At 67.9% G+C, this 55,651-nt stretch carries 52 protein-coding genes (1 of these 52 running past the window's edge); 21 read left to right on the forward strand and 31 right to left on the reverse strand.

Annotated features, from left to right (window positions below):
* Positions 1–390: 390 nt before the first annotated feature.
* The 3 genes from ACPEH8_RS18785 to ACPEH8_RS18795 all read right to left on the reverse strand — a co-directional run bounded on the left by ACPEH8_RS18785 (position 391) and on the right by ACPEH8_RS18795 (position 2,913).
* Positions 391–1,176, reverse strand: coding sequence for a hypothetical protein (locus tag ACPEH8_RS18785; RefSeq protein WP_423667803.1), 786 nt, complete (start codon positions 1,174–1,176; stop codon positions 391–393).
* 352 nt (positions 1,177–1,528) lie between these two features.
* Positions 1,529–2,239: a YceI family protein gene (locus ACPEH8_RS18790; protein ID WP_017356632.1), complete on the reverse strand. Its 711-nt coding sequence runs from the start codon at positions 2,237–2,239 to the stop codon at positions 1,529–1,531.
* Between the two features lie 83 nt (positions 2,240–2,322).
* Positions 2,323–2,913: a malonic semialdehyde reductase gene (locus ACPEH8_RS18795; RefSeq protein ID WP_017356633.1), complete on the reverse strand. Its 591-nt coding sequence runs from the start codon at positions 2,911–2,913 to the stop codon at positions 2,323–2,325.
* Positions 2,914–3,009: 96 nt separating this feature from the next.
* On the opposite strand from ACPEH8_RS18795, the gene ACPEH8_RS18800 reads away from it, so the two are divergent.
* From ACPEH8_RS18800 to ACPEH8_RS18820, 5 genes are all read left to right on the forward strand, one after another.
* Positions 3,010–3,978 carry a mitochondrial fission ELM1 family protein gene (locus ACPEH8_RS18800; RefSeq protein ID WP_136007091.1) on the forward strand — a complete coding sequence of 323 codons (969 nt, stop codon included), beginning with the start codon at positions 3,010–3,012 and terminating at the stop codon, positions 3,976–3,978.
* A gap of 37 nt (positions 3,979–4,015) precedes the next feature.
* Positions 4,016–4,879 carry a DUF2145 domain-containing protein gene (locus ACPEH8_RS18805; RefSeq protein ID WP_136007089.1) on the forward strand — a complete coding sequence of 288 codons (864 nt, stop codon included), beginning with the start codon at positions 4,016–4,018 and terminating at the stop codon, positions 4,877–4,879.
* 34 nt (positions 4,880–4,913) lie between these two features.
* Positions 4,914–5,420, forward strand: a complete 507-nt coding sequence (locus tag ACPEH8_RS18810) for a hypothetical protein (RefSeq protein ID WP_017356636.1) — start codon at positions 4,914–4,916, stop codon at positions 5,418–5,420.
* Between the two features lie 5 nt (positions 5,421–5,425).
* The gene (locus tag ACPEH8_RS18815) at positions 5,426–5,947 is read left to right on the forward strand and encodes a hypothetical protein (protein ID WP_313161282.1); all 522 of its coding nucleotides are present in this window, start codon (positions 5,426–5,428) and stop codon (positions 5,945–5,947) included.
* An 85-nt stretch (positions 5,948–6,032) separates the two neighbouring features.
* On the forward strand, positions 6,033–6,587 hold the full coding sequence (locus ACPEH8_RS18820; RefSeq protein WP_017356638.1) for a queuosine precursor transporter: 555 nt from the start codon (positions 6,033–6,035) through the stop codon (positions 6,585–6,587).
* A 356-nt stretch (positions 6,588–6,943) separates the two neighbouring features.
* Here the strand turns inward: ACPEH8_RS18820 and glnE are convergent, their stop codons facing one another.
* Complete coding sequence (glnE, locus tag ACPEH8_RS18825; RefSeq protein ID WP_153164984.1) at positions 6,944–9,772, reverse strand: bifunctional [glutamate--ammonia ligase]-adenylyl-L-tyrosine phosphorylase/[glutamate--ammonia-ligase] adenylyltransferase; 2,829 nt, start codon at positions 9,770–9,772, stop codon at positions 6,944–6,946.
* A gap of 314 nt (positions 9,773–10,086) precedes the next feature.
* On the opposite strand from glnE, the gene ACPEH8_RS18830 reads away from it, so the two are divergent.
* Complete coding sequence (locus tag ACPEH8_RS18830) at positions 10,087–11,601, forward strand: acetyl-CoA hydrolase/transferase family protein (protein WP_017355906.1); 1,515 nt, start codon at positions 10,087–10,089, stop codon at positions 11,599–11,601.
* Positions 11,602–11,625: 24 nt separating this feature from the next.
* Here ACPEH8_RS18830 and hglS read toward each other — a convergent pair whose 3' ends face one another.
* The 9 genes from hglS to ACPEH8_RS18875 form a co-directional block, all read right to left on the reverse strand.
* Positions 11,626–12,993: a 2-oxoadipate dioxygenase/decarboxylase HglS gene (hglS, locus tag ACPEH8_RS18835; RefSeq protein ID WP_136007085.1), complete on the reverse strand. Its 1,368-nt coding sequence runs from the start codon at positions 12,991–12,993 to the stop codon at positions 11,626–11,628.
* 119 nt (positions 12,994–13,112) lie between these two features.
* Positions 13,113–13,658 (reverse strand): hypothetical protein, encoded by a 546-nt coding sequence (locus ACPEH8_RS18840; RefSeq protein WP_136007083.1) that lies wholly within the window; start codon positions 13,656–13,658, stop codon positions 13,113–13,115.
* A 31-nt stretch (positions 13,659–13,689) separates the two neighbouring features.
* Positions 13,690–14,439: an HAD family hydrolase gene (locus ACPEH8_RS18845; RefSeq protein WP_017355909.1), complete on the reverse strand. Its 750-nt coding sequence runs from the start codon at positions 14,437–14,439 to the stop codon at positions 13,690–13,692.
* A 137-nt stretch (positions 14,440–14,576) separates the two neighbouring features.
* The gene (locus tag ACPEH8_RS18850; protein WP_017355910.1) at positions 14,577–14,993 is read right to left on the reverse strand and encodes an EF-hand domain-containing protein; all 417 of its coding nucleotides are present in this window, start codon (positions 14,991–14,993) and stop codon (positions 14,577–14,579) included.
* A gap of 220 nt (positions 14,994–15,213) precedes the next feature.
* Positions 15,214–15,591: a hypothetical protein gene (locus ACPEH8_RS18855; protein WP_313160710.1), complete on the reverse strand. Its 378-nt coding sequence runs from the start codon at positions 15,589–15,591 to the stop codon at positions 15,214–15,216.
* 64 nt (positions 15,592–15,655) lie between these two features.
* Entirely contained in the window at positions 15,656–16,393 is a 738-nt protein-coding gene (locus ACPEH8_RS18860; protein ID WP_082316382.1) for a M15 family metallopeptidase, read from the reverse strand.
* The gene (locus ACPEH8_RS18865; RefSeq protein ID WP_423667806.1) at positions 16,347–17,876 is read right to left on the reverse strand and encodes a serine hydrolase; all 1,530 of its coding nucleotides are present in this window, start codon (positions 17,874–17,876) and stop codon (positions 16,347–16,349) included. Before ACPEH8_RS18865 ends, ACPEH8_RS18860 begins: the two co-directional genes overlap by 47 nt.
* Before the next feature lie 64 nt (positions 17,877–17,940).
* Positions 17,941–20,943: a TonB-dependent receptor gene (locus tag ACPEH8_RS18870; protein WP_017355914.1), complete on the reverse strand. Its 3,003-nt coding sequence runs from the start codon at positions 20,941–20,943 to the stop codon at positions 17,941–17,943.
* A gap of 43 nt (positions 20,944–20,986) precedes the next feature.
* On the reverse strand, positions 20,987–22,474 hold the full coding sequence (locus ACPEH8_RS18875; protein WP_166472530.1) for a transglutaminase-like domain-containing protein: 1,488 nt from the start codon (positions 22,472–22,474) through the stop codon (positions 20,987–20,989).
* Positions 22,475–22,606: 132 nt separating this feature from the next.
* Between ACPEH8_RS18875 and ACPEH8_RS18880 the strand changes: the two genes are divergently transcribed.
* The 6 genes from ACPEH8_RS18880 to ACPEH8_RS18905 all read left to right on the forward strand — a co-directional run bounded on the left by ACPEH8_RS18880 (position 22,607) and on the right by ACPEH8_RS18905 (position 28,648).
* Complete coding sequence (locus ACPEH8_RS18880; protein ID WP_423667809.1) at positions 22,607–24,055, forward strand: SH3 domain-containing protein; 1,449 nt, start codon at positions 22,607–22,609, stop codon at positions 24,053–24,055.
* A complete protein-coding gene (locus ACPEH8_RS18885) occupies positions 24,052–25,158 on the forward strand; it encodes a dipeptide epimerase (protein ID WP_017357505.1) in 1,107 nt (368 codons plus the stop codon). Before ACPEH8_RS18880 ends, ACPEH8_RS18885 begins: the two co-directional genes overlap by 4 nt.
* Before the next feature lie 72 nt (positions 25,159–25,230).
* Positions 25,231–26,079 (forward strand): MurR/RpiR family transcriptional regulator, encoded by an 849-nt coding sequence (locus tag ACPEH8_RS18890; protein ID WP_017357504.1) that lies wholly within the window; start codon positions 25,231–25,233, stop codon positions 26,077–26,079.
* Between the two features lie 27 nt (positions 26,080–26,106).
* Entirely contained in the window at positions 26,107–26,883 is a 777-nt protein-coding gene (locus tag ACPEH8_RS18895; protein ID WP_136007074.1) for a L,D-transpeptidase family protein, read from the forward strand.
* Positions 26,880–28,172 (forward strand): APC family permease, encoded by a 1,293-nt coding sequence (locus ACPEH8_RS18900; RefSeq protein ID WP_017357502.1) that lies wholly within the window; start codon positions 26,880–26,882, stop codon positions 28,170–28,172. The genes ACPEH8_RS18895 and ACPEH8_RS18900 overlap by 4 nt, the downstream gene beginning before the upstream one ends.
* A gap of 128 nt (positions 28,173–28,300) precedes the next feature.
* Positions 28,301–28,648 carry a hypothetical protein gene (locus ACPEH8_RS18905; RefSeq protein ID WP_017357501.1) on the forward strand — a complete coding sequence of 116 codons (348 nt, stop codon included), beginning with the start codon at positions 28,301–28,303 and terminating at the stop codon, positions 28,646–28,648.
* Positions 28,649–28,677: 29 nt separating this feature from the next.
* On the opposite strand, the gene yiaA is transcribed toward ACPEH8_RS18905, so the two are convergent.
* Positions 28,678–29,130, reverse strand: a complete 453-nt coding sequence (gene yiaA, locus ACPEH8_RS18910) for an inner membrane protein YiaA (protein ID WP_017357500.1) — start codon at positions 29,128–29,130, stop codon at positions 28,678–28,680.
* A 173-nt stretch (positions 29,131–29,303) separates the two neighbouring features.
* On the opposite strand from yiaA, the gene ACPEH8_RS18915 reads away from it, so the two are divergent.
* Positions 29,304–30,452 (forward strand): PQQ-dependent sugar dehydrogenase, encoded by a 1,149-nt coding sequence (locus ACPEH8_RS18915; RefSeq protein ID WP_423667812.1) that lies wholly within the window; start codon positions 29,304–29,306, stop codon positions 30,450–30,452.
* 75 nt (positions 30,453–30,527) lie between these two features.
* Here the strand turns inward: ACPEH8_RS18915 and ACPEH8_RS18920 are convergent, their stop codons facing one another.
* The 5 genes from ACPEH8_RS18920 to tsaD all read right to left on the reverse strand — a co-directional run bounded on the left by ACPEH8_RS18920 (position 30,528) and on the right by tsaD (position 36,631).
* The gene (locus ACPEH8_RS18920; protein ID WP_423667815.1) at positions 30,528–31,097 is read right to left on the reverse strand and encodes a hypothetical protein; all 570 of its coding nucleotides are present in this window, start codon (positions 31,095–31,097) and stop codon (positions 30,528–30,530) included.
* A 97-nt stretch (positions 31,098–31,194) separates the two neighbouring features.
* Entirely contained in the window at positions 31,195–33,369 is a 2,175-nt protein-coding gene (locus tag ACPEH8_RS18925) for a glycoside hydrolase family 3 N-terminal domain-containing protein (RefSeq protein WP_423667817.1), read from the reverse strand.
* 136 nt (positions 33,370–33,505) lie between these two features.
* On the reverse strand, positions 33,506–34,780 hold the full coding sequence (locus tag ACPEH8_RS18930) for a mechanosensitive ion channel family protein (protein WP_017357565.1): 1,275 nt from the start codon (positions 34,778–34,780) through the stop codon (positions 33,506–33,508).
* Positions 34,781–35,023: 243 nt separating this feature from the next.
* Positions 35,024–35,386: a dihydroneopterin aldolase gene (gene folB / locus ACPEH8_RS18935; RefSeq protein ID WP_136007126.1), complete on the reverse strand. Its 363-nt coding sequence runs from the start codon at positions 35,384–35,386 to the stop codon at positions 35,024–35,026.
* Positions 35,387–35,605: 219 nt separating this feature from the next.
* A complete protein-coding gene (gene tsaD, locus ACPEH8_RS18940) occupies positions 35,606–36,631 on the reverse strand; it encodes a tRNA (adenosine(37)-N6)-threonylcarbamoyltransferase complex transferase subunit TsaD (protein WP_136007123.1) in 1,026 nt (341 codons plus the stop codon).
* Positions 36,632–36,797: 166 nt separating this feature from the next.
* Here tsaD and rpsU point away from each other — a divergent pair, with 166 nt between their 5' ends.
* The 6 genes from rpsU to ACPEH8_RS18970 all read left to right on the forward strand — a co-directional run bounded on the left by rpsU (position 36,798) and on the right by ACPEH8_RS18970 (position 42,050).
* Positions 36,798–37,013, forward strand: coding sequence for a 30S ribosomal protein S21 (gene rpsU / locus ACPEH8_RS18945; RefSeq protein WP_002808376.1), 216 nt, complete (start codon positions 36,798–36,800; stop codon positions 37,011–37,013).
* Between the two features lie 135 nt (positions 37,014–37,148).
* Positions 37,149–37,595, forward strand: coding sequence for a GatB/YqeY domain-containing protein (locus ACPEH8_RS18950; RefSeq protein ID WP_136007121.1), 447 nt, complete (start codon positions 37,149–37,151; stop codon positions 37,593–37,595).
* A gap of 111 nt (positions 37,596–37,706) precedes the next feature.
* Complete coding sequence (locus ACPEH8_RS18955) at positions 37,707–38,657, forward strand: YihY/virulence factor BrkB family protein (RefSeq protein ID WP_313218561.1); 951 nt, start codon at positions 37,707–37,709, stop codon at positions 38,655–38,657.
* 66 nt (positions 38,658–38,723) lie between these two features.
* The gene (dnaG, locus tag ACPEH8_RS18960) at positions 38,724–40,454 is read left to right on the forward strand and encodes a DNA primase (RefSeq protein WP_136007119.1); all 1,731 of its coding nucleotides are present in this window, start codon (positions 38,724–38,726) and stop codon (positions 40,452–40,454) included.
* 47 nt (positions 40,455–40,501) lie between these two features.
* Positions 40,502–40,999, forward strand: a complete 498-nt coding sequence (locus tag ACPEH8_RS18965; protein ID WP_423667834.1) for a beta-lactamase hydrolase domain-containing protein — start codon at positions 40,502–40,504, stop codon at positions 40,997–40,999.
* A gap of 52 nt (positions 41,000–41,051) precedes the next feature.
* Positions 41,052–42,050, forward strand: coding sequence for a bile acid:sodium symporter family protein (locus ACPEH8_RS18970; RefSeq protein WP_423667820.1), 999 nt, complete (start codon positions 41,052–41,054; stop codon positions 42,048–42,050).
* A gap of 36 nt (positions 42,051–42,086) precedes the next feature.
* On the opposite strand, the gene ACPEH8_RS18975 is transcribed toward ACPEH8_RS18970, so the two are convergent.
* From ACPEH8_RS18975 to ACPEH8_RS18995, 5 genes are all read right to left on the reverse strand, one after another.
* Positions 42,087–42,902: a calcium-binding protein gene (locus tag ACPEH8_RS18975; protein WP_423667823.1), complete on the reverse strand. Its 816-nt coding sequence runs from the start codon at positions 42,900–42,902 to the stop codon at positions 42,087–42,089.
* A gap of 81 nt (positions 42,903–42,983) precedes the next feature.
* On the reverse strand, positions 42,984–43,877 hold the full coding sequence (gene cyoE, locus ACPEH8_RS18980) for a heme o synthase (protein ID WP_017356566.1): 894 nt from the start codon (positions 43,875–43,877) through the stop codon (positions 42,984–42,986).
* Positions 43,878–43,881: 4 nt separating this feature from the next.
* Positions 43,882–45,087 (reverse strand): COX15/CtaA family protein, encoded by a 1,206-nt coding sequence (locus ACPEH8_RS18985; protein ID WP_262072020.1) that lies wholly within the window; start codon positions 45,085–45,087, stop codon positions 43,882–43,884.
* A 10-nt stretch (positions 45,088–45,097) separates the two neighbouring features.
* Positions 45,098–45,673, reverse strand: coding sequence for a hypothetical protein (locus ACPEH8_RS18990; RefSeq protein ID WP_017356564.1), 576 nt, complete (start codon positions 45,671–45,673; stop codon positions 45,098–45,100).
* 37 nt (positions 45,674–45,710) lie between these two features.
* Positions 45,711–46,457 carry an SURF1 family protein gene (locus tag ACPEH8_RS18995; protein ID WP_287253419.1) on the reverse strand — a complete coding sequence of 249 codons (747 nt, stop codon included), beginning with the start codon at positions 46,455–46,457 and terminating at the stop codon, positions 45,711–45,713.
* Positions 46,458–46,514: 57 nt separating this feature from the next.
* Between ACPEH8_RS18995 and ACPEH8_RS19000 the strand changes: the two genes are divergently transcribed.
* The gene (locus tag ACPEH8_RS19000) at positions 46,515–46,733 is read left to right on the forward strand and encodes a twin transmembrane helix small protein (RefSeq protein ID WP_017356562.1); all 219 of its coding nucleotides are present in this window, start codon (positions 46,515–46,517) and stop codon (positions 46,731–46,733) included.
* Between the two features lie 39 nt (positions 46,734–46,772).
* Here the strand turns inward: ACPEH8_RS19000 and ACPEH8_RS19005 are convergent, their stop codons facing one another.
* The 6 genes from ACPEH8_RS19005 to ACPEH8_RS19030 all read right to left on the reverse strand — a co-directional run bounded on the left by ACPEH8_RS19005 (position 46,773) and on the right by ACPEH8_RS19030 (position 51,495).
* The gene (locus tag ACPEH8_RS19005; RefSeq protein ID WP_017356561.1) at positions 46,773–47,648 is read right to left on the reverse strand and encodes a cytochrome c oxidase subunit 3; all 876 of its coding nucleotides are present in this window, start codon (positions 47,646–47,648) and stop codon (positions 46,773–46,775) included.
* 21 nt (positions 47,649–47,669) lie between these two features.
* On the reverse strand, positions 47,670–48,257 hold the full coding sequence (locus ACPEH8_RS19010; protein ID WP_017356560.1) for a cytochrome c oxidase assembly protein: 588 nt from the start codon (positions 48,255–48,257) through the stop codon (positions 47,670–47,672).
* Positions 48,254–48,388 (reverse strand): hypothetical protein, encoded by a 135-nt coding sequence (locus ACPEH8_RS19015; protein ID WP_017356559.1) that lies wholly within the window; start codon positions 48,386–48,388, stop codon positions 48,254–48,256. The genes ACPEH8_RS19010 and ACPEH8_RS19015 overlap by 4 nt, the downstream gene beginning before the upstream one ends.
* 7 nt (positions 48,389–48,395) lie before the next feature.
* Positions 48,396–50,006 carry a cytochrome c oxidase subunit I gene (gene ctaD / locus ACPEH8_RS19020; protein WP_017356558.1) on the reverse strand — a complete coding sequence of 537 codons (1,611 nt, stop codon included), beginning with the start codon at positions 50,004–50,006 and terminating at the stop codon, positions 48,396–48,398.
* Between the two features lie 65 nt (positions 50,007–50,071).
* Positions 50,072–51,007 carry a cytochrome c oxidase subunit II gene (gene coxB / locus ACPEH8_RS19025; RefSeq protein ID WP_026070842.1) on the reverse strand — a complete coding sequence of 312 codons (936 nt, stop codon included), beginning with the start codon at positions 51,005–51,007 and terminating at the stop codon, positions 50,072–50,074.
* 11 nt (positions 51,008–51,018) lie between these two features.
* A complete protein-coding gene (locus ACPEH8_RS19030) occupies positions 51,019–51,495 on the reverse strand; it encodes a DUF2244 domain-containing protein (protein ID WP_017356556.1) in 477 nt (158 codons plus the stop codon).
* A 276-nt stretch (positions 51,496–51,771) separates the two neighbouring features.
* Between ACPEH8_RS19030 and putA the strand changes: the two genes are divergently transcribed.
* Positions 51,772–54,993: a bifunctional proline dehydrogenase/L-glutamate gamma-semialdehyde dehydrogenase PutA gene (gene putA / locus ACPEH8_RS19035; RefSeq protein WP_017356555.1), complete on the forward strand. Its 3,222-nt coding sequence runs from the start codon at positions 51,772–51,774 to the stop codon at positions 54,991–54,993.
* A gap of 55 nt (positions 54,994–55,048) precedes the next feature.
* On the opposite strand, the gene ACPEH8_RS19040 is transcribed toward putA, so the two are convergent.
* Positions 55,049–55,651 carry the 3' portion of a hypothetical protein gene (locus ACPEH8_RS19040; RefSeq protein WP_423667825.1) on the reverse strand. It continues 42 nt past the right edge of the window, so 603 of the gene's 645 nt are visible here — the last part of the coding sequence; its start codon lies beyond the right edge, outside the window; the stop codon is at positions 55,049–55,051.

Here is a 55,651-nt window from a genome sequence, read left to right on the forward strand (position 1 = left end):
CTGTAGAGCCGGGCTCTGCCCGGCTGTCGCGCGCAGCGCGATGGTGGGCTATCGGTGTCGGAACGGACGGCAGCCGAGCAGAGCTCGGCTCTACGGGGCTGGCGGGCGCAGCGCGGTGGTGGGTTATCGGTGCCGGAACGGACGGCAGCCGAGCAGAGCTCGGCTCTACGGGGCTGGCGGGCGCTCCGCGATGATGGGTTATCGGTGCCGGAACGGACGGCAGCCGAGCAGAGCTCGGCGCTACGGGGCTGGCGGGCGCTCCGCGATGATGGGCTATCGGTGCCGGAGCGGACGGCAGCCGAGCAGTGCTCGGCGCTACGGGGCTGGCGGGCGCTCCGCGATGATGGGCTATCGGTGCCGGAACGGACGGCAGCCGAGCAGTGCTCGGCGCTACGGGGCTGGCGGGGTGCGGCGCCAGTTGAAGCGGTGGGCCAGCCATATTTCGAGCAGCACCAGCACCATGACGATGAGCAGCGGGAGCAGCAGGCCCAGGTACAGGCCGGGCATCATGGAGCTGAGCTGTGCTTTGAGCAGGCGGATCACGCCTTGGGTGTGCAGCAGTTCGTTCATGCGCATGCCGAGGGCTTCGCGGAAGACGGCCTTGTCCACGCCGGTACGGCCGGCCTGCTTGGCCAGGCTGTCTTCGACCCATTCGGACATCAGTGCGCCGCGCAGGCGCTGCAGGCCGCCGCGCGTCCAGCGCATCACCCAGCCTTCGCCCTGCAGGTACTCGGCACCCGGCAACGGGTGGTCGGTGAGGTAGGCATCCACGGCATCGCGGGCAACCTCATGCACGGTGGCATCGCTGCGCATGAGGGCGGCCAAGGACTGGTCGTCGAGCGAGCGCTCGAACTCCTGCTGCCAGTCGCCGACCAGCGTCTGCAGGTGGGGCTGGAAGTGGTCGATCTGTTTGTAGAGGGCGCGCTGCGCGCCTGCGGCGAAGCCGAGCTGCAGGCCGGTGAAGGCGAAGAACAGGGGCAGTACGACGACGTAACTGGCGATCAACCAGTGATGCCAACGGCGCTGGCGTGCGAGCCAGCGGCGGCGGCGCAGGGCGAACCAGGTGGCGATGCCGAGCAGCAGGCCGATCAGTGTGCCGATGACCGCGCCGCCGATCAGGTCGAGCAGGCTGAGGCCGGTCCAGAATTCCATCATCCAGTACTGTGCGTCTTGCACGTAGGCGTCCTTGATTGCGAAATGCAGCGCTCATTGTAGAGCCGGGCTCTGCCCGGCTGTCGTGCATGGCGCGATGCGAGGTACCGGTTTTGATACGGACAGCAGCCGGGCAAAGCGCGGCTCCAGGCGGCTGTCGCGGGTAGCGCGATGGGGTGCGGAAGGGAGAGCAGCCGGGCAGAGCGCGGCGCTACGGGGCTGTCGCGGGTGGCGCATGGGGTGCGGAACGGAGGGCAGCCAGGCAGAGCCCGGCGCTACGAGGCGGTCGCGGTAGCGCGATGCGATTCGGTGTCGTTTTCAGCAAAAAGCCCGCCGTGCGGCGGGCTTTCTGCATCTCACGACGCGTGGGGAGGGATCACGCGGCCGGCTTTTCGCCGGTGGCTTCGGTGGTGATGCGAATGGTCACTTCATCGCTGACGTTCGGGGCGTATGCGCCCACGCCGAAATCGCTGCGCTTGATGGTGGTGGTGGCATCGAAGCCGGCCGCCGGCACCTTGGCCATCGGGTGTTCGCCGCCGCCGTTGATGGTGACGTCCAGGGTCACCGGCTTGGTGATGTCCTTGATGGTCAGGTCGCCCGTGACGGTCAGCTTGTTGGTGCCGGCAGCTTCCACCTTGGTGCTCTTGAAGGTGGCGGCCGGGAACTTGGCGGCGTCGAAGAAGTCGGCGCTCTTCAGGTGCTCGTCGAACTTGGCGGTGAAGCTGTTGAGGCCGGTCAGCGGCAGCTTCACTTCCACGGTCGACTTGGTGACGTCGGCGGCGTCATACACCAGGGTGCCTTCAGCAGCGCCGAAGTGGGCGCTCGGGTGCGAGAAGCCGAAGTGGCTCCACTGGGCCAGCACGTCGGTGTGGGTCGGGTCGAGCTTGTAGGTGCCCGAGGCGATCTGGATCGCTTCGGCAGCCGGTGCGGCAGCAGCGGCATCGGCAGCCGGGGTGGTGGTTTCGGCAGCAGCAGCGGCCGGCGCCGCGTCGGCGGCCGGGGCGGCGGCGTCGTCGGCCGGCTTGGAGCAGGCGGCGATGGCCAGGGTCAGGGCCAGCGGCAGGAGCAGTTTGCGGGTCACGGTCATGTCAGGTCTCTCTCTCGGATGCGAAGGGAAGGAAGCATTGCAACCACCCGTCCGCGCGGACGGGCAGGATCCAGCGGAAACGCTTACTCGATGCGGGCCGCTTCGTCGAAGGACAGGCGCGGCAGGCGCGGGAACAGGCCCGACGGGTCACCGTACCCCAGATTGACGAGGAAGTTCGACTTGATGGACGTGCCCTTGAAGAAGGCTTCGTCGACCTTGGCCGGGTCGAAACCGGACATCGGGCCGGCATCCAGACCCAGCGCGCGGGCGGCCAGGATCAGGTAGGCGCCCTGCAGGCTGCCGTTGCGGAACGCGGACTCGGTGCGGCCTTCGCGCGGGCCGTCGAACCAGGCCTTGGCGTCGGTGTGCGGGAACAGGTAGGGCAGCTTCTCGTGGAAATCTTCGTCGAAGGCGATGATGACGGTGACCGGCGCGGCCAGGGTCTTGTCATGGTTGCCTTCGGACAGCGCGGGGGCGAGCTTGGCCTTGGCCTCGGGCGACTTCACGAACACAAAGCGCGCCGGGCTCGAGTTGGCGGCCGTGGGGCCCCACTTCAGCAGCTCGTACAGGGCCTGCAGCTGGCTGTCTTCGACGGGCGTGTCGAGGAAGGCATTCTGGGTGCGGGCGGTACGGAACAACTGGTCGAGCGCAGCATCGTTGAGTACGTGGGACATGAAGCCTCCAGAAAAGGGAATCGGGGCGGATCGGCGAAGGCTGGCAGTGTAGAGTGTCGTGACAGTTGCAACACCCAGCCTGACTGAAACGAATTAATGCCATACGTGAAACGATGGAGTCCTCCCTGGACGATCACTGACGGCCGTGCCGGCAATGTGCGGCAGGCGGTGGCCCTAGCCTCGGCCTTGAAGCTGGGGGCGCATCGTCCGCTGGTACTCAGCCCGCGCGCACCGTGGCGATGGCTGGCGCCGCGCTGGCTGCCCGGCATGGCACAGGGCTACGGCGAGGCCTTCACGGCGCTGGCCGCCGCGCCGCCGGCACTGGCGATCGGCTGTGGCCGGCAGGCAGCCGGCGCGCTGCGGGAACTGCGGCGGCACGGCAGCAAAGTGGTGCAGATCCTCGATCCGCGTATCGGCGCGCGCCACTGGGATCTGGTGGTGGTGCCCGAGCACGACACCCTGCGCGGCGGCAACGTGCTGACCCTGCTGGGCAGCCTCAATCCGGTCAACGACGACTGGCTGGCCTGTGGCCGTGCCGCGTTCGCCTCTTTCAGTGAACTGCCCGGCCCCCGCACGGCGCTGCTGGTGGGCGGCCCTACCCCGCATGCGCCCTGGCATGAGCCTGACATGGTGCAGGTATTCCAGCAGGTGGCGGCGCAGGTTCGTGCCGACGGCGGCAGCCTGCTGGCAACCACGTCGCGACGCACACCGGCCGCGTTGGTGGGTGCGCTGCGCAGTGCCTTCGCCGATCTGCCGCATGTGATCTGGGGCGACGGCGGCGATGGCGTCAATCCGTATGCCGGGCTGCTGGGCTGGGCCAACCGGGTGGTGGTGTCGCCCGATTCGGTGAACCTGTTGTCCGAAGCGTGCGCCACGCGCATGCCGGTAAGCGTGGCGTTGGCCACGCAGGCGCAGGGCCGCATGGCGCGCTTCCAGCGGGCCTTGCACGAGCGCGGGCGGTTGCAGACGCGCTGGCTGGACTGGCACACCGATGGCCGCATTGAACCGCTGCGCGAGACGGCGCGGATTGCCGCTCAGGTGCGGGAACGGTTGCTGCCGGTATGATGCCGCGGCGGCACGGTGCCGCTGGAGAACACGCCACATGGATGACGCCCGACCCGCGATGACCGCGCGCCTGCACCGTGCACTGCTGTGCGCGATGCTGATGGGTGCCGCCGCCATCGCGCAGGCCGAACCAGCGTGCGTGGAACGCTATCCCACCCCGGCCGCGCTGGCGTCGATGTTCGATGTGGCGCTGACGACCACCGAACAGCTCGATGCGCTTGACGGCGTGGACGTCGTGCTTGTCGCGCGCGGCGGGCAGGATCTGAGCCGGTACGGGCTGCGCCACAGCCACGTGGCCTTCCTGGTACGCGAAGACGACGGCCAGTGGCGTGCGGTGCACCTGCTCAATCCATGCAAGACCGCCCAATCGCATCTGTTCCGCGAGGGGGTGGCCACCTTCATCGGTGAAACCTCCAGCCATACCGACCTGCGTATCGGCGTGCCGACGCCGGCGTTGCGCGATGCGCTCAAGGCGATGCTGACCCAGCCGGCGATCCAGGCGCGTGCCCTGCACGAAGCGCGCTACAGCGTGGTGGCCTACCCGTTCCGTACCGAGTACCAGAACTCCAACCAGTGGGTGCTGGAAGTGCTGGGCGCGGCGATGGCGCAGGTGGACGAAGGCACCCTGATCGTCAACCGCACCCAGGCGCAGGCATGGTTGCAGCGGCACAGGTATACGCCCAGCACATTGCACATCGGCGTGGCCAAGCGTCTGGGTGCGCGCTTTTTCGTGCCCAACGCGGCGGTCACCGACCACCCCGCCAGCGAGCGCATCTCCGGCAACTATTCAGTGGTGACGGTGGAGTCGATCTTCGATTTCCTGCAGCAGCGCAGCAGCCTGCAGCAGGAACTGTCGGTGGCGCATGTTCCCGTTGCCGGCATCACGGCACCCAGGCCGTAACCCCCTTCGTTTCATCGTGCCAAGGAGTTCTGTCATGCATCTGTTGAGCAAATCCGCCCTCGCCCTCGCCGTGCTCGGGATGCACGTGTCGGCGGTGCTGCCGGCGCAGGCCGGCAACCTGACGGGCAATCAGCAGTCGGCGGTGAGCGCGGTGGTGAGTGTGTATGCGATTTCGTTCATCGCGGTGTCGCCGGTGCTGCTGGTGGCTGGCGGCTCGAAGGCCGTGGGCGAGAGCACGCGCCGCGAGAAGCCGGCCAAGGCCGCCGCATTGCCGCCAATGGCGGTGCAGGCTGTGGAGCGTCAGCCCGATGGTGGTTATCACGTGGCGCTGCAGCGCCCCGAAGCGCCCGAGCAGAACGCGCTGGTGAATTGGCCGGCGCGCCCGGACAACCCGGCCGCACAATTGAAGGTGGGCGATGTCCTCACCTTTGCGCCAACCGATGCCGGGGCGGGATGGATGGTGCAGGCCGACGACGGTGCTGCCCTCGCCTTCCTGCCGACGCCGGAGGCCGCGGCAACGCAGGCCAGTGAGCGCTGGTGAGCCGCATGCAGCGGATCACCCGCTTGGCCGTTGTGCCGTTGCTCGTGCCGGGGCTGATTGCCGGCGCGCCGATGGCCTCAGCGCAGAACTTCGCCCATGCCTCGCCCGTCACCAGCAGTGTGTTGACCACCTCGGTGGTAAGCCTGGCGGTGATTACCGCGCCGGTGTGGCTGAGCGCGCTGGGGGTGAGCGAGGTGCATGACGCCGCTGCACGCCACCACCGCGCCGGACGCGAGGCGAGGCGTGCCGGCCCGTTGCCGCCGCTGACCGTGGAGCGGGTGCAGCAGCAGGCCGACGGCAGCTACGAGGTGGCGCTGCAGAATCCGCAGGCGCCTCAGGACCTGGCCGTGGTGGCCTGGCCGGCGCGCGCCGATAACCCGGCCGCCGGTGTGAAGGTGGGTGACGTGCTGGAGTTCAGGCCGACGCCGCTTGGTGCGGGCTGGACGGTGGCCGCGGCCGACGGCACGGCGCTGGCGTTCCTGCCGACCAGCGATGCGGCCGCCCAGCGCATGAGCGAGCGCTTCTAGCTGAACCGACGGCACCGGCGCGGGGTGGCCCCGCGCTGCGTCAGGCGGGATAATCCGCCGCTTCCCCGCCTGCCCCCGGTGCGCCATGCCTGTGCGTTCTGCCATTGCCTTTGCCCCGTTGACCGTGCGCTCGCTGCTGCTGGCGGTGCTGGCAATGGGCACGGTGGTGCTGGGGTCGAACGTGCTGGTGCAGTACCCGATCAACGATTGGCTGACCTGGGGGGCCTTCAGTTATCCGGTGGCGTTCCTGGTCAGCAATCTGATCAACCGCCGGTTCGGCCCGCAGGCCGCGCGCAAGGTGGCCTGGGCGGGTTTCGCGCTGGCGGTACTGCTGTCGATCTGGATCGCGACGCCGCGCATTGCGGTGGCGTCGTGCCTGGCCTTCATCGCCGCGCAGCTGCTGGACATCACCGTCTTCGACCGTCTGCGTCGCGGCCACTGGTGGCGCGCACCGATGGTGGCCACCACCTGCAGTGCGACGTTGGACACGACGATTTTCTGGAGCATCGCGTTTGCGGGGTCCGGCCTGCCGTGGGTGAGCTGGGCGGCGGGCGATCTGGCGGTGAAGCTGGCGATCGGTGTGTTCCTGCTGGCGCCGTTCCGCGCGCTGCTGTGGCGCATGGCGCCGCGTACGGCGTAGCGCCGGGTTCTACCCGGCTGCCTTTGTATTGCGCCGGGATCTGCCGGGCTGGGGGGGGCCGCGAAAAGCAGCCGGGTAGAACCCGGCTCTACGAGGGCGCGTGTTGTCCGCCCGTCCCGTGCGCGTCCGCGTTGCGCATCCGTGTTGTCCGCGTGTCCCGCGCGCATCGGTGTTGCGCATCCGTGTTGTCCGCCCGTTCCGTGCGCGTCCGCGTTGCGCATCCGTGTTGTCCGCCCGTTCCGTGCGCGTCCGCGTTGCGCATCCGTGTTGTCCGCGTGTCCCGCGCGCATCGGTGTTGCGCATCCGGTTTGCCCGCCCGTCCCGTCCGCGCATTGGGGCCCTCGTCCGTCCGCGCGTCAGCCGGCGGCGTTTACCGCTGCCTGGAAGGGAAGCCCGGCTGCATCGCAGGCGGCGCTGATGATGATCCGCGCGTCTTCCAGCGCCGGGGTGGGCGCGGCCAGCCGTGGGCGGCGATCCAGGGTGCAGGCCAGGCCGACATCCAGCAGGGCGGCGTGGGCGGCGTGCAGGCCCTGGCGGGTGCCGCCCGGCAGCCAGGCGATGTCGGCCAGGGCGTCGATGAGGCGGGGGGTGTCGCGCGGCTGCAGCACCTGCGGGTGGCTGGCGGCGCTGTCGAGCACGCCGGTCTGCAGCAGGAACTCCAGATCGACGATGCCGCCGGCGCCCTGCTTCAGGTCCAGCCGCGCGGCGTCGCTGCGGTCCAGTTCGGTGCGCATGCGGCCGCGCATTTTCACCACATCGGCATACAGCACGTCGCGGTCGCGCGCGCGGCCCAGCGTCTGCGCACGCACGGTGTCGAAATCGGCCAGCAGGCCCGCATCGCCGGCGATGCCGCGCGCGCGTACCAGGGCCTGGTGTTCCCACGTCCATGCGCGCTCGCGCTGGTACTCGGTGTAGCTGGCCAGCGACGACACCAGCGTGCCCTTGCCGCCATCCGGGCGCAGGCGCACGTCGATGTCGTACAGGCGGCCGGCGGCGGTGACGGCGCCGAGCAGCGCCATCACCTTCTGCGCCAGCCGCGCGTACCAGCGACCGGGATCGAGCGGGCGCGCGCCATCGCTGGCGTCCACGCCGGCCGGATGGTCGTGCAGGAACACCAGGTCCAGGTCCGAGCCGAAGCCCAGCTCCAGTCCGCCGAGGCTGCCGTAGCCGATGATCGCAAAGCGGCCGCCGGGAATGGCGCCGTGGACGTGGCGCAGGTCGGCCTCGGCCATCGCCAGCACGGTCACCACCACCGCCTGGGCCAGTTCGGCCAACTGGCGGGTGGTGTCGACCGCACGCTGGCGGCCGTCGAGGGTGGCCATCGCCATGCGGAAGCTGAGCGCCAGGCGGGTTTCATTGAGCAGGCGCAGGGCGGCTTCGGGATCGTCCACGGCCAGCGCGGCGTCGCACTCGGCCTGCATTGCCGCAGCATCGGGCATCGGCCCGGACACGCGCACGTCGAGCAGTTCGTCGAGCAGCAACGGATAGGCCGCCAGCCGCTCGGACAGCAGCGCGCTGCGCGCGAGCACGTCCACCAGCCGCGCCAGGGCGCTGGGCTGCTCGTCGAGCAGTGCCAGGTAGCTGGTGCGCCGCAGGATGGCCTGGAGCAGACCGAGTACGCGCTTGAGCGCGGCATCGGGGTGCGGCGAGCCGGTGGCGGCATGCAGCAGCGCGGGCAGTACGCGGTCCAGGCGCGCACGCGCCCCATCGGACAGCGAACGCACGCCCAGGGACTGGGCAAAGTCGCGCAGCGATTGGTCGGCCCCCCCGGCATCGTGGAAGCCGGCGCTGGCCAGCACCTCGGCGCTGCCGGCGTCGGGCAGGCCACGCCAGTAATTGGCGAGCGCATCGGGCGCGGCCTGCCCGGCACGCGGGGCCAGCAGCGCGCCGAACTCGGTGGCCACGCGCTGGCGCTGCACCTCCAGCGCGGCAACCAGGGCATCCCAGTCCGCATGACCCAGGCCGACGGCGATGCGCAGGCGGTCGGTGGGATCGGCCGGGAGCGCGTGGGTCTGGGCATCGCGCAGCATCTGCAGACGGTTTTCCAGGCGGCGCAGGAAGGCGTACGCCTGCAGCAGGTCGGCGCCGTCCTGGGCGGCCATCTGGCCGCAGGCGACCAGCGCCGGCAGTGCGTGCAGCAGGCGGCGCTCGCGCAGCGAGGCGTCGCGGCCACCGCGGATCAACTGCAGCGCCTGCGCCAGGAATTCGATCTCGCGGATGCCACCGGGGCCACGCTTGATGTCATCGAACATCTCGCGGCGCGCCACTTCGGCGGTGATCGCCGCCTTCATCTCGCGCAGGCCGTCGAGCGCGGTGAAGTCGAGGTAACGGCGGTAGACGAACGGTCGCAGGGTCTGCAGCCAGGCTTCGCCGGCGGCGATGTCGCCGGCCACCGCGCGCGCCTTCAGCCAGGCGTAGCGCTCCCAGTCACGGCCTTCGCGCTGGAAGTACTGGTCCATGCCGGCGAACGACAGGGCCACCCGGCCGGCGCTGCCGAACGGGCGCAGGCGCAGATCCACGCGGTGGCTGAAGCCGTCCACGGTGGTGTCGTCGAGCAGTTTGGCCAGCCGTTGGCCGAGCCGGGCGAAATACTCTTCGGCGGCCAGCGGACGGGCGCCGTCGGACTCGCCGCCCTGGGGGTAGGCGTAGACCAGGTCGACATCGGAACTGAAATTGAGTTCGCCCCCACCGAGCTTGCCCAGCCCGAACACGACCAGTTGCTGGGCGCTGCCGTCGGCGGCGCGCACCACGCCGTGGCGGCCGGCAAACTCCTGCTCCAGCGCGGCCAGGCCGAGGCCCAGGCAGTCTTCGGCCAGGGTGGTGGCGCCGGCCAGGGTGGCGGGCACGTCGTCGAGGCCGGCCAGGTCACGCCAGATCAGCCGGGTGGAGGCGGCGGTACGGTAGCGGCGCAGGCGCTGCGGCCAGTCGCTGGGATGCTGGGGGTCGAGCGCGGGAAGCGGCAACGGCGGGCAACCGGGCTGGGCCAGGTGCGACAGCAGCGCCGGCTGCCGGCACAGGGTGTCGATGGCGAAGTCGCTGGTGATGGCCAGCAGGCGGACCTGGTCGAGCACGTCGGCCGAAGGAGGCCAGTGGCCGCCGTCGGTGAGCGAGAGCGCCAGGCGCGCGAGGGCGCGGTCGACGAGGGGAACGAGGGTGGCGGGGACGGCGTCGGCGGGCATCGGCATGCGGGGATTATGCCGGGCGCGTGCACACGCAGCGCAGCGGCGGGACCGTCGATCCCGAACGGCGGGCATAAAAAAGCCCGCTTGCAGCGAACTGCCAGCGGGCTCTGCTCCCTCCCCCACGTCGGGATGCAGGTCGATCTTCTAGGGTCGGCGGAGAACTTGCACGCTGCACTGCAAAACAATACTTGCGGGTACAGAAGTGCCGATAAACCTGAACAGGGAGCGCTCTGCCTGGATTGCCATCCCACCTTGGTCGCACACCCGGGGGGGATCGGATCGCCGATAATGTGAATCCCCCCAGAAACGTTGTCGTCATGTCTGTCGATCGCATTGCCAACGCGCGTCTGCGTGACCGCGTTGTATCCGCCGAAGCCGCCGCCGCCCTGATCCAGCCGGGCGAAACTGTCGCCATGAGTGGCTTCACCGGTTCGGGCTATCCCAAGGCTGTGCCGATCGCGCTTGCCCAGCGCATCGAGGCCGTCCATGCCCAGGGCCAACCGTTCCAGATCAGCCTGATGACCGGCGCGTCCACCGCCCCGGAGTTGGATGGTGCGCTGGCCAAGGCCGACGGCATCGCCATGCGCATGCCGTTCCAGAGCGACCCGGACGCGCGCAACCGCATCAACGCTGGCAAGCTGGACTACATCGACATCCATCTCAGCCACGTCGCCCAGCACGTCTGGTTCGGCTTCTACGGCGAGATCGACACGGCGGTGATCGAGGTCTCGGCGATCCGCGAAGACGGGTCGCTGGTGCCCTCCACGTCGGTGGGCAACAACAAGACCTGGCTGGACCTGGCCAAGAAGGTGATCATCGAGGTCAACGAGTGGCAGCCGGCCGGCGTGGACGGCATGCATGACATCTACTACGGCACGGCATTGCCGCCGCACCGCAAGCCGATCCCGCTGGTGCATGCCAACGACCGCATCGGCGAGACGGCGCTGCGCTGCGACCCGGACAAGATCGTGGCGGTGGTGCGTACCAACGGACCGGACCGCAACAGCCCGTTCAGCCCCATCGACAGCACCAGCGAGCAGATCGCCGCGTACCTGATCGAGTTCCTGAAGCACGAAGTGGCGCGTGGCCGCCTGCCGGCCAACCTGCTGCCGCTGCAGTCGGGCGTGGGCAACATTCCCAATGCCGTGCTGGCCGGGCTGGGCAAAAGCGGCTTCCGCGACCTGAGTGCGTTCACCGAAGTGATCCAGGACGGCATGCTCGACCTGCTGCGCGACGGCGTGCTGAGCTATGCCTCGTGCACCGGGTTCGCGCTGAGCCCGCAGGCCAATGAAACGTTCAAGGCGAACATCGACTTCTACCGCGAGCGCATCATCATGCGGACGCAGGAGATCTCCAACCATCCCGAGCTGGTGCGCCGACTGGGCTGCATCGGCATGAACGGAATGATCGAGGTGGATCTGTACGGCAACGTCAATTCCACCCACGTGATGGGCAGCCGGATCATGAACGGCATCGGCGGTTCGGGCGACTTTGCGCGCAACGGGTTCCTGTCGGCCTTCCTGAGCCCGTCCACGGCCAAGAACGGCACGATCTCGGCGATCGTGCCGATGGTGAGCCACGTCGACCATACCGAGCACGATGTGTCGGTGATCGTGACCGAACAGGGCCTGGCCGATCTGCGCGGGCTGACCCCGCGCAAGCGCGCGCGGGTGGTGATCGACAACTGCGCGCACCCGGACTTCCGCGACCAGCTCAACGACTACGTCGAGCGCGCCAGCCGCGACAGCTACGGCAAGCACACGCCGCACCTGCTGCCCGAAGCGTTGTCGTGGCACCAGCGGTGGCTGGATACGGGAACGATGAAGGTGTGAGGGAGTGCCGGCCAGCGGCCGGCACTACCGGGCGTGGAGGGTGGCCAGCGACTCGGCCTGGAGGCGCTCGTAGATGGCGAACTCGTCTTCGACCTTCATGCCCAGCGCGTGCTCGAAGGCGTCGCGGTTGGCGTGGGCGGCGTAGGCGCGCTGTTCTTCGCCGCCGAGATTGGACTGGAAGATGCCCGCAGCGCTGACCGGCAGGAAATCCTCGTAGACGATCGGATCGGCGCTGGCCAGCCCGGCGGCGATCAGTGCCTCGGCCGGAAGATCGCCAACGGCGTCGGGGGCGGCACGGCCGGCGTCGGTAAGCGCGTAGCGGTAATACCCCAGCCCTTCGCGGCGCAGGGTGTCGTGATCGTCCGGGAACGCACGGAAGGCCGCCGCCAGGCGGGTCGGATAGTCCTGGCCGGTGCTGCCGGCGCCGTCACTGTCGCGCGCCTGGGCCAGCAACTGGTCGTACAGCGCGCGCCCCTTGGGCGTGAGCGCCAGGCCGCGCTGCTCGATTTCGCCGAATCGCGCGGTATGGGTGCCGGCATCGGCGCTGTCGCCCGACGGGAAGTGCACCGGCTCCTCCAGCGCCTTGAAGCTGGTCTGGCGCAGCAGGATCGGGCAACGCCTCGGCGGCGGGCCTTCGATCACCGCCTTGGCGGCCAGGCCGCGCGCGAGCATGCCGGCCTGGGCGGCATCGATGTCCAGCGTGCGCGGGGTGAGGTGGTTGATGTGCGGGCCACGGAAGCTGACCACGTCGGCAATCAGCCGATGGGCGTCGTGCAGGGCATGGTAGGTGGCCAGCGACACGGTGGCATCGCCATGCCAGCGGAAGGTCTCCAGCGCGGCAATGACGAAACGCCGGCTGTCGGCCTGATCCAGCCCACCATCGCGCTCGGCCTGCGCGATCAGCGCCAGCGCCTCGTCGGTGAAGATGCGGCGGCGTGCCAGGATCTGCGCGGACTGCTCGCGCAGCGCGGCGTCTTCGATGAGCTCCAGCCGCAGCAGCGAGGTGAACACGCGGAACGGGTTGTGCGCGAGCGCCTTGGCCGTGCGCGGGCGGAACGCGGTGGAGTGCACCGGCACGCCGGCCACGGACAGGTCGTAGTAGCCCACCGGGTACATGCCCATCAGTGCGAACAGGCGCCCCAGCGTGGCCAGTTCCTCGGCGGTGCCGACGCGGATGGCGCCGTGGCGCTCCTGCGCCAGGCGCGCGCGCTCATCGGTGCGGTCCATCTGCCCGGCCAGCGCCGGATCGGCGGTGAGCACGGCATCGTTGATCTCGGCCACCAGGTCCACCAGCGTGCCGTACAACGGCACTTCGGTGCGGTACATGCTGGACATGGCCTGGGCGAACAGGCTGCGGATATCGTCGGGTGAAACGAAACGGTCGGCGCTCATTACGTACTCGGCAACGGATCACGGGGGGGAACAGGCAAGCGCGTATTGTCGCCGAGCGGGCCGGCGGCGGCGATCTGCATAGCAGCACGAATCCACCGATGCCGCGAACGGCCGCCGCTTCAGGGCGTGGACGTTGAACTGCGCGCGGCACGCTGGCGCTGGGCGTGGTCGCCGAGCTGGCGCTGCAGGGTGGCGTCGAGGGTGACCGGACGGTCCCAGTGGTCGTGGCTGGCCACGATGGCGTGGCGCAGCGCGCGCCAGTGCAGGTTCTGCGGCGCGACCGGCAGGTCCTGCACCACGTCCTGCCACTGGCGCGGTTGCCCCTCGGCCGGCACGGCACGGCTCCAAGCCTGCACGCTGTCGCGGCACGACCGGCCGATGGCATGGGCCCAGAAGCACGCGAAGTAGATGTCGCCGGCCTGCCAGCCGTGGGTGTACATCAGCGCGGCGATATAGCCGCGTGGGACGCCGGCATAGCGCGAGACCTCGTCCAGGAAACTGTCGGGGTAGCGCTCGGCGTAGTGGTTGATGTCTCGCAGCTGCGCATCCACCCAGTCATCGCCGGTGGCCACGGCATAGGCCGCGGACTTCTCCGGTGTCTGCTGTGCCGGTGCGGCCAGAGGCAGCACCAGCAGCAACAGGGCAAGCAGCGTGCGCAGGGTCATGGGACGATTCTGCCGCAGCGCTGCATGCGTGTCAGGCCTGCACAGCCTTGGCTTCGATGGCGCGCAGTGCCTGCGGCCAATCGAAGGCGGTGGGGGCATCGACCATGCGCGGCTCGTCGTCCGCCACCCCGTGCTGGGTTTCATGCGCCCAGGTCACGGCGTACGGGGTATGGATGCCCCAGCCGCCCAGCGTGATCACCGGCTCGATATCCGAGCGCAGCGAGTTGCCCACCATGCAGAAGCGCGCGATCGGCAGGTCGAACTCTTCGAGCACGCGTGCGTAGGTTTCCGGGTCCTTCTCCGACACGATCTCGATGCGCGGGAACAGATCGCGCAGGTTGGCCACCTTGATCTTGGCTTCCTGGTGGAACAGGTCGCCCTTGGTGATCAGCACGACCGGGTACTCGCGGGCAATCTCGGTGACCGACTCGCGCACCCCGTCAATCAGTTCCACCGGGTGACGCAGGGTGTCATGACCGATGTCGAGGATCTGCTGCAGGTCACGCGCGCTGATCATCTGCCGGGTGATCTCGATGGCCGCTTCAACCATCGACAGGGTCATGCCCTTGACGCCGTAACCGAACACGCCGAGGTTGCGCTGCTGCACTTCCAGCAGGTGGCGCGCAGTCCGGGTGTCGTGGACGTCGATGTAGCGCGACAGGATGTCGAGGTAGTCCTGTTCGGCCTTGCGGTAATAGTCTTCGCTCTTCCACAGCGTGTCGTCACCGTCAAAACCGACCAGGCCGATAGCGCCTTGCGGCGTGGGCATGGAGGTCATCATCGGCCAAGGATAGCAACACCGGGCATCGCGCCCAATGACGGAAACAGGCAAAAAGAAGGGCGGCCGAAGCCGCCCTTCCCCCTCACTGCCGTTCACCGGTGTCCAGCGGTGTCGGGCCCTGCCTGTGCGGGATCGCGTTACTTGCCCGGTTGTGCGCCGTTGCCGGCAGCCGCGCCCTGCTGGGCGGCGACATACGCCTTGTATTCATCCGGGCTGAGTTCGCCATCCTTGTTGGTGTCGGCCTGGTCGAAAACCTGGGCCAGGCCGGCGTTGACCTGGGATTCGGCCTTGCTGATGGTGCCGTTGCCGTCGGTGTCGACGCTGGCCCAGGTCTGGCCGCCGCCACCGTTGGCCTGGGCCGAGGCCTGTGCCGCGGCACCGGACGCTGCATCGGCAGCGTCACCGGCCTGCGCTGCCGCCTGCTGCGCCTGCGCCGCCTGGGTCTGGGCCTGCGCGGCGCTCTGCTGGGCCGACTGGGCCATCGCCGGAATGGCCAACACACTGCCGGCGGCGACGATCAGGGCGATCAGGGGCTTGCGGTTGCGAATAGTCATTGGGGTGGTCTCCTTGGGTGGATGTTGCGCGGCCGTTGTTTCCGCACGGCCTCCACCCTGCCAGCCCTTTTGTGAATCGATATTGCGTCGCGATCAACGCCCGCACACGGTCTTAACCACCCGGCCCAGGGCGTGGATTACCGCCCTGGTTACGCGCAGGTGAGCAGACAGTAAGACATGCATTCAACCGGCCCGGATTTAACCGGATGCGAACGGAAACTCAGTGGTGGGTGGCGTTTTTTTCGCCTGAGCGCGAACTGAATATCATCCAGCCCAGGGCGACACCGCCCAACGCGCCGGCCACTTCCAGCACGACGCGCGAGCCCAGTTCGTTCGGATCGTGGATGCTGGCCAGGAACAACCGCGCATACAACGGCGATTCGAGCCGCATCATGCCCATGTAGAACAGCTTCCAGGCATCGATGCCGGCCGAGACGATCACCGCAATGACGCACGACCAGCCGATGGCGTGGCCCATCGACCACTGCGCCCAACGGCACAGCCGGTGCCACAGGGTGTACACCAGCAGCCCGACCAGCAACGCGATCAGGCCCGCTTCCAGCGTTCCCAGCAGTCCAAAGTGCAGTGGCAGGTTCATCGCGGTCCGGTCGGCAGGTCAGCGCACAGTGTAGCGGTGCGCCGGGGCGACCCGGCCCTGCGGCTCAGCGCACCGGGATGTCGTAGGCGGTGGTGGGGCTGGGCTCGGGCTGCAGGGTGTAGTGCCACCACTCCAGCGGGTAGTTGGCAAAGCCGTGGCGCTGCATCGCGCGCAGCAGCTGCTGGCGGTGGGCGCGCTGTGCGGCGCTGATGTCCGGCGCATCGGTGTGGGCGCGCGCGCCGAAAAAGTCGAAACCGGTGCCCATGTCCAGGGCGGTGCAGGGGCCGGCGCGGCAGTCGAGCAGGGTCAGGTCCACGGTGGCGGCGCGGCTGTGGCCGGAGGTCCCGGCGATGTAGCCATCCAGCAGGTCCGGCTTGTCCACCTGCGGATACTGCAGCGCTTTGCGCGACTGCTCGGACGGATCGTGCGCCCAGGCGACGAACGCCTGCACCGCCCGCACCGGCCGGTAACAGTCGTAAATGCGCAGAGCGAAGCCGTCGCGCCGGAGATCGGCCTGCACCCGGGCCAGCGCCGCAGCGACCGGTGCGAGCAGGTAGCACCTGGGTGCCTCGTAGCCGGGAACCGGCGCGGCGGTGAAGTTGTCCGGGCCGGCATAGCGGATATCCAGGTCCAGGCCGGGAATGGCCCGGCCCACGTCCACCAGCCCGGCCTCGGCCAGATCGCGCGCCGACGAGACGGTCACCGTGGCTGCGCCTGCGGGCTGCACGGGCAGCGCCAGCGCGACGGCCAGCAGGCTATGGGCAATCGCCGATGCGGGTGAAATGCAGGTCCTGGTAGTCATAACTGAAGTCGATCCCCGGGTCGATCGCGGCGAGGGCGATGCCAGGCGGCGTGCCGTCATCGGGCTGCAGCCAGGCCTCGGCATCGGCACCGAGCGTATCCCACTGCACCAGCCAGCGGTTGCCAAGCTGCATCACGCGGCCACGCAGCCGCGGCGACTTGTCCACCTGCAGCCGCAGCACGCCCCGTTCGGGGCACACCGACGCCTCGCCCAGCCAGGGATCGCGGTAGCGCCCCTGCCAGCGCACGGTGGTGGCCAGCGGCGCGGGTCGGCGCGCGCGGGTATCGGGCCGCACGTGGCCGGCGCTGCGGCGCGCGGCACGCTCGTCATCAAGCTGCCGCAGATAGCCCGCCACTGTCTCTCCCGCCGCCGGTGCGGTGTAGTGCTTCAAGGCGGCCTGCATCAGCGCGGTGCGCGCGTCCTCGGCATCGCTGTTGATCAGGATCACCACGCCGACACGGCGGTCGGGCAGCAGCGCCAGCGAGGAGTACATGCCCGACAGGGTCCCGGTATGCGCCACTTTCCACTGCCCATCCATGTCCGACAGTCGCCAGCCGTAGCCATAGGCGAACACATGCGCGTTGTCCCAGTGACGCTGGCGCTCGCCCAGCGGCATCGGCATGTGCGCGGTCCACAGTGCCTGCCGCTGCGCACTGCCCAGCCAGTCCGGCACCAGGGTGGGATCGAGCAGCACCTGCATCCAGCGGGTCATGTCGCGCAGGCTGCAGCGGATGCCGCCGGCCGCCATCGAAGGCAGGTCGGAGCTGGTGTCGCCATCGGCGCCCTCGACCACCGGCCGGCCGTGCGCATGCCGGTGCGGCTGGGCCACATTGCCCACCTGCGCCACCGACCACGCGCCCACCTGGCAGCGCGTCATCCCCAGCGGCACGAACACCTCCTCGCGCAGCAGCTCGTCGTAGGGCTTGCCACCGGCAGCGGCAGCGACCTCGCCAGCCACGACATACAGGAGGTTGTCGTAGGCATAGCCACTGCGGAAACTGGTCACCGGCTTGAGGTGGGCCAGGCCGGCAATGATGTCCTGGCGGGTAAAGTGGTTGGGCTCGGGCCACAGCATCAGGTCGCCCGCGCCCAGCCCCAGCCCGCTGTTGTGAACAAGCAGATCGCGCACCTGCATGTTCCCGGTGACCCACGGATCGTGCATGCGGAACTGCGGCAGATAGCGGATGACCGGGTCATCCCAGCGCAGCCGTCCACGCTCCACCAGCCGTGCCAGCAGCGCAGCGGTCATCGCCTTGCTGTTGGAGGCGATCTTGAACAGGGTATCCGCATCGACCTGTGTATCGGCGGCGTCGCCGCGCGGTCCTTCGGCACGCTCGTAGACGAGCTGGCCCTGATCGACCACGGCCACCGCCATGCCGGCCACGTCCCGCTGACGGGCCTGGTCGTACATCGGGTCGAACACCGCCGCCGCCGGGCCGGTGCCGGCGGCAGGGGCGCTCCCCGCCACCAGCAGGCCCAACATGGCACACCACCTGCTGCGCATCGCATTCTCCGCGGCGGCCCGCGGGACGGGCCGCCCTGGGGACTCAGTAGTTCCAGGTCACCGTCAACTGCGCGTAGCGCGGCGACTGGAACCCGGTGCCGAAACCGTACAGCGGATTGGGCGTGCCGATGCTGTCCTGCGGCTCGTAATCCTGGTCCACCGACACGGTGCGCTGCTGGTTGAGCACGTTGTACACCGCCAGCTTGACGCGCAGATCCAGCGGCACCGGAACCTTGTAGGCCACGCTCAGGTCCAGATCGTAGGTCCACGGGGTGCGGCCATCGCCACCGCGCGGCGAATGCACGAATACGCGCTCGGACGGCGGCACCGACGCCTGGCAGTTGGCCACGCACACGTAGTAGCTGTGGAAGTCGGTGTCGTCGAACGGGTTGCCGGCGCCGAAGCGGGTGATCGGGCTGCCCGACTGAACGCCCAGGGTGGCGGCCACGGTCAGGTTCCCGGTCACCGCGTAGCTGCCGCGGAACTTGAACTGGTGGCGGCGGTCGTTGGCCAGGTAGCCGTAGCCGCGGTAGTTCACCCACGGGTTGTCGAAGTTCTCGGTACGCCCCGAATCGGCGAAGTCGGTATCGGAGTTGACCGGACCTTCGGCGTTGCCGCGGCCGTAGGCCAGGGTGTAGGACGCATTGAAGCCCCACACGCCATCCCAGGCGCGGTCGACCTGCAGTTCCAGCGCCTTGTAGTCGCGCTTGGGCTTGACCCAGCCGCGCTGCCCTACATAGTTGCCATCGTCGTCGTACAGCGCCCAGCCTTCGCGCGAGGTGTCGATGTCGATCCATGCATCGTTGCTGCCGTCGCAGTCGCTGTCGCCCCACACGGTGTTGGTGCGGCCGGGATTGCCCATGATCCACACGCTGTCCACCGCACCGCACTGGGCGGTGGCGGTGATGTTCATGTCATCGATGGCGTTGTGCAGGCGGCGGTAGGTGACGCTGGCGGCCACCGACCAGGATTCGCTGAGCATGTGCTGGAAGCCCAGGATCGCCTCGTCCTGGTACACCGGGTCCATGTCGCGGTTCACCTCGGCGCGCAGGTCCGGAACGCTGCCATCGCCCTGCGAGTTGTCGACGGGGCCGATCTGCCCCCCCAGGTAGGGCACGTTATTGGAGGCACCGCTGTAGCCGAGGAACTCGTACCAGGTGCGCTCGTCGAGGAAGCCGCCGGCCTGTTTGATGTTGATGACATTGGCCACCGGCAGGAAGTAGCGCCCAAGGTTGCCGAACACCTTGGTGGTGCCGTCGCCGCGCATGTCCCAGGAGAAGCCCAGGCGTGGGGCGATCATGTCGTCGATTTTGATGTAGCTGTCGCCGTCGCCGCCCTTGTTGTCGAAGCCTTCCATGCGCGCGCCGATGTTGAGCAGGAAATTCGGCGTGACCTGCCAGTTGTCTTCGAGGTAGTAAGCCGAGTTGATGGTCTCGAACGAGCCGGCCACTTCATAGCGGCGGGTACGCACGACCAGGCCGCTGGCCGGCACCACGCCGCCATTGAGCGAGCTGCCGGGGGTGCGGTAGTACACGTCGTAGCGCAGACCGCCCGGGCCGGGGTAGGCGCGCTCGTAATCGGAGGTGTTCTCCTCGCGGTCCAGGCCGAAGCGCAGCAGGTGGTTGCCGATGGACCATTCGAAGTCGGCGCGGCCGGCCTTGCGGGTGTCCAGTGCCGACTCCAGCTGCGAGCTGCTGGTGCAGCTGCGGTCGCCCTGCAGATCGGTGGGCACGCCCTGGCTGGCGGTGCGGTTGTCGAACACGCGGTTGCAGTTCTCGTCCATCAGACTGCTCTGCGAGCGGTTGCGCTTGTTCTCGCCGTACATCAGCTTCATGGTCAGCGTGTCGTTGACCTGCCAGCTGTAGGTGCCCGACCAGTTGGTGCCGCCCACGGTGTTGTAGATCTGGTTGGTGCGGTCGCCCTCGGCCAGGCCGGTGTCGTAGTTGTAGCGGTAGACGTCGGTGACAGTGTCGCTCTTGTCGGAGAAGCCGAACAGCGACAGCATCTGGTTGTCGGTGATCTGCCAGTCGAGCTTGCCGCCCCAGAACGGGTCGTCTGCGGTGCCGCGGTTGAGCACGGTGCCGGCATCGTTGGTGGAGTTGGGCCTGTAGTCGCGCGCTTCGTACATGCCGAAGAAGAACAGCTTGTCCTGCACCAGCGCACCGGACGCGAATACGTTCAGCGCACTGCGCGAATAGTCATCGCGGCTGGCGGTGATGTAGCGGCTGCCGTCGGCGTCGTAGCGGTCGCGCGCCTGCGACTGCCAGGCGCGCGGTTCCAGCACCAGTTCGGCACCGGCCTTGAAGTCGTTGCTGCCCGAACGGGTCACGGCGTTGATCACACCGCCGGTGCTGCGCCCGAACTCCACCGAATAGCCGCCGGTCTTGACCTGGAATTCCTGGTAAAACGCAAACGGCACCGAGGAGAAGCCGACACGGTTATAGAAGTCGGTGACATTCAGGCCGTTGATGTAGACGGTGTTCTCGGCCACCGAGGAGCCACCGAAGGAAATGCCCTGCCCGCCCAGCGAGCCCTTGCCCTTCACCGCGCCGGGCGCCAGCAGCGCTACGGCGGTGATATCGCGGTCCACCGGCAGGCGCGAGAGTTCTTCGCGGGTGATATTGGTGGCCGATTCGGTGGACTTCACGTCCACCATCGACACCACCTGCGGTGCGCGCACTTCCACCGTGCCCAGCGTGTTCACGCCACTGACCGGTACGTTGACCGTGGTGGTGTTGCCCAGGCCGACATCCACCTGGCCGACGCGTGTGGCAGCGCCACCGCCAACCGACACCTCAAGATCGTAGGTACCCACCGGCAGCAGCGGGATGCGATAGCCGCCATTGGCATCCGCCTTCACCGAGCGCACAAAGCCGGTGGCCGGATTGCGTACGGTCACCGTGGCGTTGTCCAGCGCCTGCCCGCCATCGGTGACGAGCTTGCCTACCACCGCACCGTCCTGCGCCAGCGCCATCGGCGCCACGCTGCCCAGACACGCCCCCAGTGCGACGCACAGCGCCGCCCGCTTCAATCGATTCACCTTCATTGCCTGCTCTCTCCTGCAGATGTTGAATCAGGGATACCGCCGATTACCGCGCGGCCTCCAGCGGCACCACGTGCGACTGGAAGTCGTAGTTCCATTGATCGAAATACAGATTGCCGCCGGACCACTCCGCTTCGCCGCGCTGGGAATCCACGGTCTCCGATCGGGCGTGCTGCTTGGCCGGCACCAGCGGTTGGGCATAGTCGTCGTTGAAGGCGATGCGGTAGGCATCCAGGCCACCGAGGTAGAAGTCGCGCAGCGCGGGCTCGGGACTGTCCAGGCGGCCGGTGGTCACGTCCATCGGCACCCAGCCGTATGGCGCCAGGTACACCGCACCCCAGTCATGCAGGTTGTTGTAGCCCACGGCGTCATCGGAATAGACCATGCCGGACTGCCAGCGCGACGGGATGCCGTTGAGACGCAGCAGGGTCATCAGCAGCAGCGTCTGCTGGCCGCAATCGGCGTGGCCGGCATGCAGGGCGTAGTCGCTGATGTTGGAAATCGTGGAGTATTCCCGTGCGCCCGCCCACGGGATCCGGTCGACCGCGTCGAACAGCCGCTGCACGATGCGATAGGGGTTGGTTTCGGCGCCCACCACGCGCTGCGAGAACGCGCGCAGCGCAGGTGTGAACACCATGTGCGGCGCGCGTTCGGCCAGGTAGGGCTGCAACGCCGGATCGTCCGGGGTGGGCAGCACCTTGGCCGGGTCGATCGGGACATGCCGCGCGTACACAGTGACCGCGTAGCGGATCTGGAAGGCGGTGGGCGTGCCGGCCACGGCGGTTTGCTCCAGGTAGGCGGTGCGCTGCAGCGTCGCCTCCGGGGCGATGCGCGCGCCGGCCGGCGTGCTGGCGATCCACTGGATGTCCTGCTGCTGACCGGGGATCGCACGCGGATACGGAATCCACGCCCGCACGGTCTCGCCGGCAGGTACGGCATCGGCCTTGACCACCAGCGACTGGGTGACCTCGACCCGGCGCGGCACCAGGCTGGTGGCGCCGCTGGCGCGCGCGGCCGCGACAATCTCGTGGTGGTGCGGGCCGAGGTGTTCGTAGGGGCCATCGACCGGGTCCGGTACCGAGGGCGCCCGCCGCGCGCGTGCCTCCGCGCTGACCCGGAACAGATTGGACGGTGCGCGCTTGAAGTAGCGCCGCTGTCCATCGATATCGAGGTGCTCGATCAGCCCGGCCGCGTCCCAGCGCGCGAACTCGTCGTCGCGCAGGTCCGGAATCTGCCGGCGCACCTGCGTCTTGGCGGCCTCGGCATCCAGAGTGAAGTCGAGCCGGATGCGCGCCATGCGTTCGCGCTGGAAGGCGTAGTCCTCACGCGCGGCCGTGCCCAGCGTGGCGTCCTGCAGCGCAGCGGCAATGGCGGTATCGGCTTCGGCGAACGCGCCACGGTCGATCTGCGCGATCACCTGCGGCAACGGCACGGCCGCCGCGGCCCACAGCGGGGGCAGCGCCAGCAGCAGGCAGGCAACGGTGCGCCAGACGGCACGACGGCATGAAGACGGTTTGCGCGAAGCAGGATCCACAGCGACACTTCCCAAGGTGCGGGTGGTAATCGCTGTGTAACACGAGGTGGGAAGTCGGTCAATAATTTATTCTTGCTTTCCATGAAAAAAGGAATAAATATTCCTGACGCTTCCGAGGAGGGTGACCGCTCCATGATCCTGGCTTCCCCCTGCCGCCCCGTGCGGACCCCGTGGCTGGCCCGCGCGTTGCTGCTGACGCTGTTGGCCGGCGGCACGGCCGGTGCCGCCGATGCCCCGCCGCCTGCCGCCTCGGCCGCCGACACCCTGGGTGTGATCGGCCTGCGCGAGGCGTACCTGGACCCGGCGTTCTGGGCCGCTCGCCTGCCTGACCCGGACCGCGTAATCCTCGACCGTGCCGGCATCGCCGCGCAGAACGCGCGCATGCGCGCCACCGACCCGTCCATTCACGACCTGCGCGCCCTGCCGGCGCAGCTGCCGCGCGCGCGGGTGCTGGCCGACATCCAGGCGCTGTCGCGCTGGCCGACCAAGCCGCTGTATGGCGTGGAGGGGAAGCCCATCAGCGAGGCACAACGCCGCGCCGCACTGGCCAACCTCGGTCTGGAGGCGGTGCCGGCCCAGCGCCCGCTGCAGTACGGCCTGGTGACCCATCGCGCCGCGCTGCGCGCCTTCCCGACCACGTTGCGGGTGTTCACCACGCAGGGCGACACCGATATCGACCGCTTCCAGGAGTCGGCCCTGTTCCCCGGCGATGCGGTGGCGGTACTGCATGAAAGCGCCGACGGGCAGTGGCTGTTCATCACCAGCGAGCGCTACTCGGCCTGGATCGAGCGGCGCTACGTTGGCATCGGCGATGCCGAGACGGTGCTCGGCTACGGCCAGCACGGCCCGTACCGGGTGATTACCGGTGCCACCGCGTTCACCGCCTACACGCCCGAAGAACCGCGCGTGTCGCGTCTGCAGCTGGACATGGGCGTGCGCCTGCCGGTGTTGGCCGACTGGCCGGCCAATACGCCGGTCAACGGCCAGCAGGCACATGCCGCGCACGTGGTGCAGATGCCGGTGCGCGACCCCGATGGCCGCCTGGCGCTGGTACCGGCGCTGCTGCCGCGTTCGCAGGACAGCGCGGCCGATTACCTGCCGCTGACCCCGCGCACGCTGTTGCAGCAGGCCTTCAAGTTCCTCGGCGAGCGCTACGGCTGGGGCCACGACTACGACACCCGCGACTGCAGCGGCTTCGTTTCGGAGATCTACCGCAGCGTCGGCGTGCTCGTGCCGCGCAACACCAGCGCGCAGGCCGTCAGCCCGGCACTGGACCGCATCGCCTTCGACGCGAAGGATGGCAAGGGTCGTCGCGAGGCGGCGGTACAGCAGCTGCAGGTCGGCGACCTGGTCTACATCCCCGGCCACGTGATGGTCACCATCGGCCACCTCGACGGCCGCACCTGGGTGATCCACGACACCGCCGGCGGCAGCTGGTCCGGCGCCGACGGCACGCGGGTGCAGGCACATCTTAACGGGGTGTCGGTGACACCGCTGGAGCCGATGATGGCCAGCGACACCGCCAGCTACATCGACCGCATCACCAACATCCAGCGCATTCGAGCCAAGACCCCTGAATGAAGATCACCGACATCGAACTCGGCATGCTGCGCGTGCCGCTGAAAACCCCGTTCAAGACCGCGCTGCGCACCGTGGATACCGTGGAAGATGTGGTGGTGCTGGTACGTACCGACAGTGGCCACACCGGCTACGGCGAGGCGCCGGCCACCGCGGTGATCACCGGCGACACCCACGGCTCGATCATCGAGGCCATCACCACCTTCATCAAGCCGCGCCTGATCGGCCAGGACGTGGCCAACCTCAACCATCTGTGTGGCCTGGTCCAGTCCTCGCTGGAGCGCAACACCAGCGCCAAGGCGGCGGTGGAGATCGCGCTCTACGACCTGTGGGCGCAGCTGCACAACGCCCCGCTGTACCGCATGCTCGGCGGTGGCGATCCGGTGATCACCACCGACATCACCATCAGCGTGGACTACATCGACAAGATGGTGGCCGATTCGCTGTCGGCCATCGACCGCGGTTTCGAGTCGCTGAAGATCAAGGTCGGCAAGGACATCGGCCTGGATATCGAACGGGTCAAGGCGATCCACGCCGCCGTGCAGGGCCGCGCCCTGCTGCGCCTGGACGCCAACCAGGGCTGGACCGCCAAGCAGGCCGTGTATGCGATGCGCACGCTGGAAGAGGCCGGGGTAGTGCTGGAGCTGCTGGAACAGCCGGTCAAGGCGGCCGACATCAGCGGGCTGAAGTACGTGACCGACCGCGTCAACACGCCGGTGATGGCCGACGAAAGCGTGTTCAATCCCGGCCAGGTGGTGGACCTGATCCAGCAGCGCGCGGCGGACATCATCAACATCAAGCTGATGAAGACCGGCGGGCTCTCCAACGCGATCCGCATCGCCGACATCGCCGCCATCTACGGCGTGCCGTGCATGATCGGCTGCATGATCGAGTCGAGCATCAGCGTGGCGGCCGCCGTGCACCTGGCGGTGGCCAAGAGCGAGGTGATCACCAAGGTGGACCTGGACGGTCCCTCGCTGGGGCAGTTCAACCCGGTCACCGGCGGGGTCAATTTCAACGAATCGGAGATCACCATCAGCGATGCGCCCGGGCTGGGGATCACCGAAGTGCGCGGACTGGAGATGATCACGCCGCCGCGCTGGTAGGCCGCAGCCGGGCGCTACCACCGTCCGTTGATCCCGCTTACCCTTTCTGCAACCGGACCCACGCTGAGCCCCATGCCGCCCCTGGTGAAAATCCGCTCCGAGCGTGACCACATGTCGGCGATCGAGCGCCGCATCGCCGACTTCATCCTCGACAATGCCCACCTGCTGCGCGACTACTCGTCCCAGCAGCTGGCCAGTGCGCTGGGGATCAGCCAGTCCAGCGTGGTCAAATTCAGCCAGAAGCTGGGCTTCAAGGGCTACCCGGACCTGAAATACTCCATCGGCGAAGCGGTGGCGCGCGCCGGCCACGATCCACAGGCCCGCCCGCCGTCGCCAAGCGCCGACGACGACTACGCCGGCATCGCCGCACGCCTGCGCCTGAGCAAGGCAGCCGCCGAGGAAGAGACCGGCCTAGCCAATCCACAGGCCGATGTCGAGGCCATCGTGCGGCTGCTCGATGGCGCGCCCAAGGTATTCGTCTATGGCCTGGGCGACGACGGCCTGTACGCGCGCGAATTCGCCATGCGGCTGTCGCTGCTGGGCATGCTGACGGTGCACCATGCCGACCCGATCCTGATGATGGCCAACCTGTCGGCGGCACGGGCCGGTGATGCGATGCTGGTGTTCTCCGAGTTCGGCAAGCTGCCGCAGCTGTTCCAGCTGTCGCGGCAGTTCCAGGACATGGGTGGCAAGGTGGTGTCGATCACCCGCCACAGCGCCAATCCGCTGCGCGCGCATGCCGACCGGTCACTGGTGGTCTGCGCGCACGACCCTGCGCCGCACGTCGCCCAGCTGCTGTACCGTGCTTCGCTGCAGTCCCTGCTCGACTTCGTCTTCGTCCTGTTGTGCCACGCCAACCCGGACCGCCACCGCCAGCTCGGGGTGAACCTGGAACGGATCGAACACCTGATCGACACCTGATCGACCCCTGGTTTACCGGAGTCCACGATGCTGCCGCTGCTGCGTACCGCCCTCGCCGTCACCGCTCTCGCCACCGCGCTGCCGGCTGGCGCACTCACCCCGTTGCCGCCGCTGTCGCACAGCCGGCAGGCCATCGTGGTGGTCACCGACAGCTGGGACGCCACCCAGGGCCGGCTGCAGGCCTATGAACGCCGGAGCAGCAGTGGCCCGTGGCGCAGGCACGGCCCCGCCTTCACCGTGGCCGTGGGGCGGAACGGCAGTGCCTGGGGCGTGGGCCGTGCGTCGCTGCACAATCAGGGGCCGCAGAAGCAGGAAGGCGACGGGCGCAGCCCCGCCGGCATCTTCGAGATCGGCCCTGCGTTCGGGTATGCGTCGAAGATCGCCAGTGCGATGCCGTACCAGCCGATGACGGCCAGCCACTACTGCATGGATGTGCCCACCTCGCCCCACTACAACCGCATCGTCGATGCGAAGGACGTCGGTGCCGCCGCAGTGGAAGGATCCACCGAACCGATGCGGCTGGACCTGCACAACAAGGGCGATGTGCGCTATCGCGAGGGCTTTGTGATCGAGCACAACAGCAGCCGTACGCCTGGCAGGGGCAGCTGCATCTTCGCCCACCTCTGGCGCACGCCGGGCGAGGCCACGGCCGGCTGTACGGCAATGGAGCCGCGTCACATGAAGGCCCTGCTGGCCTGGCTGAAGCCGGATACGCGCGCGGCATTCATCCTGCTGCCGAAGACGGAGTACGACAACCTGCAGGTGCCGTGGCAGTTGCCGGTCCTGACCGGAGCGATGCATTGAGCGCCCCGTCCGAACCGCAGCTGGAACGCGCGGTCAGCCGCTGGCAGATCGTCGGGCTGTCGATCAACGATGTGATCGGCAGCGGTATCTACCTCCTGCCGGCCGCCACGGTGGCGCTGCTCGGGCCCTTCAGCCTGTGGGGCGTGGTGGCTGCGGGCATCGTGGTGGCGCTGCTGGTGCTGTGCTACGCCCAGGCGGCCAGTTATTTCGATGAGCCCGGCGGCAGCTATCTGTATGCACGCGAGGCCTTCGGGCGCTTCGCCGGATTCGAGATCGGCTGGATGATCTGGCTGACCCGGATCAGCTCGGCGGCCGCATTGAGCAATGCGCTGGCCGATGCGGTGGCGCGCTTCTGGCCGTGGGCCGGGCATGACATCGGCCGCATTGCGATCATCGTGGTGTCGCTGGGCTTTCTTACCGCGGTGAACGTGGCCGGCGTTCGGTCGGCCGCACGCACCGGGGTAATCCTGGTGATCGGCAAGCTGCTGCCGCTGCTGCTGTTCGTGGCAATCGGCGCGTTCTACGTTGACATGGACCTGGCCTTCTCCGGCGTCCGCCCGGACCCGCACGACCTGCAACGGATGGGCGAGGCGGCGCTGCTGCTGCTGTACGCCTACGCCGGCTTCGAGAATATTCCGGCCGCCGCAGGCGAGTACAGGAACCCTCGCCGTGACATCCCGTTCGCGCTGATCACCATGATCGTCAGCGTCACCATCATCTATGGCGCGGTTCAGCTGGTGGCGCAGGGCACGCTGGCCAACCTGGCCACCTCGCCGACGCCGCTGGCCGATGCCGCGTCCAGTTTCGGGGGAGAAGCGCTGGCGCTGATCCTGACGGTGGGTGCCACCATCTCCATTCTTGGCACCAACAGCAACACCATGATGATGGGCCCGCGGTTCCTGTTCGCGCTGGCCCGCGACGGCTACGGGCCGAAGGTGCTGGCCAACGTGCATCCGCGCTTCCGCACACCGGCGGCGGCCATTGTCACCCAGGGCGTGATCGCGCTGGCGCTGGCGTTGTCCGGGTCGTTCGTGCAGCTGGCGCTGCTGTCGATGACCACGCGTCTGTTCGCCTACATCGGTACAGCGGCGGCGGTACTGGTATTGGCACGGCGTTTCGCCGACCGCCCCGGGGCGCTGAAACTGCCGGGCGGCCCGCTGATTCCGGTGCTGGCGCTGGTGCTGTGCCTGGCATTGTTCGCCAGTGCGAGCTGGCAGAACATTGCGGCGGCACTGGTCGCCTTCGCGGTGGGCGCGGTGATTTACAGACTGCCGCGCAAGGCGACGTGACGACGCGTTGACACGCGGGAATGCGGGCTGATGTGCCGCGCGGCGCTTGATGCGGCATTCACTCCGCTGGCCCATGACGTTAACCGGTGCTCCGCTACGGTGATGCCTCACCCCACCGGAGCTACCAGATGAGCCCTGACTACCAGATTCCCGGCCGGGTGCCGGAAGACGGCGTGCCGCGCCAGGCCGTGTCGGACTACTGGCGCGAGCGGTTCTCCAGCGAACCGTACTATGACCAGAGCCAGTTCTTCGACGATTACGAGCCGGCCTACCAGCTCGGCCACTACTCCCGCGCCGACGACATCATCCGTGCGTACGAAGAAGTTGAAGCCGAGCTGGAAACGCGCTGGGCGCAGGAGCGTGGCAAGAGCAGGCTGACCTGGGCGCAGGCGCGCAATGCGGTGCGCCGTGGCTGGGACGAATCCACTGCCCTGCGCCAGGCGCACCTGGACAAGGGCGTGCCGCGCGGGACCTGACCGGCCCGCGCAGCCACCCGGCGTCGCCCTCAGTCCAGCGAGGGCGGCGTGACCGGCCGGGCCGGCAGCGGCGGCAGCGTTGCGCCGTTGGCGGCCATCAGGTCGCGGGTGTTCTTCTGCACGGCCACGGCGCCGAACAGCGCCAGCGCGAAGGCCATGCCATAGAAGCCCTTCTCGCTCAGCAGCAGGGTGGCGTTCCACAAGCCCACCAGCAGCAACAGCAGCGAAGCCAGCAGGGCGAACCAGCACAGCGCGTAGTACAGGCCGCTGACGGGAATGGCCTCGGCCTTGTCGCGCACGCTCTTCTGCAGCGACACCGCCGCAAACAGACCGAACAGCAGCAGGGTGAGGTAGTAGCCCTTCTCGTTGAGCGCCATCTCGGCGTTGAACAGGCCCACCAGATAAGCAGCAGCGCCCAGCAGCAGCGCGCTCCACGAGGCGGCGATGAACGCGGCGGACGGTTTGTGTACCTGTTGCTTCATGATTCCAACTCCCTTGGAAGACAGTGCTGCGGGGCCGCCCCACGGGCGGCTGGCGCCAACGGTAGCCGATCCACGCACTGGCGCATACGGGGAATGACGTATGGTGCACGCGGCGAGGACAGGCATGGTGTACAACGCCTATCTGGCCATCGCATCCCCTCCGGAGATACTCCATGACCCGCAAGCTGCTGCTCTCGCTCGCCATCAGCCTTACCCCCGCCCTGTTCACCACCGCCTGCGTGGCCGCCGATACGGCCACCGCGCCTGCGGTCGAAAAGGCGAACTGGCCGTTCGCCGCTACCGCCGTCGGCACCTTCAACGAGCCGTGGGCGATGAGCTTCCTGCCTGACGGCAGCCTGCTGGTCAGCGAGAAGCGCGGCGCGCTCAAGCACGTCAACCCCACCACCGGCACCAGCGCCACCATCAGCGGCGTGCCCGCGGTGGCCTACGGCGGCCAGGGCGGCTTCGGCGATGTCCTGCCGCATCCGGATTTCGCCCGCAATCAACTGCTGTACGTCAGCTATGCCGAGGCCGGTCAAGGCGACACCCGTGGCGCGGCCGTGGCGCGTGCGCGACTGGTGCTGCAGCCCGACGGCAGCGGCGCGCTGCAGGATCTGAAGGTGATCTGGCGGCAGACCCCCAAGGTCGAGGGCAAGGGACACTACGGCCACCGCCTGGCGTTCGGGCCGGACGGCAAGCTGTGGATCACCTCCAGCGAGCGCCAGAAGTTCGATCCGGCGCAGGACATGGGCGGCAATCTCGGCAAGATCGTACGGCTGAACGACGACGGCAGCGTGCCGGCCGACAATCCCTTCGCCTCGCAGGGTGGCGTGGCCGCGCAGGTGTGGTCGCTCGGCCATCGCAACGCGCTGGGCATCGCCTTTGACGCGCGCGGCAAGCTATGGGTGCACGAGATGGGCCCGGCCGGCGGCGACGAGCTGAACCTGATCGAGCGCGGCGCGAACTACGGCTACCCGGTGGTCTCCAACGGCAACCACTACGACGGCCGCGAGATTCCCGACCACAGCACCCGGCCCGAGTTCGCCGCGCCGAAGGTGACCTGGACGCCGGTGATTTCGCCGGCCGGTTTCATCATCTACTCCGGGACGCTGTTCCCGCAGTGGAAGGGCAGCGGCTTCATCGGCGGGCTGTCGTCGACCTCGCTGGTGCGGGTGGCCTTCGACGGCGACAACGCACGCGAAGCCGAACGCTTCCTCATGGGTGAGCGCATCCGCGAAGTGGAGCAAGGGCCCGACGGCGCGATCTGGCTGCTGGAAGACGGCAGCAACGGCAAGCTGCTGAAGCTGACCCCGAAAGCTTGATCCTGCAGCGCCGGCACCGCGCCGGCACTGGCCTGGCGCCCTCGCCGTCTGGCGGGGGCGCGGCCGCGCACTGCCCTACTGGATGGTGACGACCTTGACCTCGGTACGGCTGCAGGCCGTGTCCAGGCAGGCGCCGTTGAGCCAGACCTGGCCGTCGCCGATCATCACCCCCTGCTGGTTGACCATCACTGTGTCGAAGGTCTGCGCGGCAATGGCCTTTCGCACGGCCGGGGTCAGGATGCGCTCGTAGTTGCGCTGGAACTCGCCCGGGCCGGCGATCGTGGCGCCGTTGGCGATCTTCAACGGGAAGCGGACTTCCTCGACCACCGCGGCACGGTCGCCGCCATTGACCGCCTTCTGGAAGGCGATGAAGACCGCTTCGTACTGCGCGGCATCACCGAGAACACGGTCGATCCGCTGGCGCACGTCGTCGTCGGCGGCGGCAGGCGCGGGGGCGGCGGGCGGCGGCGCCGCATCGGCGGCCGGTTCCACTGCATCCGGCGACAGGCCGGCCGCTGGCGCCTCGTCGGGTGGCGCGGTGCTGGCCACCGGTGGCGACGTGGCGGCCGTCTCTGCCGGTGGCGATGCCGGCTGCGAACAGGCAGCCAGCAACAGCGTGGGGACCAGGAATGGGATCAGGCGCATCGGACGCTCCATCGGTTCAGCCGGGTTGCCAGCCTAGCGCCGGCGCCGTCAGCCAAGGATGACGAGCGCGGTGCCGGCCAGCCGCCGGCACCGCCGATCAACCGGCGAGCAGTTCGAAGATCACCGGCTCGCCGCTGGCCGAAGAGGCGCACACCCACAGGTCGAACTGCCCCGGTTCGGCGCCGAACACGCCGTCGCGGCCGGTGAACCCGAGCGCATGGCGATCCAGGGTGAACTGCACCTGCGTGCTCTGCCCCGGCTGCAGGGCCACCTTGCGGAAGTCTTTCAGCTCGCGCACCGGACGCACGCGGCTGGCGACGCGGTCGTGGATGTACAACTGCACCACTTCCTCGCCGGCCACCGCGCCGGTGTTGGTCAGCGTGGTGGTGATGGTCAGCGTGTCGTCCCAGCCCAGCATCTCGCTGCTCAGCTGCGGCACACCGTAGTCGAAGGTGGTGTAGCCCAGGCCGTGGCCGAACGGGTACAGCGCCGCGTTGGGGATCTCGCGCCAGCGCGCCTTGAACTCCGACATGGTCGGCAGTTCCGGGCGACCGGTGCGCGGATGGTTGTAGAAGAAGGGCTGCTGGCCGGACACCTGCGGGAAGCTCACCGGCAGACGGCCGGACGGGTTGTAGTCGCCGAACAGCACATCGGCCACGGCCGGCCCGGTCTGGGTGCCCAGGTACCAGGTCACCGCCACCGCCTGCGCGTTGCGGACCGCCCCCTGCAGCGCCAGCGCACGGCCATTGCGCAGCAGCACCACCAGCGGCTTGCCGGTCATCGCCACCGCTTCGGCGAGCGCCTGCTGCGCCGGCGGCAGGGTGATCTCCACCCGCGACTGCGCCTCACCGCTGTAGCGCTGCGGTTCGCCCAGCGCCAGCACCACCACATCGGCGCGCAGCGCAGCGGCCACGGCCTGTTCGATGCCGTCCTGCAGGGGCGCTTCCAGCGCGCAGCCCGGGACGATTTCCAGCAGGGCCTCATCGCTGATGGCCGCGCGTACGCCGGCTTCCAGCGTGACATAGCGCGACTTGTCGCCGAACAGCGTCCAGCAGCCTTCGATGTTGTCGCGGTCCTGCACGAACGGACCGATCAGCGCGATCTTCTGCCCGGCCTTCTTCAGCGGCAGCACGTCGCCGTCGTTCTTCAGGAGCACGATCGAGCGGCGCGCGGCATCGCGCGACAGCGCGTCGTGCGCGGCGATGTGCGCGGTATCGGCTTCACGCGCCAGATCGAGCGAGCGGTAGGGATCGTCGAACAGGCCAATCGCTTCCTTCAGCCTGAGGATGCGGCGCACCGATTCATCCAGCGTGGCCATCGGCACCTCGCCACTGGCGACCAGGCCCGGCAGGTGTTCGGCGTAGAAGCCGCTCTGCATGCTCAGGTCCAACCCGGCGGTGAACGCCTTGGCGGTGGCATCACGGTCGTCGGCGGCATAACCGTGGGCGACCAGTTCCATGTCGGCGGTGTAATCGGAGATCACCACGCCCGGGAACTGCCATTCGCCGCGCAGGATGTCGGTCAGCAGTTCGGCATTGGCGCTGGCGGGCACGCCGTTGATGTCGTTGAAGGACGACATCACGGTGAGCGCGCCGGCCTCGAAGGCCGCCTTGAACGGCGGCAGGTGGACATCGCGCAGAGTCTGCGGGGAGATGTCGACCATGTTGTATTCCATGCCGGCCATCACCGCGCCATAGGCGGCAAAGTGCTTCGGCGTGGCCAGCAGCGCATCGGCCGCACGCAGGTCCGGGCCCTGGAAGCCGCGCACGCGGGCGGCGGCGAACGCACAGCCCAGCACCACGTCTTCACCGGCACCCTCGGCGCCACGGCCCCAGCGCTGGTCGCGGGCAATGTCCACCGCCGGCGCATACGTCCAGTGCAGGCCCGCGGCAGTGGCTTCCACCGCCGTGGCGCGCGCGGTGCGCTCGGCCAGCTCCGGCTCGAAGCTCGCGGCCTCGCCCAGCGGGATCGGGAACACGGTGCGCATGCCGTGGATGACATCGGCTGCCAGGATCACCGGGATGCCCAGGCGGCTCTCTTCCAGCGCCACCTGCTGGATGCGGCGGCCGGCTTCCACGCCCACGCCGTTGAACAGCGACCCCACCTTGCCTTCGCGGACCTGTTGCAGCACCTGGTCGGCGTTGCTGACGTTCGCTTCCGGATTCACATCCGGCGCGAACGGCCGGACCATGTCCGCGAACACACCCAGCTGGCCGACTTTTTCTTCGACGGTCATCTGGGCAATGAGGGTTTCGATGCGATCGGCGGCCACCGGCTGTCCTTATGAAAACGTTTACAAGGCCGGGATTCTAGCGTTCCCGAGCCCGTTGTGAATGATTTTGGCGTTCATTTTTCTTCCCCGTGGGGAAATTCCGGCGTCGCAGGGGCGCCGCCGGGGGCAGAGGAGCTTACTCCGCGAAGGCGCGCTGCTGCTGCGCAGCCATCAACATGGCATCGCTCGACGCCTGGAATACCCGCAGCCCAAAGGCCGGCAGGATCGCCAGAAGGTGGTCGAACACATCCGACTGCACGCCTTCGTAGTCGGCCCAGGCGGTGGTCCGGGTGAAGCAGTAGATCTCCAGCGGCAGGCCTTCCGTGGTGGGCTGCAGCTGCCGTACCAGCAACGTCATGTCCGTATGGATGCCCGGGTGCTGGCGCAGATAGCGTTCAACATACGCGCGGAAGGTGCCCAGGTTGGTCACCCGGCGCGCGTTGATCGCGTCCATGCCCTTGGCACGCAGGTCGGCGTTCCACTGCTCCAGCTCGGCCTGCTTGTCGCGCAGGTACTCGCGCAGGACCGCGAACTGCTCCAGCCGGGCCAGCGCCGTCGCATCCAGAAAATCCACGCTGTGCTGGTCCAGGTACAGCGCGCGCTTGATCCGGCGTCCGCCGGCCTCCTGCATGCCGCGCCAGTTCTTGAACGACTCGGTGACCAGCTTCTTGGTCGGGATGGTGGTGATGGTCTTGTCGAAGTTCTGCACGGTGATGGTGTGCAGGGCGATGTCGATCACATCGCCATCGGCGTTCTGGCTGGGCATCTCGATCCAGTCGCCGAGCCGCACCCGGCCATCGCCGCTGATCTGCACGCTGGCCACCAGCGACAGGATGGTGTCCTGGAAGATCAGCATCAGCACGGCGGTGGCCGCGCCCAGACCGGTGACCAGCGGGCCGAGTTTCACGCCGAGCAGGGTCGCCACGATCGACAGGCCGGCGATCACGAACACCACGATCTTCACGACCTGCAGGTAGCCCTTGATCGGCTTGTTGCGCGCGTCCGGGCGGCGCTCGTATAGATCGTTGGCCGCATCCAGTGCGTGCGAGACGGCCAGCGCCACGGTCAGCACCGCCCATGCCCGGCAGGCCCCCATCACGAACTCCACCAGCTGGGGCGGCAGGCCCGGCACCACCTGGACGCCGGCGGCGATGACCATGCTGGGCACCACGTTGGCCAGGCGCGAGATCACCCGCAGGTTGTTGCGGCCTTCATTGCCCGCTCCATTGCCGGGCAGCCGGTTGACCAGCTTGCGCAGGCCGCGCAGCAGGATCCGCTTGGTGACAAAGTTGGCCAGCCAGGCGGCCAGCGCCACGGCTGCCACCACCACCAGAGTGTAGGCCCAGGGCCAGGGTTCGAGGGTGCGCTGCAGGTCCTGCAGCCATTGGGGTGCCACTACCGCATCAAGCATGGTGGGGGGTCTCCAAATGCGTGCGTTGCCGGGCAGAGCCCGGCACTACGGGTTTGCGTTGCCGGGCAGAGCCCGGCACTACGGGTTTGCGTTGCCGGGCGGAGCCTGGCATTACGGGTGTGCGTTGCCGGGCGGAGCCTGGCACTACGGGTGTGCGTTGCCGGGCAGAGCCTGGCACTACGGGTGTGCGTTGCCGGGCAGAGCCTGGCACTACGGGGTTGCGTTGCCGGGCAGAGCCCGGCATTACGGGTGCTGGGTGGCGGTGCGTTCGATGATCACGCCGACCGCGCGGGCGCCGCGTACCGCGCCCGGCTTGCTCAGCTTCAGCCGCAGCCACTCCACGTTGAACTCGCGCAGCACGATCTCGGCGATGCGTTCGGCCAGTGTCTCCACCAGGCCGAAGTCGGACTCGCGCACGAACTGCTCGATGCGCTTGCTGACGGCTTTGTAATTGAGGGTATCGGCGATGTCGTCGCTGGCGGCCGGGCGGCGGTTGTCGAAGCCCATTTCCAGGTCGAAACGCAGGGTCTGGCGGATCCGCCGTTCCCAGTCGTAGATCCCGATCAGGGCGTCGATCTCGAGCCCTTCGATGAATACCTTGTCCATAGGAATGCCACGTGGAAGATGGCGAACATGGTAACGGGCCGGTCCGGAACGTGCCGGGAACCCGGAACGAAGCGCCATCGCCGATGCACTCGCGCTGCAGTACGGTCCGCAGTGGCCGTGGCGCCCAAATGCGCAGAGTTCGACCACTGGATGCAACGCGAGAAGACCGTGACCCAGCGCCTGCATCAACGGCCGGTCTGATGCGGCCGCTGAGGCGTCCTACACCGCCGGCAGCGTAGCCATGTCCCAGCGCGGGGTGACCTGCACCTGCGGCGGGGTGTGCTGCCCCGCTTCCAGCCGCAGCGCGCCGGCGAAGGCAATCATCGCGCCGTTGTCGGTGCACAGCGCCGGGCGCGGGAAGCAGACGCGGCCGCCACGGCGGCGGGCCATCTCGTCCAGGCGGGCGCGCAGGCGCCGGTTGGCCCCCACGCCACCGGCCACCACCAGCACGTCGCAGCCGGCGGCATCCAGCGCGCGGTCGCACTTGATCGCCAGGGTTTCCACCACGGCATCTTCAAAGCCACGGGCGATATCGGCGCGGGTCTGCTCGCTCTGGTCGCTGTCGCGCCAAGCCAGCAGCACCTGGGTCTTCAGGCCGGAGAAGCTGAAATCCAGCCCGGGGCGATCGGTCATCGGCCGGGTGAAACGGTACTTGCCCGGTGTTCCACGCTCGGCCAGCGCAGCCAGCTGCGGCCCCCCCGGATACGGCAGGCCCATCAGCTTGGCGGTCTTGTCGAAGGCCTCGCCGGCCGCATCGTCCAGGGTCTCGCCCAGCAGGCGGTACTGGCCGATCCGGTCCACCGCCACCAGCTGGGTATGGCCTCCGGACACCAGCAGGGCCACGAACGGGGCCTCCGGCGGGTCGTCTTCCATCAGCGGGGCCAGCAGATGACCCTCCATATGGTGGACACCCACCGCCGGCACCTCCAGCGCCCAGGCCAGCGAACGGGCTACGCCGGCGCCGACCAGCAGGGCACCGACCAGCCCCGGACCGGCGGTATAGGCCACCCCGTCGATGTCCGAGACCTGCATGCCGGCCTCGGCCAGGGTCTGCCGGATCAGCGGCAGCAGCTTGCGCACATGGTCGCGGCTGGCCAGTTCGGGCACCACCCCACCGTATTCAGCGTGGAGGGCGATCTGGCTGTAGACCGCATGGGCGCGCAGGGCGTCGACACCGGACAGCGCGGTGTCGTACACCGCCACGCCGGTCTCATCGCAGGAAGATTCGATACCAAGGACTCGCATAACGCGTATTATGGACCTCTTGAGGCCCGGCAGATGCACCGCCAGCCCATCTGACACCACCTGTGGCCAAGAAGTTTGCCGGGGTGGGTTGCAACTTCTTTTGTCGCCGCTATAATGTGCGGCTCTCACCGGGCGTGACCCGGTTCTACTGTGTCCCGGAGATTCCATGCCCAGCGTCAAAGTCCGCGAGAACGAGCCCTTCGAGTTTGCGCTCCGTCGCTTCAAGCGCACCTGCGAAAAGGCCGGCGTGCTGGCCGAAACCCGCAAGCGCGAGTTCTACGAAAAGCCGACCCAGGAGCGCAAGCGTAAGGCTGCTGCTGCTGTGAAGCGTCAGCTGCGCCGCTCGTCGCGCGACGTTACCAAGCGTCAGCGCCTGTACTGATCGGACGCAACTTCGATGCGGCAGGCCTGTCCTGTCGCGGCGGAGCCGAAGCCGGAACGCGCAAGCGTTACCGGCTTTTTGCGTTCCCGTCCCCAGCTATCGATTGCCCCCTCTTCCACCGATACGAGGTGTTCCATGAGCCTGAAGCAGCAGCTCACCGATGACATGAAGGCCGCCATGAAGAGCGGCGAGAAGCACCGCCTGGGCGTGATCCGCCTGATCAACGCGGCGATCAAGCAGAAGGAAGTGGACGAGCGCATCGAGCTGGACGACGCCGCCGTTGTTGCCGTGCTGGACAAGATGGTCAAGCAGCGCAAGGACTCGGTCACCCAGTACGAAGCGGCCAATCGTGACGACCTGGCGCAGATCGAGCGCGATGAGCTGGTGGTCATCGACCAGTATCTGCCCGCCAAGATGGGCGAAGCCGAGATCGTGGCCGCCATCCAGGCCGCCATCGCCGAAACCGGCGCGACCGGCGCAGCGGACATGGGCAAGCTGATGGGCGCATTGAAGCCCAAGCTGGCGGGCCAGGCCGACATGGGCCTGGTGTCCAAGCTGGTCAAGGCGCAGTTGGCCGGCTGAGCGCCCGCATGCAGCGCCCGTCCCGTGGCGGGCGCCGATCATCGACGCGCGTGGTGCAGCACTGCGCGCGTTTCACCCGGTCTTCGAACCGGGGCTGCTAGAAATCCCGGCATGTCTTCGCTGCCCCCTTCTCCGGCGCCCGACCCGGCGCACGACCCCTCCCGCGTTCCGCACCGCCTGCGCAAGTATGTGGACCGGCTTGAACGCAGCTTTCCGGTTGCCGTGGGCAAGCGCTTTGTCGAGGTGGACGTACTGACCCAGGCCGCTTCATTGTCCTTCTATGCGCTGCTGTCGATGGCGCCGCTGCTGGTCCTGCTGCTGTGGCTGACCGCCTCGCTGTATCCGCCGGCCCAACAGGCGCTGATCGCACAGATCCACGACGTCGCCGGCAGCAGTGCCGCCACCGTGGCCGACACCGTGCTCAAGAACGCCGACAACCAGCCCGATGTCGGCTCGCTCGCCGGCGTGTGGAGCACGCTGCTGTTGTTCATCGGCGCCACGGCCGTGTTCGCGCAGCTGCAGAACGCCCTCAACCTGATCTTCAACACCAGCGGCGAGCGCTTGGACGGCATCGTGGCGTGGCTGCGCAAGCGGGTGTTCTCGTTCGGCGTGGTGCTCGCCCTGGGTTTCCTGCTGATCCTGTCGATGACCGCCACCACCATGCTGCAGGTGGCCTTCGCGCAGTTGCCCTCGGTGCTGCCGGCCGTGGGCTACCTGACCAGCCTGGCCCTGTACACGGTGGGCTTCGCCTTTCTCTACCACTACCTGCCGGACCGCCGCGTGGCGTGGCGCCAGGCCTTCATCGGCGGCGCGATCACCTCGGCGCTGTTCGCGCTGGGCCGCTATGCCATCGGCCTGTACATCGCTACGGTCGCCCCTGGCAGCGCCTACGGCTCGATGGGCGCGCTGGTGATCTCGCTGGTGTGGATCTACTACGCCACTGTGGTGTTCTTCGTGGGCGCGCTGATGACCGCGGTGGTCGATGAGCGGCTGCGCGCCCGGTTCCACCTGGCGCGGGCCGGGATCGCCGCGCCCAAACCGGGCGAAGTGGCCGGCAGCTAGTAGACTAGTCCGGTCCCCCGCTGCCCTGCGTGGCCGTTCTCCGGCCGCGCCATCTGCCTGCTGCCTATGGCCCGTATCCCCGACGCATTCATCGATGACCTGCTGGCCCGCTCCGACATTGTCGAGGTGGTGGGCAGCCGCGTGCCGTTGAAACGCCAGGGCAAGGAGTATGCGGCGCGTTGCCCGTTCCACGACGAGCGCTCGGCCTCGTTCACCGTTTCCCCGACCAAGCAGTTCTATCACTGCTTCGGCTGCGGCGCGCATGGCACCGCGATCAGCTTCCTGATGAACTACGACCGCCTGGAATTCCTCGACGCAGTCGACGAACTGGCCAAGCGCGTCGGCATGGAAGTACCGCGCGATACGCAGCCGCGCACGGCGCAGCAGCAGGATGACAGCCGCGATCTGTACTCCGCGCTGGATGCGGCCACGCGCTTCTTCCAGAAGTCGCTGGAGGGCAGCGACAAGGCCCGTGCCTACCTGGACCAGCGTGGCGTGGACGAAGAGAACCGCGCGCGCTTTGCGATCGGCTATGCGCCCGATGGCTACAGCGCGCTGAAGGATGCGCTGGGCAAGGACGAGCGGCGCATGAAGCTGCTCGACCGCGCCGGCCTGTTCTCCAAGAACGACCGCGGGCACGTCTACGACAAGTTCCGCGACCGGGTGATGTTCCCGATTTTCGATCGCCGTGGCCGCGTGATCGCCTATGGCGGCCGGGTCATGGAAAAGGACGATGGGCCCAAGTACCTCAATTCGCCCGAGACCGCCCTGTTCCACAAGGGCCGCGAGCTGTACGGCCTGTGGCAGGTGCGCCAGGCCAACCAGAAGATCGAGCGGCTGATCGTGGTCGAGGGCTACATGGACGTGGTCTCGCTGTTCCAGTTCGGCGTTACCCAGGCGGTGGCCACGCTGGGCACGGCGACCACGCCGGACCATGCCGAGCTGCTGTTCCGCAACGCGCCGGACGTGTTCTTCTGCTTCGACGGCGATGCCGCCGGTCGCCGCGCCGGCTGGCGTGCGCTGGAATCGGTGCTGCCGCGCATGAAGGATGGCCGTCAGGCCTTCTTCCTGTTCCTGCCCGATGGCGAGGACCCGGACACCATCGTGCGCAAGGAAGGCCGCGAAGGCTTCGATGCCCGCCTGCAGCAGGCCACGCCGCTGTCGCAGTTCTTCTTCGACGAGCTCACCCGCGAGGTCAACATGGCCACGCTGGACGGCAAGGCACGGCTGGCCGAGCGCGCCAAACCGATGCTGGCGCAGATTCCCGACGGCGCCTTCGGCGACCTGATGAAGCAGCAGCTGACCGCGCTGACCGGGCTGGGCGCCAAGCCGGGTACGGCCACGCCGGTCGCGCGCCCGCCATCGCGCGCGGTCGCTCCGGCGCAGCGCCGCAGCCTGGTGCGCGCGGCCATCGCCATCCTGCTGCAGCAGCCGTCGCTGGCGATGACCCTGGAGGGGCATCACTTCAACGGCCTGCGCCTGCCCGGCGTGGACCTGCTGCTGGAACTGCTGACCCTGGTCGAGCAGCGGCCCGATATCAGCACCGGTGCCCTGCTGCAGCACTTCGACGGCCGCGAGGAACAGGAGGCGCTGCACAGACTCGCCGCGCAGACATTGCCCGGCGACGAGGCGATGTGGACCCAGGAACTGCACGATGCGGTCGCCCAGCTGGAAAAGCAGCTGTTGATGCAACGTCTGGACGAGCTTCAGGCAAAGCAGAGCCAGCAGGGTCTGGACGATACTGACAAGTACGAGCTGCGCGAACTGCTCAAAGCGCGCAGCACCATCCGCTTCTGACCGACGGAGCTGCCGTGGCACCCCACATCGCGCGTCCCGCTGCATCGATCGTCCACTGGCGCCGTGCCGGCCTGATCGCCGCGCTGCTCGCGCTGGCCCTGCCCGCCTGGGCCGCGACGCTGCCGTTCGCTCAGCCACGGCCGCAGCTCTACACCGCCGGCCAACCCAGCGCCGCCGAACTGCAGCAGGCCGCCGCTGCGGGGATCACCACCCTGATCGACCTGCGCCAGCCCGACGAGGAGCGCGGGTTCGACGAAACCGCCGCTGCCGAACGCCTGGGCCTGCGCTATGTCCGCATCCCGGTTGCCGGCGCTGCCGGCCTCACCGACGCCAATGTGCAGGCCCTGCGCACCGCGCTGGCACAGAGCCAGGGCCCGGTCCTGCTGCACTGCGCCTCCGGCAACCGCGTCGGCGCCCTGCTGGCGCTGATGAAGGCCCGGCAGGGCGCGTCCGTCGAAGACGCACTGCAGTTCGGCCGCGATGCCGGCATGACCTCGCTGGACGCCAGGACCCGCGTCCTGCTCGAACAGGACACCGCGCGTTGATCCAGTACGCGTGTCCGTCCCCCCTTCCCCCCACGACAGGAGCATGCCGCGCATGACGCCCTGGTGGTCGCGCCTGCGGCCGGACAACTTCACCCTCGCCCTGCTCTGCACCGTGCTGCTGGCCTCGCTGCTGCCCATGCACGGCGCCGCGGCAATGGTGCTCGACGATGTCACCGACGTCGCCATCGCCGCCCTGTTCTTCCTGCACGGCGCGCGCCTGCCGCGCGAGTCGATCGTCGCCGGCATGCTGCATTGGCGGCTGCACCTGACCATCCTCGGCTGCACCTTCGTGCTGTTCCCCCTGCTGGGGCTGCTGTTCAAACCGCTGGACGGCTGGCTGCTGACGCCGGAGCTGTACATCGGCGTGCTGTTCCTGTGCGCGCTGCCCTCGACCGTGCAGTCGTCGATCGCCTTTACCTCGATGGCACGCGGCAACGTGCCGGCCGCCGTCTGCAGTGCCTCGTTGTCGAGCATCCTCGGCGTGTTCCTGACCCCCCTGCTGCTGACGGTGCTGGCCGGTACCGAAGGCGGCATGCAGAACCCCGTGCATGCCATCGTGAGCATCATGCTGCAGCTGCTGGTGCCGTTCGTGGCCGGCCACCTGCTGCGGCCGTGGATCGCCCGCTGGGTGGAGCGGCAGCGCGCGCTGCTGCGCTACACCGACCAGGGCACCATCCTGCTGGTGGTGTACTCGGCCTTCGGTGAAGCGGTCAGCGAAGGGCTGTGGAGCAAGACGCCGCTGCTGTCCCTGCTCACGGTAGCTATCGTGGCGGCGGTACTGCTCGGCATCGCCATGCCGACGATCCGCTTCATCGCACGGCGGCTGGGCTTCAACCGCGAAGACGAGATCACCATCCTGTTCTGCGGCTCCAAAAAGAGCCTGGCCACCGGCGTGCCGATCGCCAAGGTGTTGTTCACCGGCGGCAGCCTCGGCGCGATCGTGCTGCCGATCATGATCTACCATCAGATCCAGCTGATCGTCTGCGCGATGATCGCGCAGCGGTATGCGCGGGATCCAGTGAAGCCGGTGAAAGGTGGTGGAGGGCAGTGAGCCCGTTCCAACGTGTACGCCCTGTCGCCAGCCCGTTCAATCGACCAGACGGCCAACACTGAGCTGCGGCATCCACACCACCAGATCGTAGCTGCGCCGTGGATGCGTATCGACGCGCGGCGCGCGTGCCGGCTGTTCGACCAGCGATCGCGGGCCGCAGCGGTCCAGGCAGGCCCACGCCTCTCCGCGCAGCGCGTCCAGGCGTACGCTGTACAGCGGCAGATCGCGCAGTTGCGCTGACATCGGCTGCTGCTGCATCTCCGCCGGTGCGCCCTGCGGGCGCGCGCGCAGCGCATGCGCGTTACCGGTGAGCACCAGCATCCGCGCATCGGCAGGCAGCGCGCTGAACTGCTGCCGCAGGTGGGTTGCCATCGCCGTATCGCGCGTCTGGTTGTCCTTTGAGGTGCCGGTTTCCACGTCATAGCCGGCAATGCCCACATCGCGGCCCTGGGCGCGCAGCGCGCGCACCGCGTCGATGAGGTCCAGCATGTCGCGGCTGCGGCGCCCGTCATGCTGATCGTCCTTGACCGCCCAGAACGGCGAAGTGCGCAGCGCGTCGCGCGCGTCGGCACCGCCGTCCGAGCGCAGATAGCGTGCCAGGGCCGCGTTCTCGCTCATCGGCAGTTCCAGCGCCAGCCGCACGGCGGCATTGTCGCGGCTGTAACGCTCCGTCAGGTCGGCCACCAGCAGCGGCGTTTCGGCGGTGCCGTGGTACTCGCCGAGCACGACCAGGCGGTGGTCGCCGGCGTGCGCCATGATCTGCGTGGCCGTGTCATCGGGCGCAGGCGCGGCCATCGCCGCGCTGCACAGCAGCGTCATGGCCAGCACTGCGCTTGGCATCCATCGTTTCATGCCGTCACGTCCTGTTGGGTCATGAAAGCAATGGCGACAGTTGCCGGAGATTCAAGGCGCGCGTCGCAGCGCGCCCGCGTCCTACAACCAGGGCAGCATCCAGTGGTCCACCATCAGGAAGGCGAACAGCGCCATCAGGTAGACGATGGAGTAGCCGAACATCTTCATCGAGAACAGTTCATCCGGCGGGTTGAGCATGCGCCAGGCGTACCAGAGGAAGACCGCGTTGAGCACCACTGCCCCGCCGAGGTAGAACATGCCGCTCATGCCGAACACGACCGGCAGGATGCTCACAACGGCCAGTGCGATCGAATACGCCATGATCGACTTGCGGGTGTACACCACCCCGTGGGTCACCGGCAGCATCGGGATCTCTGCCTTGGCGTAATCCTCGCGACGGAAGATCGCCAGCGCCCAGAAGTGCGGAGGCGTCCAGATGAAGATGATCAGCACCAGCAACGACGCATAGGCCCAGTCCCACGGCCCCTGCATGCCGGTGATCGCGGCCCAGCCCAGCATCGGCGGGGTGGCGCCGGCCAGACCGCCGATCACGATGTTCTGCGAGGTCGCACGCTTGAGGTACACGGTATAGATCACCGCGTAGCCGATCAGCGAGGCGAAGGTCAGCACCGCAGTGATGACGTTGACCCACACGATCAGGATGGTCATCGACAGCGCGATCAGCAGGCCGGCGAAGACCAGCACCTGCCACGGCTTGACCTTGCCCACCACCAGCGGGCGCCACGAGGTGCGCGCCATCTGCGCATCGATGTGCGCATCCAGCAGCTGGTTGATCGCCGCGGCCGCCGAGGCGGCCAGCCAGATGCCGAGGAACCCGAGCGCGCCGTCGAGCGCCTGCTGCGCGGTGGGCAGCCCGGGAATGGCCAGGAACATGCCCACCAGCGCGGTGAACACGATCAGGGCGACGACCTTGGGCTTGGTCAGGTCCCAGTATTGGCGGTAGTTGCTCAGCATGTCGTCAGCCCACCGTACCGGAGGCCACGGCCGAGGGCCGGCTGGCCGCATCCGGCGACCGCAGGCGCGCCAGCAGCGTCACCAGCACGAACAGCAGCGCAACCGCGCCGCCGCTGTGTGCGACGGCCACTTCCAGCGGCACGGCCAGCTTCACATTGAGAACGCCCAGCGTGATCTGCAGGGCGACCAGCAGACCCAGCGCCGTCGCCCAGCCGCGCATGCTCGGCAGGCGGAACAGGCGCACCGACAGCCACAGCAGGTACAGGCCCACCACGATGGCCATCAGGCGGTGCGCCATCTGGATGGCGATGCGCGACGCACCGTCGAGCACCCCCCCTTCGTAATCCACGCCGATGCCGCGCCAGAGGGTGAAGCCTTCACTGAAGTTGTGCGGTGGCCACCACTGGCTCACGCAGCGCGGGAAGTTGTCCAGCGAAGCGCTGCCGCCGCCGCAGGCGAGCGCGGCATAGTTGGCGCTGACCCAGCCACCCAGGGCGATCTGCAGCACCAGCAGGGCCACACCGGCGCGGATCAGCCACCGCAGCTTCGGTGCCTCGGCCAGGGTGATCGGCATGTGCGTGGCGCGCCACGCCATCCACACCAGCAGCCCGAACATCAGCATCCCACCCAGCAGGTGACCCATCACCACGATGGGCTTGAGCAGCCAGGTCACCGTCCACATGCCCAGCAGTGCCTGGAAGATCACCACGGCCAGGGTCAGCAGCGCGACGCGGGCCAGATCGCTGTTGGTCCAGCGCCACGCGGCGACCAGCAGTATCACCTCGCCGATCAGCGCGATGATGCTCGCTGGGACATGCATGCCCATCATGTATAGCGGTATGCCGGTGGCCACCAGGACGCAGGCGGTCACCACCGCCGTGCTTCCCCAGCGGCGGCGGCGCGTGGCCAGCAGGGCCAGGGTCAGGATCTCGATGCCCAACGCGCCGGCGAGGAAACGGTGGACCTGCTCGCGCCATGCCTTGTGGGTTTCCAGCGGCCGGATCTTCGCCGCCTCGTGGCCGATGACTTCTTCGGCATGCTGCGGCCAGGTGACACGGCCATAGCAGGTTGGCCAATCCGGGCAGCTCAGGCCGGCATCGGACAGACGCACGAACGATCCGAACATGATCGTGCTGGCCGTCATGATCAGGGCGAACCACGCCAGACGGTGGAAATTGCGATGCAGCGCCGGGCGCGCGGTGGGGTTCATCAAACGGAACTCACTTCAGTTTCAACAGCGTGGCCATGTCCTTGTGCAGACCGGCCAATGCGAATCCCGGCGCATACCGCATGATCACAAACCCGTTGGGATCGATCACATACACAGGCGTGCCGGCGGCGTCATCCACGGCGGGCAAGGCGGCACGCAGGTCCGGCTGGGCGCGCAGCACGCGTAGCGCGGGCAGGCCCTGGACCTCGGCCGGCGGCGTGCCCAGCCACAGGATCTCGACATTATCGGCTTTATGGCCGAACAGCTGCCACACCTTGCCCAATCCCTGCGACAAAGTGACGCACTCGGCCGCACAGCCGTCGCCCGGTGCCACCAGAATGCGCCAGGTGCGTGCCTGCGGATTCCACGGGTAGGGCTGGCCATCGGCGAGCGTGGGCGGCCTGGCCACCAGATCCACCGGCGGCGCGAGCATCTGCCCGGTGTTGCGATGGGCCGTGGGCTGCCAGCCGGAGAAACGCAGCACGCCGGCCAGCGCCATCACCCCGAAGAACAGGCCGAACAGGGCGATCAGGGTCCAGCGACCGCGGTTGCGGGCGTTGAGCTGTTCCTGCGGGGTGGCATTCATGCGTGCGATTTTCTCATGGAAGGAGGAGGTGTGCCGGTCAGGGGGCGCGGTTAGGGCTGGACGATCCGTCCGGACGACGGTGGCGGCGCCATTCGAGCAGAAGGGCAACCATCAGAACGGTCAGGGCCAGGCCGAACCACTGCACGGCGTAACCGAGATGGCGGCTGGGCGGCAGGGTGTTGGGCAGCAGCTCCAGATCGCGCGCGTAGCCCCCGGGCAGCGCCGGGTCCAGCCGCAGCACGCGGGCCGGCAGGCTGCCGGGTGGCAGGGACAGCGCAACCGCCACCTCGTCCGGCGGCATCCGGCTGGCCAGCCAGACGTTGGTCTGCTGCGTGGGCGACATCGCCGGGCCGAGCGCCAGCCCGGCGGCCGGCGGCGGCGCGAGCAGGCCGGCCAGCCGCACGGAGTCATCGCGCAGGGTGACAGTGGGCACCGTGCGATCGGGTGGCATCGGCAACCAGCCCAGGTCCACCAGCGCCAGCGCACCGGCATCGCTGCGGAACGGCTGGTAGACCTTGATGCCGGCGCGGCCATCGCGCATCTGGTTGTCGAGCAGCAGCGCCACGGGAAGAAAGCGTCCGGCATCCACCACCCACCGCAGCTGTGGCGGCGCTGCGAGCGCCTCGGCAAGGGTCAGGGCCTGCGCGCGGGCGGGCGCCTGCTGGTCCAGCAGTGCCTGTTTCTCGTGCATCCGCTGCAGTTGCCAGTGACCGAGGAAGCAGAACAGGGCGATGGTCGCCAGCGCCGCGATCCAGCCCATCAGGCGTGTGTGCTGGCGCATCATGACAACGCCGGCAAAACGCGGTCAGATAGGCCACCCCGCCCTGCCATCGAGCCGCGCATGAATGATTCGTTGAAGACCCTGCTGGTAATCGCGTTTCTGATCGTCATCGTCTGGAATCTGGGCGCGGGACTGTATTACCTGTTGGTCGATCGCGGCCAGACCAAGCGAACCGTCAACGCCCTCACGCGCCGCATCGCGGTGTCGGTGGCGTTGTTCCTGCTGGTGGTCATCGGCATCTACAGCGGCTGGATCAAGCCCCACGGGATCGGTGGCTGATGCCGCGTCGCACCGACGCGGCATCCCGTCGCTGCGACGCTACAGCACGTAGACGAACAGGAACAGCATCAGCCAGACCACGTCGACGAAGTGCCAGTACCACGCGGCCGCTTCGAAGCCGAAGTGATTGTCGCGGGTGAAGTGGCCTTTGGCCGAGCGCAGCCACATCACCACCAGCATGATGGTGCCCAGCAACACATGCGCCCCGTGGAAACCGGTGAGCATGAAGAAGGTCGAGCCGTAGATGCCCGAACCAAGCGTCAGGTTGAGTTCCTTGTAGGCGTGGATGTACTCCTCGGCCTGCAGGGTGAGGAAGAACGCGCCCAGCAGCACGGTGATGCCCAGCCACACCAGCAGCTGGCGGCGATGGCCGGCTTTCAGTGCGTGGTGGGCGATGGTGAGGGTGACGCCGGAGGTGAGCAGGATCAGCGTGTTGATCAGCGGCAGGCCCCACGCGGGGATCGTCTGGAAGTGACCGCCGATGCTGCCCGGGCCGTTGGTCGGCCAGGCGGCCGAGTAGCCGTCCCAGAGCAGTTCGTTGGTCATCACGCCATCGCCCTCGCCGCCCAGCCACGGCAGTCCCAGGTTGCGGGTGTAGAACAGCGCGCCGAAGAAGGCGCCGAAGAACATCACTTCGGAGAAGATGAACCACACCATGCCCATCCGGAACGAGCCGTCGACCTGGCGGTTGTAGTTGCCGGCCTGCGATTCGCGCACCACGTCGCTGAACCACCAGAACAGCGTCAGCACCAGCATCGCCAGGCCCGCGTAGAACGTCCACTTGCCCCAACCGGAATCGTTGAGCCAACTGGCCACGCCGACCATCGTCACCATCATCGCGATGGAGCCGATGAACGGCCACTTGCTGTGCGTGGGCACGAAGTACACGTTGGCATCGGGGCTTTGCTGGGCCATGAGTCTGTGTCCGGGTACGTATCAGGGAGCCGAGCGCGCGGTGGCCGGCGGTGTCGCCGGGGCCAGCTGCGCGGACAGTGCGTCGTTCTTGTAGAAGGTGTAGGACAGCGTGATCGTGGTGACGTTGGCGGGCAGGTCCGGGTCGACGATGAAGCGCACCGGCATGTCACGCTTCTCGCCGGCCTGCAGGGTCTGGGCGGTGAAGCAGAAGCACTCGGTCTTGCTGAAGTAGCCCGATGCCTTGGCCGGCGCGACCGACGGCACCGCGCTGCCGACCAGTGCACGATCGCTGTCGTTGCGCGCGTAGTACAGCGCCTCGTTGAGCTCACCGGGAACGACGTCCATCGTCAACTGTTCGGGATGGAACGACCACGGCAGCTTGGAATTCACGCCGCCGTCGAACTCCACGCGTACCGTGCGCTTGCCGCCGGCGGTGGTGGCCGCCGTCGCGCCCGGGCCACGCTCCAGGCGCACGCCGAACACTTTCTCGCAGGCGATGCGGTACAGCGGCACCAGCGAGAACGTCAGTACGAACACCGCCACCGCCACCCCGATCAGCCGGGGCAGACCCGCGTGTCGCGCAGGCGGCGTGGGGCGTTCGTCGCTCATCGCCCGATCACCCCGCTGAGGATGAAGCCCACATAGACCAGCACGGCCACGCCGCCCACTACCCACGCCGTACGTTGCGCGCGGCGGCGGCGCAGGGCCAGGCTGTCGATGTCGTGCGGAGGCGTGTGCATGGCAACCTCAGTGGGTGATGTCGTCGTGGGCCAGATCGCCCGGGCGGATGACCGGCGGCACGGTGAAGGTGTGCGCCGGTGCCGGTGAGGGAATCGTCCACTCCAGCCCCCGTGCGCCTTCCCAGGAGCGGTCTGCCGCCTTCTCGCCATTGCGCAGCGAGACGATCAGGATGGCGGCCATCATGAACGGCGTGGCGAACATGCCGAACGCACCGATCGAGCTGATCAGGTTCCAGTCGGCGAAGGCCACGCTGTAATCCGGGATGCGGCGTGGCATGCCGGCCAGCCCGAGGAAGTGCTGCGGGAAGAACAGCAGGTTGACGAACACGATCGTCCACCAGAAGTGGATCTTGGCCCACGTTTCGTTGTACATGCGCCCGGTCCACTTCGGCCACCAGTAGTACACCGCGCCGATCAGCGCGAACACCGCGCCGGTGACCAGCACGTAGTGGAAGTGCGCCACCACGAAATAGGTGTCGTGATACTGGAAGTCGGCCACCACGATCGCCAGCATCAGGCCGGAGAAGCCACCGATGGTGAACAGGATCACGAAGGCCACCGCCCACAGCATCGGCGCTTCGAAGGTAAGCGAGCCGCGCCACATGGTGCTGACCCAGTTGAACACCTTCACCCCGGTGGGGATCGAGATCAGCATGGTGGCGAACATGAAGTAGATCTCGCCGCCCAGTGGCATGCCCACGGTGAACATGTGGTGGGCCCAGACGATGAACGACAGGAAGGCGATGGCGGCCACCGCGTACACCATCGCCTGGTAGCCGAACAGCGGCTTGCGACTGAAGGTGGGAATGATCTCGCTGACCACGCCGAAGGCCGGCAGGATCATGATGTACACCTCCGGGTGCCCGAAGAACCAGAAGATGTGCTGGAACATCACCGGGTCGCCGCCGCCGGCCGCGTTGAAGAAGCTGGTGCCGAAGAACTTGTCGGTCAGCAGCATGGTCACCGCGCCGGCCAGCACCGGCATCACCGCGATCAGCAGGAATGCGGTGATCAGCCAGGACCAGCAGAAGATCGGCATCTTCAGCAGGTCGATGCCCGGGGCACGCATGTTCAGCACGGTGGCGATGATGTTGATCGCGCCCATGATCGAACTGATGCCGGCCACGTGGATGGCGAACACGGTGAAGGCGACGTTGTAGCCGCCCTGCAGCGACAGCGGCGGGTACAGGGTCCAGCCACCGGCCGGGGCACCGCCCGGCAGCAGGAAGGTCAGCAGCAGCAGGCTGAAGGCCACCGGCAGCAGCCAGAATGACCAGTTGTTCATGCGCGGCAGCGCCATGTCCGGCGCGCCGATCTGCAATGGGATCATCCAGTTGGCCAGGCCGACGAACGCCGGCATCACGCCACCGAAGATCATCACCAGCGCATGCACCGTGGTGAGCTGGTTGAAGGTCTCCGGTCTGACGAACTGCAGGCCGGGCTGCATCAGCTCGGCACGGATGATCACGCTCATCGCCGCGCCGATGATGAACATGATGAAGCTGAAGAGCAGGTAGAGCGTGCCGATGTCCTTGTGGTTGGTCGAGAAGAACCAACGCTCGAAGAAGCTCTGCTGATGCCCGTGGTGCCCGTCGTGGTCAACTGCGGAATGCGCCATCGCAACTACACCTCACTGGATCCGGTGGTACCCCCCGCCCGCCGGCTGGCGGACGCGGCTCGATTTCAGGCGTTGCTGTCTGCTGCGGCCGGTGCTGCCGGTGCCGTGGGTTCGGCGGCCGGGGCCGGTGCGGCGTCAGCCGGTGCCGCAGCCGGCGTTTCCGCTGCCGGGGCCGGTGCGGGCCTGCGCGAGGCCAGCCATTTCTGGAAGTCCTCCTTGGACACCGCTTCGACCACGATCGGCATGAAGCCGTGGTCCTTGCCGCACAGCTCGGCGCACTGGCCGCGATAGACGCCGGGGGTTTCGATGTTGGTCCAGGCTTCGTTGATGAAGCCGGGAATGGCGTCCTGCTTCCAGCCCAGTGCCGGCACCCACCACGCGTGGATCACGTCGTCGGAGGTGATGACGAAGCGGACCTTGGTATCCACCGGCAGCACCAGCCGGTTGTCCACATCCAGCAGATAGTGCGGGTGCGACTCGCGGGTGGGCACCTTGCCGCTCTGCCGCATGCGGTCGGACTCGCGGTCCAGGCGGCTGGTGAAGGCCACCTCCTCGCCGAGGTACTCGTACTTCCACATCCACTGGTAGCCGGTGACCTTGACGGTCATCTCCGCATCCCGTGTGTCGTAGAACTTGATCAGATTGGCCGTGGCCGGCCACGCCATCACCACCAGGATGATCACCGGGATCACCGTCCAGATGACCTCGGCCCTGGTGTTGTGGCTGAACTGGGCAGCGACCGCGCCCTTGGACTTACGGAACTTGAAGATGGCGTAGAACATCGCGCCAAAGACCAGCACCCCGATCACGGTACAGACCCACAGCGAGAACAGGTTGGATTCCCACGCCAACCGCGAGCTCTGGGTCACCCCCTTGCCCATGTTCAACTGCCACGGTTTGGGGTCGGCCGCCTGGGCCAACGCCATCGCCGGCGCCAGCAGCGCCGCCCCGCACACGCCTGATGTTCCGAACGTCCTGCCCCACTTTCTGCATTGCTTCATTGCCTAGACCCTTAGCGTCGTCGGTTGCAGCCATCGCTGGCCGCGAGCAAGCCTTCTAGTTTCTGAGCCAGTGCCTGGCGTTCGACCGGTGCGAGGAAACATCCCACCGCCACCTGCCGACCGCTGGACACCAGTCGGACCGCCTCATCGTCGGCGACCAGCGTCACCCAGTACGGGTGGGCACTGAACACCGGCAACTGCCCGGGTACGGGGATGACCTCCACGCACCCTGGCACTACCCGTATCTCTTCCTGCCGCTCTCCACTGCGCCACAACGCACGCAGTGCCACTGCCAGCAACAGGCTGTACAGCAGCGCGAAGAGGGGAGCGAACACGTTGCCGGCGAACCAGCCCAGGCCGGCCACCACCCCCATCGCACCCGCCAACACGGCAAACAACAGGACGAACTGCCGGGCATCGAGCGCCCGTGGGGGACGCAGCCGCAGTTGCGTTCCTGATCCGTCCGGAGCTGACAGCACCTCGATCATGTCGCAACCGCGTTTTTTCCTGCCGCGGGAAACGTCCCGATGGTAGCCCTGCTTTCCAGCGAGCCGCAAGGGTCCATTCACAGTTTCAGGAATGGTGCAATACAGCATTGACCCGGCGGCCGTTTTGACGAAACCGGCACAGTTTTGCAGACCCTCGCCGGATCGGGGGAATCCCGCTGTATGAAAGGCTATGGCGCGCACGGCGCAGCACCCGGAAAGCGGTTGAATCGACCGAAAAACGATTAAAATGGTCAAGTTCTCCACGAGCCGATCGGCATGACCGCACCTTCCGCGCTTCCCCCTGCACCGGCCTCGTCCGGCGCCCGCCCGCCCCTGCTCTCGCCCGAGCTGCCGGCGGTTCCCAACCCGTTCCGCCAGGCCATCACCGATGCCTGGATGAAGGACGAAGCCAGCCACGTGCGCGAACTGCTGGAGCAGGCGCGCCTGCCGGCCAACGAACAGGCGCAGGTGCAGGCCACCGCCGCCGACCTGGTCGCGCGCGTTCGCGTGCGCGCCAGGGACCAGGGCGCGATCGAAGCCTTCATGCGCCAGTACGACCTGGGCAGCGAGGAAGGCGTGCTGCTGATGTGCGTGGCCGAGGCGCTGCTGCGCATTCCGGACCAGACCACCGCCGACAAGCTGATCCGCGACAAGCTCGGCGATGCCGACTGGAAAAAGCACATGGGCGGCAGCGATTCGGTGCTGGTCAATGCCTCCACCTGGGGACTGATGCTGACCGGCCGCCTGGTGCAGATCAACGACGCCACCCGCGCCGACGTGCCGGGCGCGTTCGCGCGCCTGATCGGCCGTGTCGGTGAGCCGGTGATCCGCCTGGCCGTCCGCCAGGCAATGAAGATCATGGGCCACCAGTTCGTCATGGGCCGCACCATCGACGAAGCGCTGTCGCGCTCGCACAAGGGCGACAACGCCAGCTACCGCTATTCGTTCGACATGCTCGGCGAAGGCGCGCTGACCATGAAGGACGCCAAACGCTACCTGGAAGACTACCGTCGCGCGATCCACTCCATCGGCGGCGATCACAAGGCCCGTGGTGGCCGTCCGGACGGCGACGTCAATGCCGCGCCGGGCATCTCGATCAAGCTGTCGGCGCTGTACCCGCGCTACGAGCACGCCAAGCGTGCACGGGTGATGGCTGACCTGGTGCCGGGCGTGCTGGAACTGGCGCAGCTGGCCAGGTCCTATGGCATCGGCTGCACCGTGGATGCCGAGGAAACCGACCGCCTGGAGCTGTCGCTGGACATCATCGAATCGGTGGTGAGCGATGCCTCGCTGACCGGTTGGGAAGGCTTCGGCGTGGTGGTGCAGGCGTACCAGAAGCGTACCCCGTACACGATCGATTACCTGGCCGATCTGGCCCGTCGCATCGGTCGTCGCCTGCAGGTGCGCCTGGTCAAGGGCGCGTACTGGGATGCGGAGATCAAGCGCGCGCAGATCGATGGCCTGCCGGCCTACCCGGTGTTCACCCGCAAGCAGAACACCGACGTGTCCTACCTGGCATGCGCGCAGCGTCTGTTCACGCATGCCGACGCGATCTACCCGATGTTCGCCACGCACAACGCGCACACCATCGCGGCGGTGAAGGCGATCGCCAAGGGCGGCCAGTACGAGCACCAGAAGCTGCATGGCATGGGCGATGACCTGTACGCCGAAGTGGTACCGGCCGACCGCCTGAACGTGCCATGCCGCGTGTATGCACCGGTCGGTTCGCACGAAGACCTGCTGCCCTACCTGGTGCGGCGTCTGCTCGAGAACGGTGCCAACTCCAGCTTCGTCAACCGCATCACCGACGACAGCGTGGCCATCGACGACCTGATCCGCGATCCGGTCGACGCGGTGTCCTCGTTCGCGTCCATCCCGCATCCGAAAATCCCGCTGCCGGTCGATCTGCTGCGCAGCCAGAACCATGACAGGAAGAACTCCATGGGCGTCAATCTCGCCAACGACAACGATCTGCGTGCACTGGCCGCGCAGCTCAACGCGGCCGTGAAGCCGTGGCAGGCCGCACCGCTGGTGCCGGGTGCGCAGCCGACCGGCGCGCTGTTGAATGTGGTCAACCCGGCCGACACCCGCGAGGTCGTCGGAACGTGGCAGCCGGCCGACAGCGCCACCGTGGAGAAGGCGCTGGCCAACGCCGTGGCCGCACAGCCGCAGTGGAACCGCACCCCGGCTGCCAGCCGCGCGGCGATCCTGGAGCACGCCGCCGACCAGCTGGAAACGCGCCTGCCGGAATTCATGGCGCTGTGCGTGAAGGAAGCCGGCAAGAGCCTGCCCGACGGCATCGCCGAAGTGCGCGAGGCGGTGGACTTCCTGCGCTATTACGCCAAGCAGGCACGCGAGCAGTTCGGCCATGCCGAGAAGCTGCCCAGCCCCACCGGTGAATCCAACGAGCTGCAGTTGCATGGCCGCGGCGTGTTCGTCTGCATCAGCCCGTGGAACTTCCCGCTGGCGATCTTCCTGGGCCAGGTCAGCGCCGCGCTGGCGGCCGGCAACAGCGTGATCGCCAAGCCCGCCGAACAGACCAACCTGATCGGCTACTACGCGGTGAAGCTGCTGCTTGACGCCGGGGTTCCCGAGGGCGCGCTGCAGTTCCTGCCGGGCGACGGTGCCACCGTCGGTGCTGCCCTCACCGCCGATCCGCGCGTGGCCGGCGTGGCCTTCACCGGTTCCACCGATACGGCCCGTGCAATCAACCGTGCGATGGCCGCGCGCGACGCCGCCATTGGCGTGCTGATCGCCGAGACCGGTGGCCAGAACGCTTTCATCGCCGACTCCTCGGCACTGCCGGAACAGCTGGTCAAAGATGCCATCGGCTCGGCGTTCACCTCTGCCGGCCAGCGCTGCTCGGCTGCGCGCGTGCTGTTCGTGCAGGACGACATCGCCGACAAGGTGATGACCATGCTGGCCGGTGCGATGGCCGAACTGAAGGTCGGCAACCCGGGCCTGCTGTCCACCGATGTCGGCCCGGTGATCGATGCCGACGCGCTGCAGATCCTGCAGGAGCATGCCGTGCGCATGGAGAAGGACGCCCGCCTGATTGCCGCGGCCACGCTCAGCGATGACGCCGCGCATGGCACCTTCTTTGCGCCGCGTGCGTACGAACTGAAGAACCTCGACCAGCTGCACAAGGAAATCTTCGGGCCGGTGCTGCACGTGATCCGCTGGAAGGGCGACCAGCTCGATGCGGTGATCGACCAGATCAACGCCACCGGCTACGGTCTGACCCTGGGCGTGCATTCGCGCATCGACGAGACCGTCGATCGCATTGCCTCGCGTGTCAACGTGGGCAATGTGTACGTCAACCGCAACCAGATCGGTGCGGTGGTGGGCGTGCAGCCGTTCGGCGGTCAGGGCCTGTCCGGCACCGGCCCCAAGGCCGGCGGTCCGCACTATCTGCTCCGCTTCGCCACCGAGAAGACCGTCACCGTGAACACCACGGCGGCCGGCGGCAATGCCTCGCTGCTGACCTTGGGCGATTGATCTCCCGCGTCACGCAGTAAACGAAAAACCCCGCGAAAGCGGGGTTTTTTGTCTGTCACTCGGCGTCGATCGATTCGATTTCGTCGCGCATCAGCAGCTCGTTGCCGACGTAGCGTTCGAACTTGATGCGGCCGAAGCCGGCGGCGTACCACGCTTCGATGCGATTGTCTTCGAAGGTTGCCGTGACATGGCAGGTGTCCTTGAAGGTGCGCGGCTGGAAGCCCACCTCCGCCTCCACATCCTCGAAGCCGACGAAGGTGTAGTCGGAGAACCCGTCGTAGTCGAGCGGCTCGACCGTTTCCTCGACGTGATGGGTGCGCTGGCCCTTGCCGGCAAGTTCAAAGCGGTCGCCCGGTTTGGCGCTGGCCGGGAAGGTCGGCGCAGGCTTGAAGATATCGGTCATCACCGGCTTGGACGCGTCGCCGCCCCAGGCGGAGATGCCGAAACGCTCCTGGCCAAGGAACTGGCGGCCGCTGGCATCGTAGTAGCTGGCGGTACCGACGCCACCGCCGGCGCTGTTGACCCGGATCGCATCCTGACCGGCGAACACGGCCTTCTCGATGGACAGCGTTTCATCGCCGTTGGACCACGACAGGCCGGGCGTGAGAGTGAAGCAGCTGGCGAAGTCGCCAGCCAGTGCAGGGGCCGACAGTGCGGC

The sequence above is a fragment of the Stenotrophomonas sp. NPDC077461 genome, assembly GCF_049545475.1.
GTDB lineage: Bacteria > Pseudomonadota > Gammaproteobacteria > Xanthomonadales > Xanthomonadaceae > Stenotrophomonas > Stenotrophomonas nematodicola.

Excerpts from the sequence above, each read along its gene's own strand:
- ACPEH8_RS19005 (WP_017356561.1), bottom strand. The coding sequence starts at position 47,648 with ATGGCCCAGCAAAGCCCCGATGCCAACGTGTACTTCGTGCCCACGCAC.
- ACPEH8_RS18950 (WP_136007121.1), top strand. The coding sequence starts at position 37,149 with ATGAGCCTGAAGCAGCAGCTCACCGATGACATGAAGGCCGCCATGAAG.
- ACPEH8_RS18830 (WP_017355906.1), top strand. The coding sequence starts at position 10,087 with ATGTCTGTCGATCGCATTGCCAACGCGCGTCTGCGTGACCGCGTTGTA.
- ACPEH8_RS18855 (WP_313160710.1), bottom strand. The coding sequence starts at position 15,591 with ATGAACCTGCCACTGCACTTTGGACTGCTGGGAACGCTGGAAGCGGGC.
- hglS (WP_136007085.1), bottom strand. The coding sequence starts at position 12,993 with ATGAGCGCCGACCGTTTCGTTTCACCCGACGATATCCGCAGCCTGTTC.
- ACPEH8_RS18805 (WP_136007089.1), top strand. The coding sequence starts at position 4,016 with ATGGATGACGCCCGACCCGCGATGACCGCGCGCCTGCACCGTGCACTG.
- ACPEH8_RS18895 (WP_136007074.1), top strand. The coding sequence starts at position 26,107 with ATGCTGCCGCTGCTGCGTACCGCCCTCGCCGTCACCGCTCTCGCCACC.
- ACPEH8_RS18885 (WP_017357505.1), top strand. The coding sequence starts at position 24,052 with ATGAAGATCACCGACATCGAACTCGGCATGCTGCGCGTGCCGCTGAAA.
- putA (WP_017356555.1), top strand. The coding sequence starts at position 51,772 with ATGACCGCACCTTCCGCGCTTCCCCCTGCACCGGCCTCGTCCGGCGCC.
- ACPEH8_RS18790 (WP_017356632.1), bottom strand. The coding sequence starts at position 2,239 with ATGACCGTGACCCGCAAACTGCTCCTGCCGCTGGCCCTGACCCTGGCC.
- ACPEH8_RS18845 (WP_017355909.1), bottom strand. The coding sequence starts at position 14,439 with ATGATGACCTCCATGCCCACGCCGCAAGGCGCTATCGGCCTGGTCGGT.
- ACPEH8_RS18990 (WP_017356564.1), bottom strand. The coding sequence starts at position 45,673 with ATGAATGCCACCCCGCAGGAACAGCTCAACGCCCGCAACCGCGGTCGC.
- folB (WP_136007126.1), bottom strand. The coding sequence starts at position 35,386 with ATGGACAAGGTATTCATCGAAGGGCTCGAGATCGACGCCCTGATCGGG.
- ACPEH8_RS18995 (WP_287253419.1), bottom strand. The coding sequence starts at position 46,457 with ATGATGCGCCAGCACACACGCCTGATGGGCTGGATCGCGGCGCTGGCG.
- ACPEH8_RS18970 (WP_423667820.1), top strand. The coding sequence starts at position 41,052 with ATGACGCCCTGGTGGTCGCGCCTGCGGCCGGACAACTTCACCCTCGCC.
- ACPEH8_RS18860 (WP_082316382.1), bottom strand. The coding sequence starts at position 16,393 with ATGACTACCAGGACCTGCATTTCACCCGCATCGGCGATTGCCCATAGC.
- ACPEH8_RS18870 (WP_017355914.1), bottom strand. The coding sequence starts at position 20,943 with ATGAAGGTGAATCGATTGAAGCGGGCGGCGCTGTGCGTCGCACTGGGG.
- ACPEH8_RS18920 (WP_423667815.1), bottom strand. The coding sequence starts at position 31,097 with ATGCGCCTGATCCCATTCCTGGTCCCCACGCTGTTGCTGGCTGCCTGT.
- ACPEH8_RS18820 (WP_017356638.1), top strand. The coding sequence starts at position 6,033 with ATGCCTGTGCGTTCTGCCATTGCCTTTGCCCCGTTGACCGTGCGCTCG.
- ACPEH8_RS18890 (WP_017357504.1), top strand. The coding sequence starts at position 25,231 with ATGCCGCCCCTGGTGAAAATCCGCTCCGAGCGTGACCACATGTCGGCG.
- ACPEH8_RS18795 (WP_017356633.1), bottom strand. The coding sequence starts at position 2,913 with ATGTCCCACGTACTCAACGATGCTGCGCTCGACCAGTTGTTCCGTACC.
- ACPEH8_RS18915 (WP_423667812.1), top strand. The coding sequence starts at position 29,304 with ATGACCCGCAAGCTGCTGCTCTCGCTCGCCATCAGCCTTACCCCCGCC.
- ACPEH8_RS18985 (WP_262072020.1), bottom strand. The coding sequence starts at position 45,087 with ATGAACCCCACCGCGCGCCCGGCGCTGCATCGCAATTTCCACCGTCTG.
- ACPEH8_RS18905 (WP_017357501.1), top strand. The coding sequence starts at position 28,301 with ATGAGCCCTGACTACCAGATTCCCGGCCGGGTGCCGGAAGACGGCGTG.
- ACPEH8_RS18800 (WP_136007091.1), top strand. The coding sequence starts at position 3,010 with ATGCCATACGTGAAACGATGGAGTCCTCCCTGGACGATCACTGACGGC.
- yiaA (WP_017357500.1), bottom strand. The coding sequence starts at position 29,130 with ATGAAGCAACAGGTACACAAACCGTCCGCCGCGTTCATCGCCGCCTCG.
- ACPEH8_RS19030 (WP_017356556.1), bottom strand. The coding sequence starts at position 51,495 with ATGATCGAGGTGCTGTCAGCTCCGGACGGATCAGGAACGCAACTGCGG.
- ACPEH8_RS18930 (WP_017357565.1), bottom strand. The coding sequence starts at position 34,780 with ATGCTTGATGCGGTAGTGGCACCCCAATGGCTGCAGGACCTGCAGCGC.
- ACPEH8_RS18840 (WP_136007083.1), bottom strand. The coding sequence starts at position 13,658 with ATGACCCTGCGCACGCTGCTTGCCCTGTTGCTGCTGGTGCTGCCTCTG.
- ACPEH8_RS18975 (WP_423667823.1), bottom strand. The coding sequence starts at position 42,902 with ATGAAACGATGGATGCCAAGCGCAGTGCTGGCCATGACGCTGCTGTGC.
- dnaG (WP_136007119.1), top strand. The coding sequence starts at position 38,724 with ATGGCCCGTATCCCCGACGCATTCATCGATGACCTGCTGGCCCGCTCC.
- ACPEH8_RS18815 (WP_313161282.1), top strand. The coding sequence starts at position 5,426 with ATGCAGCGGATCACCCGCTTGGCCGTTGTGCCGTTGCTCGTGCCGGGG.
- coxB (WP_026070842.1), bottom strand. The coding sequence starts at position 51,007 with ATGAAGCAATGCAGAAAGTGGGGCAGGACGTTCGGAACATCAGGCGTG.
- ACPEH8_RS18865 (WP_423667806.1), bottom strand. The coding sequence starts at position 17,876 with ATGTTGGGCCTGCTGGTGGCGGGGAGCGCCCCTGCCGCCGGCACCGGC.
- ACPEH8_RS18850 (WP_017355910.1), bottom strand. The coding sequence starts at position 14,993 with ATGACTATTCGCAACCGCAAGCCCCTGATCGCCCTGATCGTCGCCGCC.
- ACPEH8_RS18955 (WP_313218561.1), top strand. The coding sequence starts at position 37,707 with ATGTCTTCGCTGCCCCCTTCTCCGGCGCCCGACCCGGCGCACGACCCC.
- cyoE (WP_017356566.1), bottom strand. The coding sequence starts at position 43,877 with ATGCTGAGCAACTACCGCCAATACTGGGACCTGACCAAGCCCAAGGTC.
- ACPEH8_RS18880 (WP_423667809.1), top strand. The coding sequence starts at position 22,607 with ATGATCCTGGCTTCCCCCTGCCGCCCCGTGCGGACCCCGTGGCTGGCC.
- tsaD (WP_136007123.1), bottom strand. The coding sequence starts at position 36,631 with ATGCGAGTCCTTGGTATCGAATCTTCCTGCGATGAGACCGGCGTGGCG.
- ACPEH8_RS19015 (WP_017356559.1), bottom strand. The coding sequence starts at position 48,388 with ATGCACACGCCTCCGCACGACATCGACAGCCTGGCCCTGCGCCGCCGC.
- ACPEH8_RS19000 (WP_017356562.1), top strand. The coding sequence starts at position 46,515 with ATGAATGATTCGTTGAAGACCCTGCTGGTAATCGCGTTTCTGATCGTC.
- ACPEH8_RS19010 (WP_017356560.1), bottom strand. The coding sequence starts at position 48,257 with ATGAGCGACGAACGCCCCACGCCGCCTGCGCGACACGCGGGTCTGCCC.
- glnE (WP_153164984.1), bottom strand. The coding sequence starts at position 9,772 with ATGCCGATGCCCGCCGACGCCGTCCCCGCCACCCTCGTTCCCCTCGTC.
- ACPEH8_RS18810 (WP_017356636.1), top strand. The coding sequence starts at position 4,914 with ATGCATCTGTTGAGCAAATCCGCCCTCGCCCTCGCCGTGCTCGGGATG.
- rpsU (WP_002808376.1), top strand. The coding sequence starts at position 36,798 with ATGCCCAGCGTCAAAGTCCGCGAGAACGAGCCCTTCGAGTTTGCGCTC.
- ctaD (WP_017356558.1), bottom strand. The coding sequence starts at position 50,006 with ATGGCGCATTCCGCAGTTGACCACGACGGGCACCACGGGCATCAGCAG.